A 56,391-nucleotide genomic window follows, 5' to 3' on the forward strand; every position below is an offset into this window, starting at 1 on the left:
TGCTCTTCAAGGACTCCTCCCTCGTGCTGTTCCTCGGCGTCACCCTGGAGGAGCGCCGGGGCGGCGGGGGCCGGCCTCGGCGACGGCGTCGGCGTGCGCACCGCCGTCGCGGTGGCCGTCGCCGTCGCCGTCGCCGAACTGCTGCTGCGCCGCTGTGTCCGCCGGTTCGGCGGGGTCACCGGTGACGTGTTCGGCGCGGTCGCGGAGACCGCGGCGACCACCACGCTGGTGCTGCTGTCGCTCGGCCGGTAGCGCCGTCCGGCCCGGGGCGGTGCGCTGTCCGGCACCGCGCCCCCGCGGGGGCCGCTGCTACGGCAGTTTCAGGGTGAGCGCCGACTGGAGCAGACCGGGGGACGCCCAGGCCGAGCGTTCGCCGGCGTACGCCGTGCCGAACGGGGCCGTGCCCAGTACCTGCTGCTGCCTGGTCCCCTCCGGTGCCGTCACCGGGATCTTCGTGCCGGACGGGGCGGTGACCGTCACGGTGTCGCCGATCCGGTAGGCCGTGACCTTGCCCGCGTCGAGCGCGGTCTGCCACTTCGCCCGGTTCTGCAGCTCGGCGCCGATGGCGCTCTGGCGCAGGTTGACGACCGGCGTGTTGTCGGCGAACAGGGCCTGGTAGTCGGCCAGGACACGGTCCAGCACCGGGTACAGGACGCGGCCCTCGGCCAGGTTGGACTGGTGGGCGAAGTGCGGACGCGGGTCGTTGCTCAGCACGTGCCCGAGGTCGGCGTGCGCCTCGGTGGGCACGATGTGGCCGGTGAACCCGGTGGCCGTGTCCAGCGGCCGGGGCAGACAGGTCGAGGTCGGGCTGTTCTCGCAGACGCCGCTGCCGCCGTCCGTCCTGGACGTGTAGATCCAGTTGTACTCGTCGGCCATCTCGGCCTCGGTGGCGACGTTGTAGTACACGTTCATCGGGTAGCGCGGCACGGTCAGCGTGCCGCTGCCCACGGTCCGCTGCACGGACTCACGGGAGTTGTCCGAGGCGGTCCACTTCACGCCGTTCAGGGCGAGGGCGGGTCCGAGCTCGGGGTTGTCCTGCGGCTGCTGCGGCAGCGTCCTCAGACCCGAGTGCTCGCCGGTGACCAGCTCGCCGGGATCGACGGAGAGGCCGTGCAGCAGCGCCCAGTCGTAGTTGTCGGCGATCTGGGCGGAGATGTCGGAGCGGCTCACCCACTTCGTCGAGCCGTCGGCGTTCTTCACGCAGCTCCACGGCACGGTCGTCACGTCCTGGACGCAGCCGAGGAACAGGTGGGTGTAGGTGTGGTTCACCCAGCGGTACTCGGCCCTGTCCTTCAGCAGCTGGTCCGTCAGCGGGTCCTTGCCGCCGTTCTCGCTCTTCCACTCCTCGCCGGCGCCCGCGTTGAAGACCATGTCCAGCGTGAAGCCGTGGGCGCGCTGCCAGGAGGCCAGGTACTGGGCGTCGGCCGGGGTCATCCGGATCGGTGTCCCGGTGTCGCCGCCGCCCGCGCAGTCGATGTCGCCGGGGGTGCAGTTGCGCTCGGTGTCCCAGCGGGCGTCCGGCGCGAAGACGTCGTCGACGTGGACCGCGAAGTAGTTGCGGGCCTGCCCGAGGTGCACGCCCTGGGTCAGCCACTCGACCATGCCGCGGGCCAGCACCCGGAACTGCTGCTGGTACTGGTTGTAGGCGAAGGTCACCACCAGCTCGCGGCGGCCGTCGTGGGCGTACTCGCCGAGCAGGCTGCCGGTGCCCGCGCCGCCGGGCACGGGGGTGTCGACGTAGCTGGTGAAGCCGGTGCGGGGCTGGGCGGCATAGCCGTAGCTCTCGTCCACCGAGGGCGAGTTGTCCTCGAAGGAGAAGGCGCCCCGCAGATAGCCGAAGGGGCCCGTCCGGCCGGCCGGGGTGACGTTCGCCGGGCGCCCGTCGAGCGGGCCGGCGTAGCCGCCCGCGTCGGTGTAGTCGAGCCCGACCTCGGGGTGGGCCCAGGTGTAGGCGTCGAGCTGCGGGATGCCGTACGTCCTCTCGTAGCTCTCCAGAGCCGTCTGCTCGGCCGAACCCGCGCCGAACGGGGCCTCGTTCGGCAGGACCACGCCCTGGAACCTCGCCCGCGGCCGGCCGCCGACGGTGTCGCTCAGGAAGGCGCTGGTGATCGTGGGCCGCCCGGAGTCGTCCAGGCCGACGGTGGTGTACGGGACGCCCTCGCTCTTCAGCTGGGCGGTGATCGCGGCGACGGGGCCCGCGCCGTCGTCGACGACCAGCACCCTGAGGTCGACGCGCGGCTCGGCCGCCGCCGAGGCGTGCGGCGCGGCGAGCCCGAGTGTGATCAGCCCCGCTGCGGTGACGGTGACACCGGCGGCTCTCCAGCGGCGTGTGCGGTGGGACATGACTGGTTCCTCCCCCCAGAGGATTCTCCGTGGTGAGCCCGCGGAGAATCAGTGGAAATCATGCGAAGCGGTGGATCGGCAGCACACCGGAACCCGGTTACTGTGACGCAGGTCACGTTGTGGGGAGGCGGGATACGGCCTTCGCGCCACGCCCGGGTGAACGCTCGAAGGAATGAGCGAGGAGACGCACGCGCGTAGTCTCGTTCCGGGTGTTCGCCGACAGGGTGAGGGCCCCGGTTGCCACCTGTCCCCAGGCCTGGACCTAGGGTCGGCTCTCGGGCCCGGTCGACCCACCCCACTTCGGCCACAGCAACTTCACATCGGAAGCGAGATTTCACCACCGTGACTGCTCTGACTCTCAGCACCTCCGCGGCGCCCGGCCTGCGAGCCGACGCGATCGTGATCGGTGTCGCCAAGGGTGCCCAGGGGCCCGTCGTCGCACCCGGCGCCGAGGCCGTGGACAAGGCGTACGGCGGCAAGCTGGCCGGCGTCCTGGAGACCCTCGGCGCCTCGGGTGCCGAGGGCGAGCTGACGAAGCTGCCCGCGCCGGCCGGCTTCAAGGCCCCGCTCGTGGTGGCGGTGGGCCTCGGCCCGAAGCCCGGCGACACCGACGCCAAGAACGGCAAGGACGCGAAGGACGCCGAGGACGAGGACGCCGGGTACGACGCCGAGGCGCTGCGCAAGGCCGCCGGCGTGGCCGCCCGCGCGCTCACCGGGTCCCGGAAGGCCGCGTTCGCGCTGCCCGTGGACGGCCCCGGCGCGATCGGCGCGATCGGCGAGGGCGTGCTGCTCGGCGCCTACTCCTTCGACACCTACAAGGGCGGCGCCCAGGACTCCGGGAAGGCCAAGGCCAAGAACGGCAAGGCACCGCTGGCCGAGGCCACGCTGCTCGGCGGCAAGCCGCGCGACGCCGCCCACAAGGGCGCGCTCGCCCGCGCGGTCGCGGTCGCCGAGGAGCTGAACCGCGCCCGCGACCTGATCAACATGCCGCCGAACGACCTGACGCCCGCGGTCTTCGCCCAGATCACGCAGACCGCGGCCAAGGAGCACGGCCTCAAGGTGCAGGTGCTCGACGACAAGGCCCTGGCCAAGGGCGGCTACGGCGGCATCCTCGGCGTCGGCGGCGGCTCGGAGGCCACCCCGCGCCTGGTGAAGCTGTCGTACAAGCACCCGAAGGCGGACCGGCACCTGGCCTTCGTCGGCAAGGGCATCACCTACGACTCGGGCGGCATCTCGCTGAAGCCGGCCGGCCACAACGAGACGATGAAGTGCGACATGAGCGGTGCCGCCGCCGTGTTCGCCGCGGTCGTCGCCGCCGCCCGTCTCGGCCTGGAGGTCAACGTCACCGGCTGGCTGGCGCTGGCCGAGAACATGCCGTCCGGCTCGGCCGTGCGACCGGGTGACGTGCTGCGGATGTACAGCGGCAAGACGGTCGAGGTGCTCAACACCGACGCCGAGGGCCGGCTGGTCCTCGCCGACGCCCTGTGGGCGGCCTCGCAGGAGAACCCGGACGCGATCGTGGACGTCGCCACGCTGACCGGCGCGATGATGCTGGCGCTGGGCAGCCGGACGTTCGGCGTCATGGCCAACGACGACGCGTTCCGCTCCACGGTCCACGAGGCGGCCGAGGAGGTCGGCGAGCCGGCCTGGCCGATGCCGCTGCCGGAGCACCTGCGCAAGGGCATGGAGTCGACCGTGGCCGACATCGCGAACATGGGCGAGCGGTGGGGCGGCGGGCTGGTCGCCGGCCTGTTCCTGCGTGAGTTCGTCGGCGAGGGCATCACCTGGGCGCACCTGGACATCGCCGGCCCGGCGTTCAACGAGGGCGGGCCGTTCGGCTACACGCCCAAGGGCGGTACGGGTTCCGCCGTGCGGACGCTGGTCCGGCTGGCCGAGCTGACCGCCGCGGGTGACCTGGGCTGACGGCCGCCCGTCGGCTCGGGTGGCCTCGTCCGCCGGGTGACGGCGGGGGCGCGGGGGCCGTTCGCGCGGCTCCCCGCGCCCCCGGCGGGGCGCTCCAGTGGGCAGTCTCACACCCCAGCCCGGCGTCTCGTCCGCCTCGAACAAGTGCAAAGATGGAGCCCGGCAGGACAGGGCCCCCACCGAAGGGCCGAAGCATCAAGCGGCCGGACACCAGCCGCCCGCCGGTCATCGTCGACCGGCCTACGGCGCACATGCATGGAGGACGTGACGTGGCGAACGACGCCAGCACCGTTTTCGACCTAGTGATCCTCGGCGGTGGTAGCGGTGGTTACGCCGCGGCCCTGCGCGGGGCTCAGCTGGGCCTGGACGTCGCCCTGATCGAGAAGGACAAGGTCGGCGGCACCTGCCTGCACCGGGGTTGCATCCCCACCAAGGCCCTGCTGCACGCGGGCGAGATCGCCGACCAGGCTCGCGAGAGCGAGCAGTTCGGTGTGAAGGCCACGTTCGAGGGCATCGACGTCCCGGCCGTCCACAAGTACAAGGACGGCGTCATCGCCGGCCTGTACAAGGGTCTGCAGGGCCTCATCGCCTCGCGCAAGGTCACCTACATCGAGGGCGAGGGCCGGCTGTCCTCCGCCACCTCGGTGGACGTCAACGGCCAGCGCGTCGAGGGCCGCCACGTCCTGCTGGCGACCGGCTCCGTGCCGAAGTCGCTGCCCGGCCTGGAGATCGACGGCAACCGGATCATCTCCTCCGACCACGCCCTCGTCCTGGACCGCGTGCCGAAGTCCGCGATCATCCTGGGCGGCGGTGTCATCGGCGTCGAGTTCGCCTCGGCGTGGAAGTCCTTCGGCTCGGACGTCACCGTCATCGAGGGCCTGAAGCACCTCGTCCCGGTGGAGGACGAGAACTCCTCGAAGCTTCTGGAGCGCGCGTTCCGCAAGCGCGGCATCAAGTTCAACCTGGGCACCTTCTTCCAGAAGGCCGAGTACACCCAGGACGGCGTCAAGGTCACCCTCGTCGACGGCAAGGAGTTCGAGGCCGAGGTCCTCCTCGTCGCCGTCGGCCGCGGCCCGGTCTCGCAGGGCCTGGGCTACGAGGAGCAGGGTGTCGCCATGGACCGTGGCTACGTCCTGGTCGACGAGTACATGCGCACCAACGTCCCCACCATCTCCGCCGTCGGTGACCTGGTCCCGACGCTCCAGCTCGCGCACGTCGGCTTCGCCGAGGGCATCCTGGTGGCGGAGCGTCTGGCCGGTCTCAAGACCGTTCCGATCGACTACGACGGTGTCCCGCGGGTGACGTACTGCCACCCCGAGGTCGCCTCCGTGGGCATCACCGAGGCCAAGGCCAAGGAGATCTACGGCGCGGACAAGGTCGTCGCTCTGAAGTACAACCTGGCGGGCAACGGAAAGAGCAAGATCCTCAACACCGCGGGCGAGATCAAGCTCGTCCAGGTGAAGGACGGCGCCGTGGTCGGCGTCCACATGGTCGGCGACCGCATGGGCGAGCAGGTCGGCGAGGCCCAGCTGATCTACAACTGGGAGGCGCTGCCGGCCGAGGTCGCCCAGCTCATCCACGCCCACCCGACGCAGAACGAGGCGATGGGCGAGGCGCACCTGGCGCTCGCCGGCAAGCCGCTGCACTCCCACGACTGAGCCTTCGGTCAACGGGCGCGACGACACAGACTTTCCGCAATTCGTTAGGAGCAACCGAAACCATGGCGGTTTCCGTAACCCTTCCGGCGCTCGGTGAGAGCGTCACCGAGGGCACTGTCACCCGCTGGCTGAAGGCCGAGGGCGAGCGCGTCGAGGCCGACGAGCCGCTGCTCGAGGTCTCGACCGACAAGGTCGACACCGAGATCCCCTCGCCCGCCGCCGGCGTGCTGGCCTCCATCAAGGTCGCCGAGGACGAGACCGTCGAGGTCGGCGCCGAACTGGCCGTGATCGACGACGGCACGGGCGCGCCCGCTGCCGCCCCGGCCCCCGCCGCCGAGTACGCCCCCGCCGCCGAGTCCGCTCCGGCGGCCGAGCCGGCTCCCGCCCCGGCCGCCGAGGCGCCGGCGGCCGAGGCCCCCGCCGCCGAGGCCCCCGCCGCCGAGTACGCTCCGGCCGGTGGCGCCGAGGGCACGGACGTGGTCCTGCCCGCGCTCGGTGAGTCCGTCACCGAGGGCACCGTGACCCGCTGGCTGAAGTCGGTGGGCGACTCCGTCGAGGCCGACGAGCCGCTGCTCGAGGTCTCCACGGACAAGGTCGACACCGAGATCCCGGCGCCCACCTCCGGTGTGCTGCTGGAGATCGTGGTCGGCGAGGACGAGACCGCTGAGGTCGGCGCCAAGCTCGCCGTCATCGGCGCTCCGGGTGCCGCCCCGGCCGCCGCTCCGGCTCCGGCCGCCCCCGCTCCGGCGCCCGCCGCTGCCCCGGCCGCCCCGGCGCCCGCTCCGGCCGCCCCGGCCCCCGCCGCTCCGGCCGAGCCCGCCGCTGCCGCCCCGGCTCAGCCCGCGGCCCCGGCCCAGCCCTCCGCCCCGGCCCAGCCCGCGGCTCCGGCCCAGCCCGCGGCTCCGGCGCCCGCCCCGGCCCCGGTGACCCCGGCCACCGCGCCGACCTCGCCGACCGCCACCCAGGCGACCGACGAGGGCGCCTACGTGACCCCGCTGGTGCGCAAGCTCGCCGCCGAGAACGGCGTCGACCTGGCCACCGTCAAGGGCACCGGCGTCGGCGGCCGTATCCGCAAGCAGGACGTCATCGCCGCCGCCGAGGCCGCGAAGGCCGCCGCCCCGGCCCCGGCCGCTGCCGCCGCCCCGGCCGCCGCCAAGAAGGCCCCGGCGCTGGAGGTCTCCCCGCTGCGCGGCCAGACCGTCAAGATGCCCCGCATCCGCAAGGTCATCGGCGACAACATGGTCAAGGCGCTGCACGAGCAGGCCCAGCTGTCGTCGGTCGTGGAGGTCGACGTCACCCGCCTGATGAAGCTGCGCGCCAAGGCGAAGGACTCCTTCGCGGCCCGTGAGGGCGTCAAGCTCTCCCCGATGCCGTTCTTCGTCAAGGCCGCCGCGCAGGCGCTGAAGGCCCACCCGGTCGTCAACGCCAAGATCAACGAGGCCGAGGGCACGATCACCTACTTCGACTCCGAGAACATCGGGATCGCGGTGGACTCCGAGAAGGGCCTGATGACCCCGGTCATCAAGCGCGCCGGCGACCTCAACATCGCGGGCATCGCCAAGGCCACGGCGGAGCTGGCCGGCAAGGTCCGCGCCAACAAGATCACCCCGGACGAGCTGTCCGGCGCGACCTTCACCATCTCCAACACCGGTTCGCGTGGCGCGCTGTTCGACACGATCATCGTGCCGCCGGGCCAGGTCGCGATCCTCGGCATCGGTGCCACGGTCAAGCGTCCGGCCGTCATCGAGACCGAGGAGGGCACGGTCATCGGCGTCCGCGACATGACCTACCTGACCCTCTCCTACGACCACCGCCTGGTCGACGGCGCCGACGCGGCCCGTTACCTGACGGCGGTCAAGGCGATCCTGGAGGCGGGCGAGTTCGAGGTCGAGCTCGGTCTGTAACGGGGGCGAGGCTCTCACCGAAGGAGAGCCGGTCCTCTGTTCTCCCTGATCAGGCAGTGCGGCACCCCGCCCGGAGCGTTCCGGGCGGGGTGTTCGTGTTTGTCGGCACACCGAGCGTGTAAGGCTCGTCTCACCTGCGCAAAAGCACGTCCATGCGCCCTGCCCGCCGAGCGAACCGGCCGTATTGTCTAAACGACGAAGCCCCCCGGAGGCCGCTAGCACGCCTCTTCCTAAGGAGCCCTCATGACCGCGCCCGTCGTCCACTCGCTGCGCGAGCAGATCCGCGAGCACATCGTGGAGGGGATCGTCAGCGGGCGCTGGCAGCCCGGCGAGCGGATCGTGGAGCGCCGGATCGCCACCGAGCTGGAGGTGAGCCAGACGCCGGTGCGTGAGGCCCTGCGCGAGCTGGAGTCGCTGCGGCTGATCGAGTCGGCGCCGAACAAGGGCGTGCGCGTACGCAATCTGACCGCGGCCGACCTGGAGGAGAGCTACCCGGTGCGGGCCGGTCTGGAGGCGATCGCGGCCGAGCTGGCGGCGGAGCGGCTGGCGGAGGACTGCTCGGCGCTGGAGCCGCACGTCCTGGCCCTGTACGAGGCCGACCGGAACACGGACGGCACGGCCCAGGTGCGCCACACGGTCGGTTTCCACCGGGAGCTGGTCCGCGCGGCCCGCAACTCGGTGCTGCTGCACACCTGGGAAGGTCTGGGCATCGAGGTCTTCACGGCGCTGTCCATCCGCTGGCTGGGGACGGTCCAGCAGTCGTACGCGGAGGAGCACGAGGAGCTGGTGCAGGCGTTCAAGCGGCGTGATCCGCGCATCGCCGAGCTGGTGAAGGCGCACGTCCTGGGCTGCGCTCCGCGGCCCTGACGGCACCCGAGCGCCCCCTCGCTCACCTGCGAAAACACGGCCGGAAGGCGTCACCCGGTGCCATCGCGGCAGGCACCGCGTGCCTAGTTTCTTCAAATCGAGAGGTTTTCGGCCCTCACCCTTTGATCGATCATCGATCAGGGAGTTACAGTCACCGACGGACTTCCACCGAAGTCCGCGCCCTGTCCTGCCAAAGACCTAGGGCACCCCCGAACCCTTACCGATGAGGGAACCCCCTTCGACTGAGGAAGGCGGCGACATGACCGACCCCAACGCCATCCAGCCGAGCGCGCTCGACCAGCTCCCGGACCGCGACCCGGAGGAGACCGCCGAATGGCAGGCCTCCCTCGACGCCGTCGCACGGGAGGCCGGGCCGCACCGCGCCGCGTACCTGATGCGGCGCACGCTGGAGCGCGCCGAGCGGGGCGGCGTCGCGCTGCCGAAGCTCCTCGAGACGGACTACGTCAACACCATCCCCACCTCCGCGGAGCCGGGCCTGCCCGGTGACCCGGAGATGGAGGCCCGGATCACCGCCTGGAACCGCTGGAACGCGGCCGCCATGGTGACCCGCGGCGCGAAGCACGGCGTCGGCGGCCACATCGCCACCTTCGCCTCCGCGGCCTGGCTGTACGAGACCGGCTTCAACCACTTCTTCAAGGGCAAGGAGGGCGACGGTTCCGGCGACCAGCTGTACATCCAGGGCCACGCCTCCCCCGGCATCTACGCCCGCGCCTTCCTCGACGGCCGGCTGAACGAGCACCACCTGGACAACTTCCGCCAGGAAGCGGGCGGCAACGGCCTGCCGTCGTACCCGCACCCGCGCCGGCTGCCCTGGCTGTGGGAGTTCCCGACCGTCTCCATGGGCCTCGGCCCGCTGTCGGCGATCTACCAGGCGCGGTTCAACCGCTACCTGACCAACCGCGGCATCAAGGACGTCTCCGCCTCGCACGTCTGGGCCTTCCTGGGCGACGGTGAGATGGACGAGCCGGAGTCGACGGCGGCCCTCGCGCTCGCCGCCCGTGAGGAGCTGGACAACCTCACCTTCGTCATCAACTGCAACCTGCAGCGCCTGGACGGCCCGGTCCGCGCCAACTTCAAGATCGTGCAGGAGCTGGAGGCCCAGTTCCGCGGCGCCGGCTGGAACGTCGTCAAGACGCTGTGGGGCACCGCCTGGGACGAGCTGTTCCAGCTCGACACCACCGGCGCGCTGGTACGCCGCCTGCGCCAGGTACCGGACGCGCAGGTCCAGACGTACCAGACCCGTGGTGCCGCCTACATCCGCGAGGACTTCTTCGGTGCCGACCCGGCGCTGGCGGAGATGGCGAAGCTGCTGAGCGACGACAAGATCCTCGAGTGCTTCCACCTCTCGCGCGGCGGCCACGAGGCCCGCAAGGTCTACGCCGCGTACAAGGCCGCCGTCGAGCACAAGGGCGCGCCGACCGTGATCCTGGCCCAGACGGTCAAGGGCCACACCCTCGGCGAGGGCTTCGCGTCGAAGAACGCCAACCACCAGATGAAGAAGCTCTCGGTGGACGAGTTCAAGACGATGCGCGACCTGCTGGAGCTGCCGATCAAGGACAGCGACTTCATCGACGGTGTGGTCCCCTACGGCCACCCCGGCGCCGACTCCCCCGAGGTCCGCTACCTCCAGGAGCGCCGCGCGGCCCTCGGCGGCCCGGCCCCGGCCCGCCGCACGCACGCGCTGGCCCCGCTGCCCGCCCCCGCAGAGAAGGCGTTCGCCTCCTTCGACAAGGGCTCCGGCTCGCAGAACGTGGCCACCACGATGGCCTTCGTCCGCCTCGTCAAGGACCTGGTCCGCGACAAGGAGACCGGCAAGCGCTGGGTGCCGATCGTCCCCGACGAGGCGCGCACCTTCGGCATGGAGTCGCTGTTCCCGTCGCTCGGCATCTACTCCCCCAAGGGCCAGACGTACGAGCCGGTCGACCGCGACCAGCTGATGTACTACAAGGAGGCCAAGAACGGCCAGATCCTCAACGAGGGGATCACCGAGGCCGGTTCGATGGCCGACTTCATCGCCGCGTCCACCGCGTACGCGACGCACGGCGAGGCGATGATCCCGTTCTACATCTTCTACTCGATGTTCGGCTGGCAGCGCACGGCCGACCAGATGTGGCAGCTCGGCGACCAGCTCGGCCGCGGCTTCCTCGTCGGCGCGACGGCCGGCCGTACGACCCTGACGGGCGAGGGCCTGCAGCACGCCGACGGCCACTCCCCGGTCATCGCGGCCACCAACCCGGCCGCCCTGACCTACGACCCCGCGTTCGCCTACGAGGTGGCGGTCATCGTCCGCGAGGGTCTGCGCCGGATGTACGGCGAGGCCAAGGAGGGCGAGGACCAGAACGTCTTCTACTACCTCACGGTCTACAACGAGCCGCTGCCGCAGCCGGCCAAGCCGCAGGGCCTCGGCATCGACGAAGGCATCGTCAAGGGCCTGTACCGCTTCAACACGGCGGAGTCGGCGGGCGTGTCCGCGCCGGCCAACGCCCCGCGCATCCAGCTGCTGGGCTCGGGTACGGCCATCCACTGGGCCCTCGAGGCCCAGAAGCTGCTCGCCGAGGAGTGGGGCGTGGCCGCCGACGTGTGGTCCGCGACCTCCTGGTCCGAGCTGCGCCGGGACGCGATGGAGGCCGACGCGGCGCTGCTGCGCGGCGAGGAGCGGGCGCCGTACGTCCGCCAGGCGCTCCAGGGCGCCGAGGGCCCGGTGCTGGCCGTCTCCGACTACATGCGCCAGGTCCCGGACCAGATCGCGCAGTGGGTCGAGCAGGACTGGTCCTCGCTGGGCGCCGACGGTTTCGGCCTGTCGGACACCCGTGAGGCCGCCCGCCGCCACTTCGGTGTCGACGCCGAGTCGATCGTCGTCGCGGCCCTGGCCCAGCTCGCCCGGCGCGGCGAGGTGAAGGCCACGTCGGTCAAGGAGGCCCGGGAGAAGTACGGGCTGTAGCAGAGCCAGCTGATGAGGCCCCCGCTCCGGCGGGGGCCTCATTGCATGATGGCCGTATGCGCGCTGCCCGACTGATCAAAATGGTGCTGCTCCTGCAGTCCCGGCCGGCCATGACCGCCGCCGAGCTGGCGCGGGAGCTGGAGGTGTCGGAGCGGACCGTGACGCGGGACGCGCAGGCCCTGTCGGAGGCGGGGGTGCCGGTGTACGCCGACCGGGGGCGGGCCGGCGGGTACCGGCTGGTCGGCGGTTACCGGACGCGGCTCACCGGGCTGGCCAGGAGCGAGGCCGAGGCGCTGTTCCTGAGCGGCGTACCGGGGGCGCTGCGGGAGATGGGGCTGGCGGACGCGGCCTCGGCGGCCCGGCTGAAGGTCTCCGCCGCGCTGCTGCCCTCGCTGCGGGACGCCCCGGACACGGCCGCCCAGCGGTTCCACCTGGACGCGCCCGCCTGGTTCCGGGAGCCGGAGACGCCCGCGCTGCTGCCGGTGCTCGCCGAGGCGGTGTGGGAGGACAGCCGTGTCCTCGCCCGTTACCGGCGCGGGGACCGCGAGGTGGAGCGGCGGCTGGAACCGTACGGGCTCGTGCTGAAGGCGGGGGTCTGGTACCTGTGCGCGCGGGTGGCCGGGAGCGGCTCCTTCCGGACCTACCGGATCGACCGGTTCGGTGCCGCCGAGGCCCTCCCGGAACGCTTCGGCCGTGACCCGGACTTCGATCTGCCCGGCTTCTGGGCGGAGCAGGCCGAGCGGTTCGCCCGGTCGATCCTGCGCGCCGAGGTCGTCGTACGGCTCTCCCCGGAGGGGGTGCGCCGGCTGCCGCACGCCGTCGACCCGCTCGGCGCGCGCCAGGCGCTGGACGGTGCGGGCGCGCCGGACGCCGGAGGCTGGGTGACGGTGACGCTGCCCGTGGAGTCGGAGGAGGTCGCGCACACCCAGCTGACGGCGCTCGGGCCGGAGGCCGAGGTGCTGGCGCCGGCCCGCCTGCGGGAGCGGTTCGCGGCGGACGCCGCCCGGGCCGCCGGGCTGTACCGCGGTACGGACGGCTGACGACGATCCGCGTACTCCGCGTGCGCCCGACCGGCCGAGGCCCGATGCTGGTGCCGTGATGGACGAGACGGAGTTCTGGGAGCTGATCGACACGACCCGCGAGGCTGCCGAGGGTGATCCCGAGGAACAGGCCGACCTGCTCGTGGACCGGCTGCTCCAGCTGGACCCCGAGCTGGTCCTGGACTTCGCCCGTCACTTCGAGGCCCGCTACAACCGCGCCTACCGCTGGGATCTGTGGGGTGCCGCATGGCTGCTGCTGGACGGGTGCAGCGACGACGCGTTCGACTTCTTCCGGTGCTGGCTGATCGGCCAGGGCCGGGAGGTCTACGAGGGTGCCCTGCACGACCCTGACGCGCTGGCGGATCTGCTGGGCGAGTTCGACGAGGAGATCGACGGCGACGGCGAGGAGCTGGGGTACGCGGCGGACGAGGCGTACGAGCAGCTGACCGGGGCCGTCGCGCCCGACCTGGGCATCGCCCCGGCGCCGGCCGAGCCGGAGGGCACGCCGCTGGACCTGGAGAGCGACCGGGCGCTGGCGCAGCGGTATCCCCGTCTGTGGGAGCGGTTCAGGGGGTAGGGCGGGTAGGGCGCGGGGCTGGGTGCGAGCCGCGCACGGCCTGCGGCTTCCCCGCCGGTTTTCCCGTGCCCGTCGGTTTTCCCGTGTCCGTCGGCTCGTCTGTGCCTGTCGGTTCGCCCGTGCCCGTCGGCTTCGCTGTCGCCGTGCGGCTCGGTGCGGGTGCCCGGCCCTGCAGCAGGGCGGCCCGCTCCCGGATCTTCGGGAGGCTGGCGGTGAGGGCCGATCCGGGGCAGTCGGTCCGGTAGCCGTCCTGGTGGCCGGCGAGGACGGGCAGCGTGGCGGGGGTGCCCGCCTTGTAGCGGCTGAGGCCGCTGCTGGAGACCAGCCGGACCCGGCCGCGGGGATCGACGTCGGCCAGGCCGAGTTTCCAGGCGGCCAGGGCGGCGATCGCGTCGGTCATGGCCCGGGGCACGGGGACGCCGGCGGTGAAGGTGCCGAGGGCGGCGATGCCGGCGGTGCGGTGGTTGAAGCCCTGGGCGTGGGCGCCGGTGACGGGCCGGTCGACGCCTCCGGCGCGGCCCTCGTAGATGGTGCCGCAGCGGTCGACGATGAAGTTGTAGCCGATGTCGTCCCAGCCCCGGGCGCCGGTCTGCCCGGAGTACAGGTGCCGGATGATGCGGGGCGCGTCGGCGCACCGGTAGCCGTTGGGCGAGTCCGTGTGGTGGACGAAGACGGCGACGACCTTGTCGTCGTAGCGCGGTGGCGGCTGGCTGCGCCCGGTGCTGCGGTCCAGCCACCCCGAGCGCGGCACGATGCGCGGCCGGGCGGCGCCGTGGAGGGCGGGCGGCCGGGCCGCGGCGGCGGTGCGGCCGGGCACGGTGGCCCGCTCGACGCCGCGGGCGCACAGCGCCAGCGCGACCACGGCCAGTACCCCGGGCAGGCACCCGAGCAGCACGCGTACCGTGCGGAGGGTCCGTACGGTGCGCGGTTTCCGGGCCTTCGGGGCTCTTCGGACGACACGCATGATCCCACTCTCGGGCCGCTGTACCGCGCCCGCGATGTGCGCTGTGCCACCTGGTGGAACCATCATCCCGGTCCGGGTCGTTTCAGGAGGGTACACACGTCCGTGGCCGGTGCCGCCGTCCGGTGGCCGCCGCACACGTGCGTGGCTGATCATCGGACCGGTCCCGTCCGTACTGAGGGGTCCGAGAGAAAGGCGGCTCAGTGGACCTGCTCGATCTGGTGCTTGCGCTGGTGGTCGTCGTCTACGCGGTGTCCGGGTACCGGCGCGGACTGGTGGCCGGCTGTGTCTCGCTGGCCGGGTTCGTGGGCGGCGCGGTCGTCGGTGTGTGGGTGCTGCCGTGGGTGACGGGCCAGGTGGAGCGGGGCTCGTCGGCGGCCACGGTGCTCGCGGTGCTGACCGTGCTGGTGCCGGCGGCGGTCGGTCACGAGTTGGCGGGCCGGCTGGCGCTGCGGCTGCGCGGGGAGCTGGACCGGGGTCCGTTGCGGGTGGTGGACGGGATCGGGGGCGCGGCGGCGAACTCGGTCGCGGTGCTGGTCGTGGCCTGGGTGGCGGCCAGTGTGCTGGCGGCGGCCCCGTCGGGGACCCTGACGACGGCGATCCGGAACTCGGCGCTGCTGGGCGCGGTGCAGGACGCGATGCCGCAGACCACGCCCGCGTGGTTCTCCAGGGCCACCTCGGCGCTCACCGAGGCGGGTTTCCCGCAGGTCTTCAACCCGTTCGAGAACGAGTCGACGGCCCGGGTGGCCCGGCCGACCGGTGACAGCGTCACCCCGGCGGCGACGGACGCGGCCAGGCTGAGCACGGTGAAGATCGAGGGCGCCGCCGGCGCCGAGGGCCGTGAGGGCAGCGGGTTCGTCTACGCGGCCCGGCATGTGATGACCAACGCGCACGTGGTGGCCGGCATCGACCACCCGAGCGTCCGCGTCGGCGGGGTCGGGCGGTCGTACGAGGCCCGGGTGGTGCTCTTCGACCCGGACCGGGACGTGGCGGTGCTGTACGTGCCCGGGCTGCGCGCCCCGGTGCTGCGGTTCGACACCGGCGCGGAGCGCGGGGACTCGGCGGTGGTGGCGGGCTATCCGCAGGACGGGGGCCTGAACCTCCAGGCGGCGACGGTCGGCAACCGGGTGCGGGCGACCGGCCAGAACATCTACAACGACGGCACGGTCACCCGGGAGGTCTACTCGGTCCGTTCCACGGTCCGGCCGGGCAACTCCGGCGGCCCGCTGCTGACCACGGACGGCCGGGTGTTCGGGGTGGTCTTCGCCCGCTCCACGGCGGACGCCGAGACGGGGTACGCGCTGACGGCGGACGAGGTGGCGGACGACGCCCGGCACGCGGCGACGGCGACGGCACCGGTGGACACGGGCCGGCTGGTCGACGCCTAGGGCCTGTCGTCCGGGTCTTCCGGGTCAGGCCGGGTGCCCGGCGTTCACACGCCGCGGCCCATGAGGACATCGTCGACATAGGCGCCGTCGAGGTGGAACTCCCCGGGCAGCACGCCCTCGACGGCGAACCCCTCGGACTCGTACAGCTTGCGGGCCGGGGTGTTGTGGCCGAGCACCCGCAGGGTGAGGCGCCGCGCGCCGCGCCGGCGCGCTTCCGTCACGGCGGCCCGGATCAGCGCCCGCCCGACGCCCCGCCCGCGCGCCTCCTCGGCGACGACGAAGCCCTGGATCGCCAGGACGTGCGCGTTCGAGGCGAGCGGGGTCGGGCGGGCGATGCGGACGTAGCCGAGGAGGCGCCCGCCGGCCACGGCGACCAGGTACTCCTCGGGGCCGTGCCGTTCGTCGAAGAAGGGCCCGTACGGCGGCTCGGGCTCGGGCGTCACCGCGTGCAGGGTGGACCAGGTGGCGCGGTCGAGGAGGGCCAGTTCCCCGTCGTCCTCGGGGCGGGCGTGGCGTATGAGCGGCTCGGGCATGACGGTCACCTTACGGCGGACGGCCCGGGCGTCCCAGCGGGTTTCCGACCGGCCGTACCGGCATGCTGGAGACCATGGAACGTTCACGTATCGCGGTGGCCGGCGCGTCCGGTCTCATCGGCAGCGCTCTGGTGCGGTCCCTGGCCGCCGACGGGCACGAGGTGGTGCGCCTCGTGCGCCATGCGCCCCGGGGCGCGGACGAGGTCCACTGGGACCCCGGGCGGCAGTACGTCGACGCCGCCGGGCTGGCCGGGTGTGACGTGGTGGTCAACCTGGCGGGGGCCGGGGTGGGCGACCGGCGCTGGACACCGGAGTACAAGCGGCTGCTGCGGGACAGCCGGGTGCTGGGCACGACCGCGCTCGCCGAGGCGGCGGCCTCGCTGCCCCGGCCGCCGCGGGCGTTCCTGAACGGCAGCGCGATCGGCTTCTACGGCGAGACCGGCGACCGGGTGACGGACGAGGACGCGCCGCCGGGCGACGGCTTCCTGTCCCGGCTGTGCGTGGAGTGGGAGGAGGCGGCGGCGCCCGTGGCGGAGGCGGGGGTGCGGACGGTGTTCCTGCGCACGGGGCTGGTGGTGGCCCGGGACGGCGGGGCCTGGGGGCGGCTGTTCCCGCTGTTCCGGGCGGGGCTCGGGGGCCGGCTGGGCGACGGGCGGCAGTACTGGTCGTACATCGCGCTGCACGACGAGGTGGCCGCGATCCGGCACCTCATCGACGGGGAGACGCTGTCCGGGCCGTTCAACCTGACGGCCCCGCAGCCGCTGCCGAACCGGGAGATCACGGCGGCGATGGGGCGGGTGCTGCACCGGCCGACGGTGTTCTCGGTGCCCGCCGCGGTACTGCGGACAACGCTCGGGGAGATGGCCGGCGATGTGCTGGGCAGTCAGCGGGTGGTCCCGAAACGGCTGCTGGAGTCGGGGTTCCGGTTCGCCTTTCCGGGCATCGACGAGGCGATCCGCGCGGCGGCGTGAGCCGGATGACAACACCGGCGAACGAAAGTGACCGTATGCGACCTCCATGCGACCGTGCCCTGGCGATGCGCGACTGTTGTTGACCGATGACGGCCCTACCCTCGACCCGAACTCGGGTATCCCCGGGGCCAGTTGGGGGCATCACGTCTCCACCGGCCGCGCAACCACAGGAGGGGCCTCGTGCTTGAGCCCGCGTACCAGGTGGACGTCGTCATCGTGGGAGCCGGAATCGCCGGCCTCTCGGCGGCCCATCGGCTGACCAGCGCAGGAGTCACCACCGCGATCCTGGAGGCCGCCCCGTACGTCGGCGGCCGCATGTCGACGGAGAAGGTCGACGGCTTCCGGCTCGACCGGATCGGACAGCTGCTGTCCACCTCCTACCCCGAACTCCGGCTCACGCCGGGACTGGACGCCCTGACCGTGCGCCGCTTCGCGCCGGGCGTCCTGCTGCACCGCGACGGGCGCACCCAGCGCGCGCTCCCGCCGGCGGTCGGCGGGAGCGCAAGGGGCGCACGGGGCGCACTCCATGTGGTGCGCGCTCTCGCGAGCGCCCCCAGGACTGCGCCGGCCACGCCCGGCCGGGCCGCCGCGCCGGTGGGCGGCGCGGTCGACCAGGCGCGGCTGGGCGCCGCGCTCGGCCGGATCGCGGCGACCCCCGTCGAGCGCGTCCTGGCCCGCCCCGAGATGCCGGCCGCCCAGGCGCTCGCCCAGCGCGGGGTGCCGGCGCGCACCATCGAGGGCTTCCTGCGCCCGCTGCTCGCCGCGCTGCTGTGCGACCCGGAGCTGACCACGTCCAGCCGGTGCGCCGACCTGGCGCTGCGCGCCTTCGCGGGCGGCCGGCTGTGCGTGCCGGAGGGCGGTGCGGAGATGCTGCCGGAGATGCTGGCGCGGGCGCTGCCGCCGGGCACCGTGCACACCGGGGTGCGGGTCACGTCCGTGTCCACGACCTCGGTGACCACCGCCGAGCACGGGGAGATCCGCTGCCGGGCGGTGCTGCTGGCGACCGACGCGCGGGCCGCGGCGGAGCTGCTGCCGGGCCTGCGGGTGCCGGACTTCCATCCGGTGACCGTGGTCCACCACACCACCGACGACCCCGCGGCGGCCTTCGCGACCGGTACCTCGCTGCTGCTGGACGCCGACCGGGGCGGGCCCGTGGCGCACACGGCGGTGGTCAGCAACGTGGACCCGAGCCGGTCGCCGGCCGGCCGGGTGCTGATCTCCTCGACGGTGCTGGGGGCACCGCCGGAGGGGGTCGACACCGCGGTGCGCATCCACCTCTCGCGGCTGTACGGCACCTCGACGCGCCGCTGGGAGACGCTGGCCGTGCACCACACCCCGGAGGCGGTCCCGGCGATGCGCCCGCCCCACGACCTGCGCCGGCCGGTACGGCTGCTGGCGGGCCTGTACGTCTGCGGCGACCACCGGGACACCAGCACCGTCCAGGGCGCGCTGCACTCGGCCCACCGGGCGGCCTCGGCGGTCCTCTCCGACCTGGGCGCGGCGGACTCGCTCCCCGCCGCCGACCCGGCACCGACACTGCCCCGGGCGGCGTGAACGCGCCCCCCGGCCCGTGCCTTTCCCCGGCCGCGGCGGTGGGGGGCGCAGGCACCGGACCGGTCGTGGCCGCCCGCCGTCGCGGCCGACGGCCGTCCGCCCGGTGGCGTGTTTTCATGGTCAGCCCAGTGCCGCGACCTTCTCCCGGTACCCGCGCACCGGTGCCGCGTCCCGGTACGGCTCCAGGCGGCGTTCGAAGTCCCGCACGTACTCCACCGCGCGAGCGCTCCGCATCTCCGCCGCCTGGCCCGCCGCCTCCGCGGCCAGCGCGCACGCCTGGTCGAGTTCGCCGAGGCCGAGCCGGGCGGTGGCGAGGACGATCCGGCAGAACAGGCGGCTGCGGGCGTAGCCGGCCGCCCGCAGCTGCAGGGCGCGCTCGGCGTGCTGCGCGGCGGCCCGGTACTGCTGCAGATCGCGGTGGCAGTGCCCGAACTCGTCGGCGAGCTGCGCCTCGTCGAAGAACGCGGCCCAGTACGGCACGTCGTCCCCGGGCCGGGCCGCGTCGAGCGCGCGCTCGGCCCGGACCAGCGCCGCGGTGCACGCCCGCACCTCGCCCAGGACACCGTGCGCCCGCGCCTCGGAGGCGTGCAGCAGCGCCTGGACGACGGGCGGGGCGCCGGTGCCGACGCCCTGCTGGGCGACCCGCGCCAGCTGCACGGCCTCCCTGCCGTGGCTGAGGTAGACGGCCTGGCGGCTCATCGTGACCAGGACGTAGGAGCCGTACGCCCGGTCGCCGGCCGCCTGGGCGAGCCGCAGGGCCTGGACGAAGTACCGCTGGGCGAGCCCGTGCGCGGCGATGTCGTACGACGTCCAGCCCGCGAGCCGAGTCAGATCGGCGGCGGCGCCGAACAGCCGGCGGCCGGTCTGCTCGTCGTAGCTGCCGCGGAGCATCGGCTCGCACTCGTGCTCCAGGTAGCGCACCAGCGCCTGGCGGGCGTGCCCGCCGCCGAACCGGTCGTCGAGCGTGCGGAACAGCTCGCCGACCGAGCGCAGCGCGGCGATGTCACCGCCGCTGACCCGGTGGCCGCCACGCTCGGCGTGCCCGCGCAGCCGGGGCAGGACCGCCGGCCCCGGATGCGGCTGGGGCCTGACCGCGCCGGGGCGGCCCTGCGGCGGCACCCGGGGCGCCGGCTCGCGGGCCACCCGGTCGTCGGGCTTGCCGATCAGCCAGTCCCGGCTGGGCACGACCAGTCCCGCCGGGGTGAAGGCGATCTTGCGCAGCTCGGCGTGGCTGCCGGAGTCCTTGCGCCACAGCCCGCTGACGATGTCCACGGCCTCCTCCGGGGTGGCCGCGAACTCCAGGCCGGCGTAGACCGGCGCACAGGCGTCCAGGCCGAGGTCCTGGGCGGTGAGCCGACGCCCGAGCCGGCGGGTGAACACCTCGGCGATGAGGGCGGGCGTCGTGCCCCGCGGCTGCTGTCCGCGCAGCCAGCGGGTGACGGACGTCTTGTCGTATCTGAGGTCCAGCCCGTGCTCCAGGCCGAGCTGGTCGACGCGACGGGCCAGACCCGCGTTGGAGAACCCCGCTTCTGCGATGAGCGCGGCGAGCTGGCGGTTGGGGGTGCGCTGCGCGGGTCGGTCCGTCATCTGCGGTGCGGTCTCCTGCCTTCCGGGCCTGGCGAAGTGCCCGGATTGCCTTTGAGCAGCCCTTATGGCCTCACGAACGGCGCGAATGTAGCGGAGAGTGAGCAGACGATCGCACACTTCGACGCGCATTCATCCGATCGTGTGAGGAACGCCCGCAGGGCTGACGTACTCCGGTCGGACGTACAGTGGCGTGGGCGCTTTACGTGCCTGACACACCGGTTCGCTGAGGGAGGCGCTTGCCGTGAGTGAGTTGCGGTTCGTCCGTATGGGGTTCGGTGCGGACGCCGTCGAGTACCAGGAGGCCTGGGACGAGCAGCGCCGGGTGCACGCGGCCCGGTTCGCCGACGAGGTCCCCGACACGGTCATCCTCCTGGAGCACCCGCCGGTGTACACGGCGGGCCGGCGGACCGAGGACAGCGAGCGCCCGCTGGACGGCACCCCGGTCATCGACGTGGACCGCGGCGGCAAGATCACCTGGCACGGCCCGGGCCAGCTGGTGGGCTACCCGATCCAGAAGCTGCCCCGCCCGGTGGACGTGGTCGCGCACGTCCGGCGGCTGGAGGAGGCGATCATCCGCGCCTGCGCCGAGTTCGGCCTGGAGACCACCCGGGTCGAGGGCCGCAGCGGGGTGTGGGTGCTCGGCGACCCGGTCGAGCAGCGGCCGGCACTCGCAGGCCTCTCCCTCGACTTCGATCCCCGGCTGACCGACGAGGAGTTCGACCCCCGCCTCAACGGCCCCGAGTACGCCCCCTCCAACGCCGGCCAGCGGCGCGAGGACCGCAAGATCGCCGCGATCGGCATCCGGGTCGCCAAGGGCGTCACGATGCACGGCTTCGCGCTCAACGTGAACCCGGACAACAAGTGGTTCGACCGGATCATCCCCTGCGGGATCCGGGACGCGGGAGTGGCCTCCCTCGCGGGCGAGCTGGGCCTGGACGTCACGATCGAAGAGGTCCTGCCGGTGCTGGAGAAGCACCTGAGGGACGTCCTGGAGAACGCGGACCCGAGGCCCCGGGTGATCGACAGGGCGTCCGCCTGATCCGCCGGCCGCGACGGGAATGCGCCCTGCGACCGCGAGGTTGGTCTCACCGGCAGGGCGCAATGAGCACGGGCGTACCCTGGTGTACGCCGAAGAATCGAAGTCACAGGGAGCCGGTCGTGTCCGCAGTCGCACCCGACGGACGCAAGATGCTGCGCCTGGAGGTCCGCAACAGCCAGACCCCCATCGAGCGCAAGCCCGAGTGGATCAAGACCCGGGCGAAAATGGGCCCCGAGTACACCAAGATGCAGAACCTCGTGAAGAGCGAGGGCCTGCACACGGTCTGCCAGGAAGCCGGCTGCCCCAACATCTACGAGTGCTGGGAGGACCGCGAGGCGACCTTCCTCATCGGCGGCGACCAGTGCACCCGGCGCTGTGACTTCTGCCAGATCGACACCGGCAAGCCCGAGGCGCTCGACCGCGACGAGCCGCGCCGGGTGGGTGAGTCCGTGGTCACCATGGACCTGAACTACGCCACCATCACCGGCGTCGCCCGCGACGACCTGGAGGACGGCGGCGCCTGGCTGTACGCCGAGACCGTGCGCCAGATCCACGCGCAGACGGCGCAGCGCGAGGGCGGCCGGACCAAGGTGGAGCTGCTGGCTCCCGACTTCAACGCGGTCCCCGAGCAGCTCGCCGAGGTCTTCTCCGCCCGCCCCGAGGTCTTCGCGCACAACGTCGAGACCGTGCCCCGGATCTTCAAGCGCATCCGCCCCGGCTTCCGCTACGAGCGCTCCCTGAAGGTCATCACCGAGGCCCGCGACTTCGGCCTGGTGACCAAGTCCAACCTGATCCTCGGCATGGGCGAGACGCGCGAGGAAGTCAGCGAGGCGCTGCGGCAGCTGCACGACGCGGGCTGCGAGCTGATCACCATCACGCAGTATCTGCGCCCCTCCGTCCGGCACCACCCGGTCGAGCGCTGGGTGAAGCCGCAGGAGTTCGTGGAGCTGAAGGAGGAGGCCGAGCGGATCGGCTTCTCCGGCGTCATGTCCGGCCCGCTGGTCCGGTCGTCGTACCGCGCCGGGCGCCTGTACGGGATGGCGGTCGAACAGCGTCAGTCCGCCGCCGCTCCGCGGCAGGGAGACACCTACGTGGCCGCACAGGCCGTGTGAATTCCCGCACCAGAAACTACCGGCCAGTAATGGCCGATCCGACGCGGTCCTGAGCGTCCTCGCTGATGAGGGCGGTTCTCAGGGCCGCGTCGGCGTTCCGGGGCCGCGCATCAAGGTTTCATCCGCGTTTGACCGGTCGGACACGCCCTGGTAACACCAATCAGTGACTCTAGTGTCACACCCCGTATCTCCATCGCTCCGAGGGGGACCTCGATCATGCAGGCCGCGCCCGTTCGCGCCACCGCCATCCCGTCCTTCACCGACGCGCTCCGCGCCGTCGAGTCCCTGCTGATGAGCGGCGGCCAGCGCACCGCCCGCCGCAACGCCTGGACCTCGGTCCTGGAGGACCGCCGCCGGGCCAAGGACCGGTCCGAGGCCCAGCGGGTCCTCGAACAGGCCGCCACCCGCTCCTGACGCTTCCCCGCCGGCACCGCCGTCGCACCCCTGGCGCCTCCCCCGCGGGGCACTGCCGTCGTCCGGCGCTTCCGGGGGCACGTAGACTTCGTGGCATGGCGAGGAAGGAAACCGCGGCGGACGCCGCGAGCGCAGGGCGACTGAAGCAGATCGCCCTCACGTACAAGATGACCCGCAAGGCCGACAAGACGATCGGCCTTGTACTCGCGGCCGTGGGCATCGGCACCCTCGGTGTCTTCCTCGCGATCGGCTTTCTCATCGGCCACCCGGTCTATCTGGGCCTCTTCGGCCTGCTGATCGCCCTGCTGGCGACGGCGATCGTGTTCGGCCGCCGGGCCGAGCGGGCCGCCTTCGGCCAGATGGAGGGTCAGCCGGGCGCCGCCGCCGCCGTGCTGGACAACATCGGCCGGGGCTGGACGACGACTCCGGCGGTGGCGATGAACCGCAGCCAGGACGTGGTGCACCGGGCGGTCGGCAAGGCGGGCATCGTGCTGGTCGCCGAGGGCAACCCGAACCGGGTCAAGAGCCTGCTGGCCGCCGAGAAGAAGAAGATGAACCGCATCGTCGCGGACGTGCCGGTGCACGATCTGATCGTCGGCGGCGGCGAGGGCCAGGTCGAGCTGAAGAAGCTCCGTACGACCATGCTGAAGCTGCCGCGCGTGCTCACCGGCCCCCAGGTGACGGCCACCACCGACCGGCTGCGGGCCATGGGGGACCTGATGAGCAACATGCCGCTGCCGAAGGGGCCCATGCCCAAGGGCATGAAGCTGCCGAAGGGCGGCCCGCGGGGCCGCTGAGCGGTCCGCACCCTCACCCGGCGAAGCGCCCCTTCGGGGGCGCTTCGGTGTTTTCCGGCCCGTTGACACGCCGCCGAACGGAGTATCCGGCCGGTTATCGGCTCATCGCTCTTAGCCTTCGGGGTGTGACAAAACGCCATATTACGTACTTCGCGTGCACCACGGCCCTCGTCGGTGCGTTCCTCGGCACCACCCCGGCGTCGGCCGCCCACCAGACCCTCGTGGTGCGTCCGGGTGAGTCGATCCAGAAAGCGGTGGACGCCGCCCGCTCCGGCGACACCGTGCTCGTGCTGGCCGGCACCTACCGGGAGAGCGTCACGGTGAAGACGCCCGGAGTGACCCTGCGCGGCGCGGGCCGGGAAACCGTCCTCCAGCCGCCCAGGAGGACCAAGGCCGCACCGCACGGGAAGAAGGGCTCCGTCACCTGCCGCGAGGCAGGCAACGGCATCTGTGTGATCGGCCGGAAGAACAAGGCCCTCGCGAACGTCACCGTCTCCGACCTGCTGGTCACCGGCTTCGCCAAGACGGGCGTGTGGTCCATGGGCACCGACCGGCTGACCGTGGAGCGGGTGACCGCCGACGACAACGGCCAGTGGGGCATCGCCCAGGAGCACTCCACCCGCGGGATGTTCCGGCACGACACGGCCCGGGGCAACGGGGACGCCGGACTGTTCCTCGCCAACAACGTGAAGGCCGAGGAAGGCGCCCGCGACACCAAGGGCACGCAGGTCACCGAGAACCGCCTGGAGGGCAACCGGATCGGCGTCACCGTCCGCCGGCTGCGCAACCTCTCCCTCACGCACAACCACGTGAGCGGCAACTGCGCGGGGGTGTTCGTCGTCGGCGACGAGAACAAGCCGAAGACGGGCGCGCTGACCGTCAGCCACAACCTCGTCGTGCGGAACAACAAGTACTGCCCGAAGACCGCCCGGCTGCCCTACCTCCAGGGCTCGGGCATCGTCCTGACCGGCACGGAGGACGCCCTGGTGACGCGGAACACGGTCACCGGCCACTCCGGCAGGTCCCCGCTGTCGGGCGGCATCGTCCTGTTCAAGAGCTTCGTGGGCGCCACCAGCGAGCGGAACCGGATCACCGGCAACACCCTCGGGAGCAACTCCCCCGCGGACCTCGTCAACCAGGAGGCCGCCAAGCGCGGCAACGCCTTCGACGGCAACTCCTGCCGGGCCTCCAAGCCCTCGGGCCTGTGCTGACCGGACGGCCGTTCCCGACCCACCCAAGGAAGGAAGGCGGCACATGACCGCACCATCCCCCGCCCTCCCGGCTCCGACCGAGCCGGGCGTGCCCCCCTCACCCCTGCCGTCGATGCGGCTGCGCGAGCTGGTGTTCGGGGCCGCCTGCGCCGCCGCCGTCCGTGCCGCCGCCCGGCTCGGCGTCGCCGACGCGCTCGGGGACGCCCCCATGACCGTGGAGAGCCTGGCGAGCGCGGTGCGCGCGGAGCCGAAGCCGCTGCGCCGGCTGCTGCGCACCCTGTCCTGCTACGGCGTCTTCGCCGAGCGGCCCGACGGGACGTTCGCCCACACGGAGATGTCCCGGCTGCTGCGCGAGGACGACCCGAACAGCCTGCGCGACATCTCGCTGTGGTGCACCGAGCCCTGGACCTGGGACGCCTGGCCGCGGCTGGACCAGGCGGTGCGCACCGGCCGCAACGTCGTCGAGGGCCTGTACGGCAAGGAGTTCTTCGCCTACCTGAACGAGGACGCCCCGGAGTCGGCCGACGTCTTCAACCGGGCGATGACGACGTCCAGCGAGCAGTCGGCGCGCGATGTCGCCGCGCTGCTGGACCTGTCCGCCAGCACGTCGGTCGCGGACCTCGGCGGCGGCCAGGGGCACGTGGTGGCCTGCCTGCTGGACAAGTACCCGGCGATGCGGGGCTATCTGCTGGACCTGCCCCGGGTGGTGGACAACGCCCTGCCGCGGCTGCGCGAGGGCGGGGACCTGGCCGACCGGGCGTACATCGTGCCCGGCGACATCCGCGAGGCCGTGCCGGTCGAGGCCGACGTCTACATCATCAAGAACATCCTGGAGTGGGACGACGAGTCCACCGCCCGGCTGCTGCGCAACGTGGTCGAGGCGGGCGGCCCCGGCGCCCGGGTCGTGGTGATCGAGAACCTCGTCGACGACACCCCGTCGATGCGGTTCAGCACCGCCATGGACCTGCTGCTGCTCATGAACGTCGGCGGGGCCAAGCACACCACCGACAGCATGGTCGGCCGGCTCGGCGCGGCGGGCCTGGAGGTCGGCGACGTCCGGCCGGTCAACCCCTACCTGCACGCGTTCGACTGCAAGGTCTCCGGGTGAGCGCAGCCCCCTCGCAGCACACCGGTGCCGGGTCCGCGTCCGACGCGGGCCCGGCACCGGTGGTCCGGACGGGGGATCAGCCGACGGCGTCGCGCTCCCACAGGTAGAAGCGCTGTGCCATGGCGTCCTTCGGGGACCGCCAGGTCTCCGGGTCGTACGCGCTGACGTACGCCGACAGCCGCTCGCTGACGTCCCTGAACTCAGGGTGCGAGGTGACCTTGGCGATGGCCGGCCCGGGCTCGCGCTCGGACTCGATGAGGTGCATGTACACATCGCCGAACTGGAAGAGGCTGCGCCGGACGACCCCGATGAGGTGCGGCAGCTCTCCCCGGTCGGACTCCGCGAACACCTTGGCGATGTCCGTGGCGGAGCCCGGGGCCATGCGGGCGACGATCAGGGCCTGGTGCACGGTCGTCTCCTGTCGTCCGGCTCAGTCGGCCAGGGCCGGGGCGGGCCGGTGGCCGGCTGCCGCCTTCTCGATCTTGTCCCGGATCAGGGCCATCTGGACCTTGGAGTTCTTGTTGATGTTGTCGGTCATCCAGTCGTCGTCGACCGGGGCGTCCGGCTTCATCGCGAAGTCCTGGGTCCAGACCATCCGGGTGCCGGCGGGGACCTCCTCGTAGCGCCAGTGGATGTCCATGTGGGCGAAGGGGCCGGTCTCCACCCGGCGCGCCTTGACGGTGAGGGACTCGCGGTGCGGCTCACGCTCGGAGACCCAGCTCCAGACGGTGCCGTTCTCGTCCGGGTGCATGGTCAGCCGGAACGTCGTCTTCTCGCCCTCCCGCTTGAGGACCTCCACCGAGGCGTACTCGCTGAACAGCTGCGGCCAGCGCTCCAGGTCGTTGGTCATGTCCCAGACCAGGTCCAGCGGGGCGGCGATGGTGATCTCGTTCTGGGTGTGTCCTGCCATCTCAGGCTCCTGCCATCAGGGTGGTGTTGACGAGGTTCAGGAACTGCTGCGGCGTCTTGCAGCGCTCCGCGTCGACCGGCATCGGGGTGCCGTGCGTGTTCTCCAGCTCGCCGACGATGCCGAGCAGGCCCAGCGAGTCGACGCCGAGGACGTCGAAGCCGGTCTCCGGCTTGTCCATGAGCTGCTGTGGGCTGACGGTGACCCCGGCAGCCTTCTTCATCAGTGCGGCGAGCTCTTCCACGGTGATCTGCGGCATGTGCTTTCCTCCTTTGCTGTGCTCACTGCGCGGTGCCGCGTCGCAGCACCAGCGCCGAGTTCGACCCCATGAGTCCGCGGCTGAGGACCAGTGCCGTCCGCAGTTCGGCGACGCGGGCGCGGCCCGTCACGAGGTCGAGTTCGTGGCAGACGTCGAAGACGTTCGGCGTCGGCGGGATCAGGCCGTGCTCCATCGCCAGCACGGCGGCCGCGGTGTCCAGCACGGGGGCCGCGCAGTAGCCGCGGCCGATGCCGGTCTTCGGGGCGGTGACCGGGACCCGGGTGCCGTGCTCGCCGAGGGCGTCGGCGAGCGCCAGGGCCTCGGCGCGGTCCGCCTCCGGCACTCCGAGGGCGTCGGCGAAGACGACGTCGATCTCCTCGGGGGCGCAGTCGGCCTCCCGCAGGGCCTGCCCGATGGCGTGGGCGAGGCCCGCCCGGGAGTCCGCCCAGCGGGAGGCGCCGGTGAAGGTGGCGCCGTGCCCGGCCACGACGGCCCGGATGTCGGCGCCGCGCTCCCGGGCGGCGCCGGCCGCCTCCACGACGAGCATCGCGCCGCCCTCGGACGGCACGAACCCGCAGGCACCTTCCGTGAACGGGCGGTAGGCCCGGGACGGGTCCTCCTCGCGGCTCAGCTCCTCGTAGCCGAGCTGGCAGACCATCGAGTACGGCGCGAGCGGCGCCTCGGTGGAGCCGGCCACGATCACGTCGGTGCCGCGCCGTACCGCCCGTGCCGCGTGGGCGAGGGCGTCCAGGCCGCCGGCCTCGTCGGAGGCCACGACCGAGCAGGGGCCCTTGAAGCCACGGCGGATGGACACCTGGCCGGTGCTCGCGGCGTAGAACCAGGCGATGGACTGGTACGGCCCGACGAACCGGCTGCCCTTGCCCCACAGCTGCTGCAGCTCGCGCTGGCCGAACTCGCCGCCGCCGGAGCCGGCGGCGGTGACCACGCCGATGGAGTACGGCGCGTCGGGGATGCTGCCCTGCCCGAGCCGGGCGTCCTCCAGCGCGAAGTCGGCCGCGGCCATGGCGTAGTGCGTGAACCGGTCGGTCTGGACGAGGAAGCGCTCCTCGATCGTCGCGGCCGGGTCGAAGGCGCGGACCTCACCGGCCACCTTGAGGGGAAGGTGTTCGCAGCCCTCGCGGGTGACCCGGTCGAGGACGCTGAGGCCCTCCTGGGTCGCCTTCCAGAAGGTGTCGGTGCTGGTGCCGTTGGGCGCGACCACCCCGATGCCGGTGACGGCCGCCTGCCGGTCCTTCGGTTCGCTCATCGTGTCCTCACTCCCTCGGCCGGGTCAGGATCACCGCGGACTGGAAGCCGCCGAACCCGCTGCCCACGGACAGCACGCTGGCCAGCTTGCGTTCGCGGGCCACGCGCGGGACGTAGTCCAGATCGCACTCGGGGTCGGGGATCTCGTAGTTCGCGGTCGGCGGTACGACCTGCTTGGCGAGGGCCAGCACACAGGCGACCAGTTCGATGGCGCCGATCGCCCCGAGGGAGTGCCCCACCATGGACTTGATGGAGCTCATCGGGGTGTCGTACGCGTGGTGGCCGAGCGCCCGCTTCACGGCCGCCGTCTCGTGGCGGTCGTTCTGCCGGGTGCCGGAGCCGTGCGCGTTGACGTAGTCGATCGCCGTCGGGTCGAGCCGCGCCTGGTCGAGGGCGGTCTCGACGGCCCGCGCCATCTCCAGGCCCTCCTTGGTCAGGCCGGTCATGTGGTAGGCGTTGCCGAAGGTGGCGTAGCCGCCGAACTCGCAGTACACGTGGGCACCGCGGGCCCGGGCGTGCTCCAGTTCCTCCAGGACGAGCACCGCGCCGCCCTCGCCCATGACGAAGCCGTCACGGTTGTTGTCGAAGGGCCGGGAGGCGTGCGCGGGGTCGTCGTTGTTCGGCGACGTGGCCTTGATCGCGTCGAAGCAGGCCATGGTGATCGGGGATATCGGGGAGTCCGAGGCACCCGCGATGCATATGTCCGCCCGGCCTTCCTGGACGGTGTGGAAGGCGTACCCGACGGCGTCCAGTCCGGAGGTGCAGCCGGTGGAGACGGTCTGTACCGGACCCTGTGCGCCGAAACGTTCCGCCACGGCGGAGGCCACGGTGCTCGGCGAGAACGCCCGGTGCAGCTGCGGCTCCGCCTCGGCGTGATCGACGTCCCACCGCTGCCCGCGGTGGGAGACCAGCACGTAGTCGTGCTCCAGACGGGTGGTGCCGCCGACGGCGGTGCCCAGGGAGACACCGACCCGCCAGGGGTCCTCGCCGGCGAGGTCGAGACCGGAGTCCCGGACCGCCTCCTCACCGGCGACCAGCGCGAACTGTATGTACCGGTCCGCCCGCTGGACCTGCTCGGCGTCCAGGCCGTGCGCGGCGGGGTCGAAGTCGCACTCGGCGGCGATCCGGGACCTCAGGCCGGCCGGGTCGAAGAACGTGATGCCCCGCGTCGCGGTACGGCCTTCGGCGAGCAGGTCCCAGAACGCCGGTACGCCGATCCCGCCCGGGGCGACGACACCTATACCGGTGACCGCCACGCGCCGGCTCATGAGCCGACCTGTTCCCGCTCGGTCGGCTCCGCGGCGACGGCCGCGCAGCCCGTCTCCTCCGTGTCGACGTGGCCGAGGGCCGGCCGCGGGGCCAGCGGACCCAGGTGGAAAACGATCCGCGCCTCCACGTTGCCGGTGTTGCGGAAGCGGTGCCGCATGTTCATGGGGATCATCAGCCCCTGCTCGGGCCGCAGCGGGTGCGGCTCACCGTCCAGGTCCACCTCCAGCTGGCCGCAGACGACGTAGACGAACTCCTCGGAGTACGGGTGGTAGTGCTCAGCGATGCGGTCGCCTGGCCGCACGATGGCCACGCCCATGAAGCCACTGGTGGAGCCCACCGTCGCCGGGGTGAGCATGGCGCGCAGATCGCCGCCGCGCCGGGTGTTGGGCTCGACCTCGCTGAGGTCCACGATCTTCGGAAGGGGTTGGATCACGGCGTTCCTCCGTTGGTGTCTGGGCCGGCCGGGGTCAGGCGTCGGGCGAGCGGCGGTCGGTGACGAGGTCCATGCCGACGGGCTCCCCGTCCAGCAGGGCGCTGAGCTCGGCCTGGCGTACGGGCTCCGGCAGGACGGCGTGGCCGCCCGCGCCGGGGCGTACGTCGACCAGCCGCACGACGACGTCGTCACGGTGGAAGATCGTGCTGCGCAGGACCGGGCTGTCCGGGTCGTCCGCCGCGGCCTCGTCCTGCTGGGCGAGCAGCTCCGCCAGCCGCATGCCGCAGTCGGGCCGGGCCGGGTAGTACAGGGCCTGCCGCTCGCCCCCGGTGAGTTCGTCGGCGGTGACGTGGTGCACGGCGGGCAGCGCCGCCCGGGTGAAGAACACCCGTGCGGACTCCTGGTCGTTGAGGTCCCGCTCCTGCTCCAGGTAGGGGTTGATGGCCTCCTCGACGGCCCGCACCTCGGGCTGCCGGGCGACGTGCCGCAGCGCCGCGAGCAGGTCGCCGCGCACCTCGATGGCCCGCACGACCCGGTTGCCGTGCATGAACAGCGAGGTACGGCACAGCCGGGTGGTCTCGTCGACCTTCGCCTGGGGGGAGGAGTAGTCCGCGAGAATCCGCGCCACCTCCCGCTCGCTGCCCGGCTTGACCGTGAAGGTCAGCGCGTGCCGGATCACGCCGTCGCCGATCCGCGGGGACGTCTGGAGCCGGCGGCGCGACGAGGCGGCGGCCTCCTCGCCGCCGGTCTCGCGGACGATGTGGAAGCGCAGCGACCGGGTGTCCCGGACGCAGGAGTGCAGCGGTTCCACCATCCGCACGTGCTCCTCGCTGTTCACCCAGGTGAGGAACGGCGGGGCGCTCTCCCACTCGCTCGTGATGAGCCACTGGGAGGGGTTCTCGATCGACTGGCACAGCTGGTCGCTGACGTGGCCGGGCACCTGAGCCACCTGGTTGCACAGCTGCTCGTACGCCTCCAGGAACTGCTGCTGGGCGCCGTCGTAGACGTCCACGAGGAGGACGACCCGGAGGCGGGAGCCGTCGAACACGGACTGGGAGACCCGTTTCGACTGGCGCGTCAACTGGTCCGAAAGCTTTTCCGACATGGTGGTCATGCTGCGCACATCTCCTTCACGGTGGCAGAGGCGAACGCCGGCGGCCGAATGACGCGACGTCAGCGCTTCTTGATCCTGTGCCCCTTCCCCCGGTGCGCGCGACTCGCGTGAACCACGCGGGTGATTGCGCACGCGAAAGCTCTCCCAGAGGGCACAGAAACACCAATGCGCCCCACATCCCGACCCCTGCCCCTGGAGCCTTGATGCAGCAGAAAGCCGATCACCAGGTGCCCGTCCTCGTCGTGGGCGGTTCTCTGGTGGGCCTGTCCCTCTCCCTGTTCCTGGGCCGTCTCGGCGTACCGCACATGCTCGTCGAGCGGCATTCCGGGACCTCGATCCACCCGCGTGGCCGCGGCAACAACCTGCGGACGATGGAGTTGTTCCGGGTGGCCGGCATCGAGCCGGACATCAAGGCGGCGGCCTCGCTCCTCGCCGACAACCACGGCATCCTGCAGACCCCCACGCTGGCCGGTGACGCCGGAGAATGGCTGTTCAGGCACATCGACCCGGGCGGCGGACTGGCGAAGTTCAGCCCCACGGCGTGGTGTCTGTGCAGCCAGAACGACCTTGAGCCGGTACTGCTGAACGGGGCCCGCGCGCTCGGCGGCGACCTGCGTTACTTCCACGAGATGGAGTCCTTCTCGCAGGACCCCGAAGGAGTGACGGCGTTCGTCCGCGACCGTGACAGCGACGAGCTGTACACCGTCCGGGCGGACTACCTGGTCGCCTGCGACGGCCCGCGCAGCCCCGTCCGCAACCGGCTCGGCATCGGGCAGAGCGGCCCCGGCGACCTCTTCGCGAACGTGAGCATCACCTTCCGCTCCAAGCTGCTCGCCGAGACCGTGGGCGACCGGCGCTTCATCTGCTGCTACCTCACCAGCCCCGAGGCCGACGGTGCGCTGCTGCCCGTCGACAACAAGGAGCACTGGGTCTTCCACGCCCCCTGGCACCCGGAACACGGCGAGACGCTGGAGGAGTTCACCGAGGAACGGCTCCAGCGGCACATCCGGCTGGCGGTCGGTGTCCCCGACCTGGACATCGAGGTCACCGGCAAGGCGTCGTGGCGTGCCGCGGAGCGCGTCGCCGAGCGGTACACGGCCGGCCGGGTCCTGCTCGCCGGCGACTCCGCGCACGAGATGTCCCCGACCGGCGCCTTCGGCTCGAACACCGGCATCCAGGACGCCCACAACCTGGCCTGGAAGCTGGCCGCCGTCCTCGACGGCTGGGCCGGCCCCGGCCTGCTGGAGACCTACGACACCGAGCGCCGGCCGGTCGCGCTGGCCACCAGCGCCCGCGCCTCGGCCCGCTCCGTGGAGCACAGCCACCCCGGCTTCGCCCCCACTCCGGGCGTCGGCGCCGGGCCGCGCAGCGGCATCCTCCCCGTCGTGCTGTGCTACCGCTATCTGGAGGGCGCCGTCCTGGGTGCCGACCCGGCCCAGCCGGTCGTACCGGACGGAGTACGGCTCACCGGGGATCCGGGCAGCCGGGCCCCGCACCTGTGGCTGCGCCGGGCGGACGAACGGCTGTCCACGATCGACCTCTACGAGCAGTCACTGGTGCTGCTCAGTGACGCGGGGTCGGTCGCGGGCCGGGCCTGGCACGCCGCCGCCCGGCACATCGCCGGCACGGACGGAGTACGGCTGGAGGCGTACCGGATCGGTGCGGGGGCGGACGCCGACCTCGCCTACGACGGGGACGGGCCCACGGGCGGCGGCGACTGGGCGGCGCTCCACGGCACGACGGCCGACGGAGCGGTGCTGGTGCGCCCGGACGGATTCGTCGCCTGGCGCTCCACGGCCGCGGCGGCGGATCCGGAGGCCGAGCTGCGGGAGGTCCTGGCGACGGTCCTGTGCCGGCGCTGAGGGCGAGATGAGCGGGCCGACACCGGGGACGGCGCGCCCGCACCCGCGCTGAGGACGTCACGCACCCACGCACGCGCCGCCGCCGAGGCGGCGCGGCCGGACATGTCACAGGCCACCCGTACCGGGCGGTGCGGGTGGCCTTGTGTGCCGTACGGCGGGTGGCCTTGTGTGCCGTACGGCGGGTGGCCTTGTGTGCCGTACGGGGGACCGTCAGATGCGGACTTCGACCGTCTTCGCGACCCGGTCGTGCAGGCCGCGGCCGTCACGGTCCCAGATCAGGGGCGGAAGGGCGAGGAAGAACAGGACCGTGCGCAGCACGGCGCGCGGCGGGCTGACGCGGCCGGTCTCCAGCGCGACCACCCGCAGCCCGAAGAGGCGCTTGCCCGGGGTGGAGCCCACCGTGCCCAGGGTGAGGACCAGCAGGACGAACAGGACGAGCGGTGCCCAGATCTGCGCCGCGTCGTGGTAGCTGTCCGCGATGAGACCGTATGCGATCAAGAGGCAGAGCCCCCAGTCGACGGCGAGTGCGCCGATCCGCCGTCCGGGGCGTGCGATCGAGTTCGGCCCCTCCTCGGGGAGGCCGAGCCGCTCGCCCCGGTATCCGAAGTCGGCGCCCGCCTCTTCCATGGCCGCGCGCGGCCCGGAGAGCCACGATCCGATTGCCTGCCTGTTGTCCACCCGTCCACGGTACTGCGCCCGGTTTCGGGCACTACGCGCAGGGGTGTGTCGGGGCTACGGTGGACAGGTGGCCGGTTAACTTCTGCGAAACAAACGGGTCACGCCCGAGAAATCACCCGTCCCTAGGGTCGAGACCAGCGTGTGCCACCGCACTGGCCGCACGAACGATCTACCACCCCGGCGTCGACGGTCGGGAGTAGGAGGAGCTGGATGTTCCAGAACGCCGACGAGGCCAAGAAGTTCATCGCGGACGAGGACGTCAAGTTCGTCGACGTCCGTTTCTGCGACCTGCCGGGCGTCATGCAGCACTTCACGGTGCCCGTTGAGGCGTTCGACCCGGACGAGGAGCTGGCCTTCGACGGATCGTCGATCCGTGGTTTCCAGGCCATCCACGAGTCCGACATGGCTCTGCGTGCCGACCTGTCCACCGCGCGTGTGGACCCGTTCCGCCGGGACAAGACCCTCAACATCAACTTCTTCATCCACGACCCGATCACGGGCGAGCAGTACTCCCGTGACCCGCGCAACGTGGCGAAGAAGGCGGAGGCGTACCTGGCGTCGACGGGTATCGCCGACACGGCCTACTTCGGCCCCGAGGCCGAGTTCTACGTCTTCGACAGCGTCCGTTTCGCCACCTCGGCGAACGAGTCCTTCTACCACATCGACTCCGAGGCCGGCGCCTGGAACACCGGCGCCGTGGAGAACAACCGTGGGTACAAGGTCCGCTACAAGGGCGGCTACTTCCCGGTCCCGCCGGTCGACCACTTCGCCGACCTGCGCGCCGAGATCTCCCTGGAGCTGGACAAGCAGGGCCTGAAGGTCGAGCGCCAGCACCACGAGGTGGGCACCGCCGGCCAGGCGGAGATCAACTACAAGTTCAACACCCTGCTCGCCGCCGCCGACGACCTGCAGCTCTTCAAGTACATCGTGAAGAACGTCGCCTGGCGCAACGGCAAGACCGCGACCTTCATGCCGAAGCCGATCTTCGGCGACAACGGCTCGGGCATGCACGTGCACCAGTCGCTGTGGACCAACGGCGACCCGCTGTTCTACGACGAGGCCGGTTACGCGGGCCTGTCGGACACCGCCCGCTACTACATCGGCGGCATCCTCAAGCACGCCCCGTCGCTGCTGGCCTTCACCAACCCGACGGTGAACTCCTACCACCGTCTGGTGCCGGGCTTCGAGGCGCCGATCAACCTGGTGTACTCGCAGCGCAACCGCTCGGCCGCGATGCGTATCCCGATCACCGGCTCGAACCCGAAGGCCAAGCGCGTCGAGTTCCGTGCCCCGGACTCCTCCGGCAACCCGTACCTGGCCTTCTCCGCCCTGCTCCTCGCGGGCCTGGACGGCATCAAGAACAAGATCGAGCCGGCCGAGCCCATCGACAAGGACCTGTACGAGCTGGCTCCCGAGGAGCACGCGAACGTCGCCCAGGTCCCGACCTCGCTGAACGCCGTCCTCGACGCCCTCGAGGCCGACCACGAGTTCCTCCTCCAGGGTGACGTCTTCACGTCCGACCTGATCGAGACGTGGATCGACCTCAAGCGCACCCAGGAAATCGCCCCCCTCCAGCTCCGCCCGCACCCGCACGAGTTCGAGCTGTACTTCGACGTGTGATATCACCCCAGGTCACAGCGGGTAACCGCTCCCCTGGGCCGTCTGTGGGCCGTCGGCCGTGTTCTTCCTTCTCGGGAAGGGCACGGCCGACGGCCTGTTTCCGACCCGGCCGCCGCTTAGACGGTGTCCTACGCAGTGAGGGCTCGCTGAGCCGTGTAGGGGGCGGGGTACGTGGAGTTGGATTGTTCCGGACGGGCTGCGGGAGATCGCGAAGCCGCTGATCCCACCGCCGAAGGTGCGGCCGCAGTGCGGCGGAACGCAGGACACGCCCGATGAGACGCTGCTCGCGGCGATCATCTACGTGCTGGTCAGCGGCTGCGCCTGGCGGGCTCTGCCGCCTAAAAAAGGGGCGAACGCCGCCGCTGGGTCATCGAGCGGACGATGTCCTGGCTGTCCGGCTACCGACGTCCGAGCCCTCGCTACGAGCACGATCCCCGCAACTACCTGGCCTTTCTCGGCCTCGCCGCCGCCCTCTGCTGCTACAGACGACTCGTCCGCCTCACCACGTAGGACACCGCCTTAACGGGCAGGTCCAGCCCAAAGCCGCTACGCCGACCGACTAAACCGCACCGATATATCCCCTAATTAGCTCAATATCCTGTTGATCCTTATGTCGATTGGACCTCATCTTCCAAGCCAGGACCTCAGAGAGGGGGCAGAAAGGGATGCCCTGAATCAACTCCGCCGAATCGATCAGGCCATCAGAATCCTGCGTGCCAGGAAGCCATCGATCGAAGATCTCAATGTGCCCCTCGAACAGCACCACCATCAAGCCGTGACCCGAAGGGGCAGACACAGCCTCAGCTAGGCTCGATGCGATCTTCCAAGCACCGCCTCTGGCTACGACGTCGAGGTCACTTACGCCTTGCCTGAGGCCATGCGCGAGCAGCGGTCCGCTGCCGGCCACAACGTAGTCGGTCGAAGGCAGGTTCAGGGAGAGCAACTCACGGATGAATGGGTGCTGCCTGAGTTCCAAAGGACCTCCTAGAAGACAGGCAGCCCAACCGCAGTACGAGCAGCCATGCTCATGGCCATTGAGGCGCTGACGCTTGCCAGCGTACCGATGAGGAAGTACTTGGATGCGTGGTTGACGTGATCGACTGGAGCCCGAGCCAGTGCCTTGGCTGCCAACACGAGCGCAGCAGCTTCCGGCTTACCGGCAGCGAGGAAGGCGAACAACAGCCCGCGTTCGATGAGACCGATGCTCCGCCCACCACTGCGAATCAGGGCTAGGGCAGAGTCCCGGTTCGTGCCGTTGGGGAGGTTATAGATCTCATCCACCACAGGATCAGTAGTCAATTTAACGAAGGCCCCGCCGCCGAAAACCGCGATGAGCAAGGCAGAAGACATCACGGTCAGCTTGTCACTTAGCAGCAGCTCCCTAACAAGCTTGGAAACCGCTGCCCATCCGATCCACACTCCTGCGAGTGCAGCAAGTCCCACCACAGAGGCTCCTACTCGCTTAGTGGCGTTAACAGCCCCTGCGGTAAGTGGGCTCGTGATCGAGAAGCCCAATGATGGCGTGAGGTGAGACCGAAGCATCAAGGTCGCGCCGAAAGATAACAGGAGAGCGACACCGAGGGCCGCCTCCGCCTTGCGATCATCGAAGTACGGCCCTATGGCGTAACTGCCATACGCGCCAGTGAAGAGGATCGCCCATCCAGGACGGGTTGTGAACCACTTTCGCTCCCAGGACACCACCACTGGTGCCGCGAGACCGAAGAAGACCCGAGCCGTCTCCACAGTTCCCCCAACTCTCCCCGAGAATGGCCGCGTTGACTGGGTTGAGATCTTAGCCAACGTGAGGGAGCACGCCTGTTGCCCAGCGCAGACGGGAACGGGCCACCCGGTGGCGGTGACGTCGTGTAACTTGCAGATCCGGACATGGGCGGGGGGCCTGCTCCAGGTCGGCGGCCGAGGGGAGAGGGTGTGAGCGGGGTGCGGCGGTTCATCGTCGTCATGCTGTTCGACGGGGTCGACCTGCTGGACGTCACCGGGCCGCCGGAGGTGTTCGCCCTGCTGCGGCGGGAGACCGACGACGACACCGGGTACGAGGTGGTCCTGGCCGCCGGGACCATGGACCCCGTCACCACCGCCGCCGGCGTCCGCGTGCTGCCGGACGTCACCTTCGCCCAGGCGTCCCGGAGGGCGATCGACACCCTGCTCGTGCCCGGCTCGGTCGAGGTCGACGAGCAGCGCCGGGTGCACGCCCTGACCGATCCGGCCGTCGTCGGCTGGGTGCGGACCCTCGCCGCCCGGGCCCGGCGCGTCGCCTCCGTCTGCGTGGGCGCCCACCTGCTCGCCGCCGCCGGTCTGCTGGACGGCAGGCGTGCCACCACCCACTGGTCGACCGCGCAGCAGCTCGCCGCCGACCATCCCTCGGTCGAGGTGGACGCCGATCCGATCTTCATCCGCGACGGCGGGGTGTGGACCGGCGCGGGCATCACCGCCTGCCTGGATCTGTCCCTCGCGCTCGTCGCCGAGGACTTCGGGGAGGCCGTCGCGCTGCGGGTCGCCCGTCAGCTCGTCATGTACCTGAAGCGGCCAAGCGGACAGAGCCAGTTCAGCGTGCCCGTCGAGCCCGTCTCCACCACCCGGCGCATGGCCGGGCTGCGCCACTTCGTCACCGAACGCATCGCCGGTCCGCTGACCGTCGCCGACCTGGCCGAGCACGCCCACGTCAGCGAGCGCCAGCTCACCCGGATCTTCAAGACGGAACTCGGGATGACCCCGGCCGCCTACATCGAGGCGGCCCGCGTCGAGGTGGCCCGGAACCGGCTGGAGACCTCGGACGACACCCTGGAACGGGTCGCGTCCGCGTGCGGCTTCGGCACCTCCGACACCCTCATCCGGGCGTTCCGCCGCAAGCTCGGCACCACGCCCACGGAGTACCGCAGCCGATTCCGCCGTTCCGCCTGACCGGCTCCGCCCCCTGTGCAACCTTTCCCGCTTCCCAGACTTCCTATTGTCGGGGGATCATCCCTCCCGGAGCGTGTCGGACGAGAGAGGTTGAACGGGGATGTCGCAACAGGACGACTGGGAGCGCGAGTTCGATCACACCTGGGCGAATTCGGCCGAGCACAAGGAGCCCTCCGCCCGGGCCCGGATGCTCGCCGCCCGCTGGAAGGAGAACCCGCCGGACCCGGCGCCCTTCCGCGCCGACCCGGACCGCACCGCGCCGCGCCGGTCGTCGTGGGTGTCGACGGCCGTGGTCCTCGGCTGCGTGGCCGCCGTGATCGTCCTGCTGGGGTACGCCCAGATGCGTTCCCCTTACTAGTTGCCGGAGCGGTCGCCTCACCAGTCACCAGAGCGGTCGCCCGACGTTCACCGCGGTCCTTCGCAGGGCCGTACATCGCACAAGCGGGAGACACATGCGTCAGGGGAGCGCGGCGGCGCGGCGTCTGGCCGAGGGCGCGGCACTGCGGGAGGTGCTCGACACCGGCGACCCGGCGGCCTGGCTGGAGCTGGACGAGGGCGCGCGGGCGCAGCAGTGCAACTGGGCGCGTACGGACGGCGGTCACGCGCTGCTCGCCGCCCTGGCTGCCGACGGCCCGCTCACCGACGGCCGGCTCGCCCTCGCCCTGTGCCACCGCGACGGCAGGATCCGGCACCGGGCGCTGGGCCGGGTGGCCGGCCGGCCGGAGCTGCTCGCCCTGGTGGCCGTGCGGTGCGCCGACTGGGCGGAGCCGGTGCGGACGCGGGCCCGGGAGCGGCTCACCGAGGCGCTGGACGCGGAGACGGCCACGCGGCTCGCCGCGCTGATCCGGCGCCTCGGCGACCGCCGACGCGGCGACTTCGCCCTCGGCCTGCTCGGCGACGTACTGCGCCGGGCGCCCCGGGAGCGGCTGACCCCGCTGCTCGCCTCCGGTGACCGTGCGGTGCGCCGGCTCGGGTACGGCGTGGCCCTCGAGCGGGGCCTGCTCTCCGCCGTCGAACTGGCCCGCGCCGCCGCCCGGGACGACGACACCGTCGTACGGGCGCAGTGCGCGGACGCCGCGCTCGCCGCCGTGCGCGAGGACGACGCGCCGGGGGTGCTGGACGCCCTGCTCGGCGCCCGTGGCCCGCATGCCCGGTCGGCGGGCGTGACCGCGCTGCGGCGGCTGGGCCGGCCGGACCGGGCCGTGGCTTTCCTCGCCGACCGTTCGGCGCTGGTGCGGGCCTGCGCCCGGTACGTCCTGCGGCAGCACGGGACCGATCCGCTGCCCTGGTACCGGGCGCGCTGCGCCGACCCTGCGGACCCGGCGCTGCCGCCCGGTGCCGCGATCGGGCTCGCGGAGTGCGGTCGGCGTGCGGACGCCGCCCTGCTGTGGCCGTTGCTGGACCATCCGGCGCCCGGGGTGCGGGCGCGGGCGGTGGCCGGGCTGCGGACCCTGGACGTCGGGGACGTCCCCCGGATGCGGCGGCTGCTGGACGACCCGGCGCCCGGTGTGGTCCGCGAGGCCACGCTCGCCCTGCTGCCGTCGGCCGGCGCGCTGCCGGCGCAGTGGCTCCTGCGGCGGCTGGACCCGGCACGGCCCCGGTGGGAGCGGCTGTCGGCGTGGCGGCTGCTGGACGCGCACGGGGAGGCCGTACGGCTGCGGGCGGCCGTGGCACTGCTCGGCGATCCCGACGAACGGCTGCGCAAGCGGGCGGTACCGGTGGTGCGCGGCGCGCTGCCGCGGGGGGTGCTCAGCGGGCCGGACCCGGCGGTCGCGGAACTGCTCGGCCCGGGCCGCGCCCCGCTGGGCTGATCGACAGCGGCCGGCCGGCGGTGCGGCGGCGGAGCGGCGGCGTCGCGTCAGTGGTGCCCGTCGGGCCGTCGGCGGCATCCGGGATCCTTTTGCCGCTCCTAGGACCGTTCGCAACCACTTCATGGCGATCGGCAGGTGCACACTGGACAGCGGGACGAGTGCCTGACTGCGGGGTGATGCAAGATGCAGAGCCGGTTCCGGAGCGATCGGCGGCTGACCGTGCGCATGGGTCTGACGCTGTTCCTGCTCGGGCTGCTGTACGTGGGCTTCGTCGCCGCGCTGATCGTGCTGCTGAAGTCCTGGTTGCTGGTCGTCGTCCTGATCGGGGCGATGTTCGTGGCGCAGTTCTGGTTCTCCGACAAGATCGCCATGTTCGCCATGCACGGCCAGGTGGTGGAGCGCGAGGAGTACCCCGAGCTGCACGCGGTCGTCGACCGGCTGTGCGCGATCGCCGACATGCCCAAGCCGGTGGTCGCCGTGTCCCGGATGGACATGCCGAACGCGTTCGCGACCGGCCGCAGTCCCGACCACGCCGTGGTCTGTGTGACCACGGGGCTGCTGCGCCGGCTGGAGCCGGCCGAACTGGAGGGCGTGCTCGCGCACGAGCTGTCGCACGTGGCGCACAAGGACGTCGCCGTGATCACGATCGCCTCCTTCCTCGGGGTGATCGCCGGACTGGTCGTGCGGTTCGCCTTCTACTCGCAGATCCTCGGCGGGGGCCGCAGGGACCAGAACACCGCCGCCGTCTTCGCTGTCGTGCTGGGCGTCTCGGCGGCCGTGTACGCGATCAGCTTCCTGCTGATCCGGGCGCTGTCCCGGTACCGGGAGCTGGCGGCCGACCGGGCGGCGGCGCACCTGACCGGCCGGCCCTCGGCGCTGGCGGCGGCGCTCACCAAGGTCTCCGGTGAGATCGCCCGGATCCCGACCAAGGACCTGCGTACGGCGCAGGCGTTCAACGCGTTCTACTTCACCCCGGCGACCGGCCGGGAGCCCGGCATCGAGCGGTTCTTCTCCACCCACCCGAGCCTGGAGCAGCGGCTGGAGCAGCTGGGCCGGATCTCGGCGGAGCTGGGCGAGGCCGCCACCCCCGGGAAGGCGGGCTGAAACGGTGGGGCTGCTGGACATCCTGCTGGGCCGTACCAAGCCGGTCGCGCCCGATCTGGACCGGCTGTTCGCGCTGCCGTCGGCGGCGGTGACACTGGAGGCGGCGGCCGGCTTCACCCCGACCGGCGGCGGCGCGGTGTGCTTCGCCACGGTGGAGGGGGCGGCCTTCGAGCAGATCCACCGTGAGATGCAGGCGCTGCTGGACGCGGACACCGACCGCACCGGCCCGCCGGTGGAGCTGCGCCGGGACGGCTACGGCTACTCCTGGCTGGTGTCCCGGCGCTCCCCCGGCCAACTGCCCGAGCTGGTCAACGACCTGCACGCGGTCAACAGCTCACTGGAACTGGCCGGGTTCGGACCGCAACTGCTGTGCTCGCTGACCTCCTTCACGGACGACACCGGCCGGAGCCTTGCGCTCGTGTACCTCTACAAGCGCGGCACGTTCTATCCGTTCGCCCCGCTGCCCGGTGCCGCCGAGCGGCGGGACACCGCGCTGGAGCTGCAGCTGAAGTCGGCGCTCGAGGGCGACCTGCGGATCGAGCCGGACCTGGGCCGCTGGTTCCCGGTGTGGGGCGCCCCCGGCCTGTGACGGCCGGGGGCGCCCGGCTCGGCGTGCCCTCAGCGCGCCTTCTCCCGGTGCTGCCGACGGGTCTCGAAGGGCCGCTCACGGCGGTAGCGGCGCTCCCACCGGGCCTGCCGGTCCCGGCGCTCCCGGTAGGCCCGGTAGCTGTCGGGCTGGGCGCCGGGGCCGGCGGACGGGGTGCCGGAGCCGGCGGGCGGGGTCGTACCGGGCGAGCCACGCCCCTGCGTCGCGTACAGATACAGCAGCGCGACGGCGGCGAGCCACCAGAGATGGTTCCCGGTTCCGAGGATCACCAGGACGAGGGTCCCGGTCGCGAGAATGCCACGCATGACGGACCTCCGTGGGTGAGTGGGTGAGGGAGGAGGCGGGCGCCGTGTCTGTTTCGCCGCCGTTTGTTCAGCGTAGGGAGGGCGTGACCGCCGGTGCATCCCGTTTTCCGGCGCGCGGGGCGGCCGTGAGTCAATGTCCCGCATGGACGAACTCACCGGTTTCGCGCACGTGTACGACGGCGAACGGCTCAGCGGAGCGAGCGCCGGCCCCGCCGGACGGGCCACGGCGGTGCTGCTGCACGGCGCGGGCAACGGCAGCAAGGAACGGCTCCTTCCGTTCCTCACGGATTTCGCCGCCCGGGGCTGCCGGGCCCTGGCGTTCGACTTCTCCGGACACGGCGACAGCACCGGCGCCCTCGCGGAGTCGAGCCTGCGCCGGCGCTACGAGCAGGCGGTGGCGGTGCTCGACGCCCACGCCCCAGCGGACGACCCGCTGGTGCTGGTCGGCTTCAGCATGAGCGGCCAGACGGTCGCGGACCTGGTACGGCACTACGGGCCGCGGGTGGCGGCGGTGGGCCTGTGCGCGCCCGCCGTCTACGCGCCCGAGGCGTGGGAGGTCCCGTTCGGCACCGGCGACAGCCGCTTCTCCGAGCTGATCCGCACCCCGGACAGCTGGCGGCACTCCCCCGCCCTGGAGGCGCTGCGGTCGTACGAGGGCCGGGCGGTGCTGGCGGTCCCGGGCAACGACACGGTCATCCCGCCGGCGGTGACGGAGGCCGTCCAGGAGGCGCTGTCGGTCCGCGGCCGGCCGACCCGCCTGGAACTCCCGGCGGCGGACCACTTCCTGGGCCTGTGGTTCCGCGACCACGCCGAGGACCGGCGGGCGTTCGTGACGGCACTGCTGGACGGGCGGCTCCCGGGGCGGGCGCCGGCTGTCAGTGGCATCGGCGACCATACCGGCGAGGCATCATGACCCGAGGGAGGCCGGGATGACGGACGGACGGCGGCACATCGACGCGGCGGAGCGGCGGGCCCGGCTGGGCCTGCGGCACCGCCTGGCGGCTGCGGCGCGGGCGGCGACCCCCGAGGAGGTGGCGGCCTCCCTGGTGGCCCTGCACGGCACCGACCCGGCGACGGTGCACCTGGCGGTGGCCGCCCGGCTGTCCGACCCGGCGAAGGCGGTGCCGGAGACGGAGCGCGCGCTGTACGAGGACGGCACGCTGGTGCGGATGCACGGCATGCGGCACACGGTGTTCGTCTTCCCCACGGAGCTGACGGCCGTCGTCCACGCCTCCACGGGTCTGACGGTGGCCGCCCGTGAGCGGGCGAGCCTGGTCAAGGACATGGCGGCGGCGGGAGCCCCGGACGCGGCCTGGCTGGCCGAGGTGGAGCGGGCGACGCTCGCCGCGCTGGCCCGGCGCGGCCAGGCGACGGCGGCGGAGCTGGCGGCCGACGAGCCGCGGCTGCGCGAGCGGTTCGTATACGCGGCCGGGAAGAGCTACGAGGGCGTGCACACGGTCTCGACCCGCCTGCTGAGGGTGCTGGGCGTGGAGGGCAAGGTGGTCCGGGGCCGGCCGCTCGGCTCCTGGACGTCCAGCCAGTTCCGCTGGGCACCGGCGCCGGCCCACCCCGAGCTGGACGTGGCCGGGGCCCAGGCCGGTCTGCTCGGCCGCTGGCTGCGGGCGTGCGGCCCCGCGACCGAGGCGGACCTGAAGTGGTGGACCGGCTGGCGGGTGACGGAGGTGCGCCGGGCGCTGTCCGCGATCGGCGCCGAGGAGGTCGCCCTGGACGAGGGCACGGGGTACGTCGCCGAGGGGGACACGGACCCGGTGGCGGCCCCCGGGGCACCCTGGGCGGCGCTGCTGCCCGCCCTGGACCCGACGGCGATGGCCTGGCAGGGGCGCGACTGGTACCTGGACCCGGCGCTGCGTCCGCTGCTCTTCGACCGCAGCGGCAACATCGGTCCGACGGTGTGGTGGAACGGCCGGGTGGTGGGCGGCTGGGCCCAGCGCGCGGACGGCGAGATCGTCTGGCGGATCCCGGCGGAGAGCGTCCGCCGGGAGGCCGCGGCCGAGGTCGAGACGGAGGTCGCGGCGGAGGCCGGGCGGCTGGGCGGTCTGCTGGGGGCGACCCGGATCACCCCGCGCTTCCGGACACCGCTGGAGCGGGAGCTGACGGCATGACGGTGCCGACGGCATGACAGTGCCGACGGCATGACAGTGCCGACGGCATGACGGTGCCGGGTGCCCCGCACCGGGCGGCCGGGCACCCGGCACCCCGGCTCCCTCAGCGCGAGTAGCGCATCAGCGCCCGCACCATGTGGCAGGTCGTGTCGGACGGGGGCCGCATCCCGATCCGCTCGGCCGTGCCGCGGATCGTCTCGTTCCGGGCCTGGTCGGGCAGGTGGATCCCGGAGTCGAGCAGGGCTATGGCGAGGCGCATGGCCTTCAGACGCCGGTTGTGCGAGACGTACCACTCCCGCGGCCGTCCGGCCGGCAGCGGTCGCTTCACCACGGGTTCGTAGGGCGAGTCGAACAGCACGGAACGCTGGGCGGTGGACTGGGTGGGCAACGGCTTCGGCTTCAGAGCGGCAGCGGGCACGGGCATCCTCCTGTCGCGGTCAGGGCGGACGCCGCAGGCCCGGCGCCCACCCTCGAACACTGCTTCCAGTCTACCGGCGGCCACTGACAATCGCAGGCCCGTCGACACCGGCGAATCCCCAGGTGGGCTCCGGGATTGATGCTCTGTCACGGCCGGGGAGGACGGGGCTGCCGAGGTGTCGTTAATTCGAACAGAGGGGGTGTGGCGTACCGTGCCCCGCATGGAGATCTGGATCAATCCCGCCTGTTCCAAGTGCCGTAGCGCGATCAGTCTGCTCGACGCCGAGGGGGCCGAGTACACCGTCCGGCGGTACCTGGAGGACGTGCCGAGCGCGGACGAGATCAGGGCCGTGCTCGGCCGGCTGAACCTCGGACCGTGGGACATCACCCGCACCCAGGAGGCCGTCGCCGAGGAGCTGGGCCTCAGGGAGTGGCCGCGGGACGAGGGCGCCCGGGACCGGTGGATCGCCGCGCTCGCCGAGCACCCCGCGCTGATCCAGCGGCCGATCATCACGGCCGACGACGGCACGGCGCTGGTGGCCCGCAGCGAGGACGCCGTACGCGAGGCCCTCTCCCGCGACAGGAACTGACGTTCAGTCATATCAGTTGTGGTGCAGGTTACTTCCGGGAGTGCCGCGGCCACTGAGTAATCCCGTTCGGTATCTCGTACATAGCGGCGTACGCCCCCCTACCCCTTCAGGAGGCGCGCATGTCGCGCAGGAGAACTCTCGGCACGAAGAAGAAGATCGCGCTGTTCGTCAGCGCCGCGGCGGTGGCGGGCGGCGGGGCCTTCGCCCTGGCGGCCACCTCGAACGCGGCGCAGAGCCCGCAGAACGCCAGGACGCTGTCCGCGGACTCGACCGTCTGCCAGGGTCTGGCCACCGCCCTCGGCAACAACCAGAAGTTCATCGAGGGGCAGAAGGCGAACCCGGACGCGCAGTCGGCGGCCCGGATCGCCAACCGTGAGGCGGTCATCGCGCAGATCCAGGTCCAGCAGAAGGCGGCCGGCTGCACCGTTGGGGAGTCGGCTCAGGACTCCCGGACGGGGCAGGGCGGCGACGCCGGGCAGGGGACCGGACAGCAGGGCGCCGGACAGCAAAGCTCCGGACAGCAGGGCGCCGGACAGCAAGGCACCGGTCAGCCGGCGGGCGGTGCCCAGCAGAGCGCGCAGCCTTCCCAGACCGGTGCCGCGGGAGCCGGCGGCGGCGGCGCGGCGGCCTCCGGCGCGCAGGTCTGCAAGGGGTCGACCGTGACGCTCTCCGGCGAGGGCGGCGCCCCGGCCGCGTCCAGCGGCCAGTTCCCGGCGGGGACGAGCCTGAAGGTCACCAACCTGGACAACGGCAAGTCCACCACGGTGAAGGTGACGTCCGTCTCCGGCAGCTGTGTCCTGCTCAACAACGCCGCCTTCGAGCAGGTGCGGGAACCGGGCAAGTTCCTCATCCGGCACGCGGTGATCGAGAAGGTGGGGTGAGGCCCGGCAGCCCGACAGGACCTCCGTGAGGAGGCGGACCGCCACCCCGGTGGGGTCGCGGAGGGTGCCGCTGTCCGCGGCCACGGACAGCGGCACCGGTCACGGTGCCGGGACCCCCTGGGCCGCGCGGCGGCACCTGTCATGTGACCCACGGCACAGAACGGCCAGGTAACACGGGGTTCACATACGGGCAATGACCGGGAAACGGCCCGTTGACAGGCTGCCCGGCAGATCGAGCGGCGCACCGGTGCCGCAGCGCCGCGCCCCCCGCGAAGACGGGTGCGCCGACCCACCCCGAAGGATGTGTCCCCCGTGACCTTCAAGGCCGAGTACATCTGGATCGACGGCACCGCGCCGACGGCCAAGCTCCGCTCCAAGACGAAGATCATCACGGGTGCCTCCGCCGGTCTCGACGCGCTGCCCGTCTGGGGCTTCGACGGCTCCTCCACCAACCAGGCCGAGGGCCACTCCTCGGACTGCGTGCTCAAGCCGGTCTTCACCTGCCCGGACCCGATCCGCGGCGGCGACGACATCCTGGTGCTGTGCGAGGTCCTGGACACGGACATGACCCCGCACCCGTCCAACACGCGGGCCGCGCTGGCCGAGGTCGCCGGGCGGTTCGCCGCGCAGGAGCCGATCTTCGGCATCGAGCAGGAGTACACCTTCTTCGACGGCTCCCGCCCGCTCGGCTTCCCCGAGAACGGCTTCCCGGCCCCGCAGGGCGGCTACTACTGCGGTGTCGGCGCCGACGAGATCTTCGGCCGCGACGTCGTCGAGGCCCACCTGGACAACTGCCTGAAGGCGGGTCTCGGCATCTCCGGCATCAACGCCGAGGTCATGCCGGGCCAGTGGGAGTTCCAGGTCGGTCCGCTCGCCCCGCTGGAGGTGTCCGACCAGATGTGGGTGGCCCGCTGGCTGCTGTACCGCACCGCCGAGGACTTCGGCATCTCCGCGACCCTGGACCCCAAGCCGGTCAAGGGCGACTGGAACGGCGCGGGCGCGCACACCAACTTCTCCACCAGGGCCATGCGCGAGGGCTACGAGGCGATCATCACCGCGTGCGAGTCGCTCGGTGAGGGCTCCAAGCCGCTGGACCACGTCAAGAACTACGGTGCCGGCATCGACGAGCGCCTGACGGGCCTGCACGAGACCGCCCCGTGGGACGAGTACTCCTACGGCGTCTCCGACCGCGGTGCCTCCGTCCGCATCCCGTGGCAGGTCGAGAAGGACGGCAAGGGCTACATCGAGGACCGCCGACCGAACGCCAACGTCGACCCGTACGTGGTGACCCGCCTGCTGGTGGACACCTGCTGCGCCGCGCTGGAGAAGGCCGGCCAGGTCTGATCCGCGGGGTTTCACCGAGGGGCGTCCGCCGTCACGGCGGGCGCCCCCGCTGCGCGTTGGGGCGCCGCCGAGGGGCTGGGACGGGACTCACTCCGTACGCGCGCCGCCGGCGTCCGGCGGGTTCCGCACGGGACGCCCTGTCCGGATGACGAGACAGCCCTCCGGTCGAGCCGGACCCCCGGCAGGCCGGTGACCAGGGCGGAAAGCCGGGCTGCCGGGGGCGGACACCGACCGTTTTCCGTCAGGGAAGCGTCCAAGCAGTGAGAGGAGACTCCTGCCCGCCGCGCACCTCTGCTTCAATAAGCCCATGGCCGGCTTCCATCAGATCACCGCGACAGGTCGCTACGACCTCCAGCCGTTCTGGCCTTCACGTCAGCACCACGACTTCGACCGTGTGTGTTGCCGCGCGAGGAACGCGCGGGCCCTCTAAAGCCGTACCCCGGCCTTCGGCCAGCGCGAAACGACGTACGTCCTCCGGCGCGCCCGACCACGAATCGCGGCCGTCGCCCTGCCCGACGAACTCCTCGCGCGAAAGAGCTGACCTCACATGGCGACCACTCGCACCCTCTCCACCGCCACCGCGACCCTGCCCACCCCCGCCCCGAACGGCACGCGACACCGGCTGCGCTCCGTCGACCGGGACGAGGTGGTGGACGTCACCGACCTGCTTCCGCCGGGCGCCACGTGGCTGCCCGCGCCCCAGCACGCCCTGCCCACCCTGCCGGGACAGCCCCCGATGGTCGGCTATCTGGTGCTGGTCCCGGCCGACCAGCGGCCCCCGTTCCTGCCGGTCGCGGTCCCCGACCGGCCGGAGACCGAGGCCGGGCCCGGCACCGGGCCGCTGGTGCGGATCGACCCCGTACGGCGCGCCGCCAGCGTCGACGGCCACGAACTCGACCTCACCTACCTGGAGTTCGAGCTGCTCGCCCACCTGGTGGCCCACCCGCACCGGGTGCACACCCGCGACCAGCTGGTCACCACCGTGTGGGGCTACGGCCATGTCGGCGACGGCCGCACCGTCGACGTCCACATCGCCCGGCTGCGCCGCAAGCTGGGCGCCCAGCACCGCCAGACGATCCAGACGGTGCGCCGGGTCGGCTACAAGTACACGCCGCCGGCCGGCCGCTGACCACCGGATCTGCCCTCGGCAGAGTCCCGTGCCGGTCCGTGCCCGCGGCGGGCAGGATCACCGGTATGAGACTTCTGGTGCTGGGCGGTACGGAGTTCGTGGGCCGGGCCGTCGCGGAGGCCGCGCTCGGGCGCGGCTGGGAGGTGACCGTCTTCCACCGGGGGCGGCACCAGGCCCCTGCCGGGGTGCGGTCGTTGCACGGCGACCGCACCGCGCCCGACGGTCTGGCCGCGCTCGCGGCGGACGGCGGTGACTGGGACGCCGTGGCCGACACCTGGTCGGCGGCCCCGCGCGCCGTGCACGAGGCGGCCCGGCTGCTCCGCGGCCGGGCCGGGCGGTACGTGTACGTCTCCAGCCGGTCGGTGTACGCCTGGCCGTGGCCCCGCCGGGGCACGCGGGACAGCGCGCTGGTCGAGGGCGCCGCCGACGCCGGGGCCACGGACTACGCGCGGGACAAGCGCGGCGGTGAACTGGCCGCTGTCGGGGCCTTCGGCGCGGCGCGCTCGCTGCTGGTCCGGGCCGGGCTGATCCTCGGCCCGCACGAGAACGTCGGCCGGCTGCCCTGGTGGCTGACCCGGATCGCCCGCGGCGGCCCGGTCCTGGCGCCCGGACCGAGCGGGCTGCCGCTCCAGTACGTCGACGTACGCGACCTCGCCGACTGGCTGCTCGGCGCGGTGGAGCGCGGCCTGAGCGGACCGTACGACCTGGCGGCCCCGCCCGGCCACACCACCATGGGCGAGCTGCTCCGGGCGTGTCTGCGGGTCACCGGCGCGGACGCGGAACTGCGCTGGACCGGCCCGGAGGTGATCCTGGACGCCGGGATCGAGCCGTGGACCCAGCTTCCGGTGTGGGTACCGCCGGGCGGCGAGATGTACGACGCCCTGCACCGCGCGGACGTGTCGCGGGCGCTGGCGACGGGGCTGGTGTGCCGGCCGGCGGCCGAGACCGTCGCGGACACCTGGCGGTGGCTGACGGACATCGGCGGCGTGGCACCCCGGCGACCGGACCGGACCGGCTACGGGCTGGATCCCGAGGTGGAGGCGGAGGTCCTGGCCAGGGCCGGGGTGTAGCTGGCACCACCCTCCAGGAGGGGGCCTCGGACGACTGACCGGCGCGGGAGCGTCGGCAAGACTTGCGGCATGAACACCGACGCGACGAGAAGCGACTTCCGCACCAGGGCCAGAGAGACCCTGCTGGCCGCCGTACGGGGCCTGGTGCTGGCCATCGTGGTCCTGCCCTGCGGCCTGGCGTTTCTCGTACTGACCCTCCTGTCCGTCGCACTCGTCCCGCTCGGCATCGGGCTCGTCACGACTCCGGCGGTCCTGACCGGCGTACGGGCCCTGGCGGACGCCCGCCGCAAACTCGCGGCGCAGTGGTGCGGGATACACATCCCGGCCGTGTACCAGCCGCCGCCCCCGGGCCGGGGCCCCTGGACGCGCACGTTCGCCCTGCTCCGGGACCCGCAGGTCCGGCGGGACGTGCTCTGGCTGCCGGTGGACGTGACCGCGGGCTTCGTCACCGCGCTGCTCCCGGCACTGCTGGTGTTCTACCCGGTCCAGGGGCTCATGCTGGCCGCGGGGCTGTGGCGGGCGTACGTGCCCGCTTCGGGCGGCGCGTACTGGTACCTCTTCGTGCCGGTCACCAGTCAGGCGACCGCCTTCGGCGCGGCCGCGCTCGCCGCCGTGCTCCTCGCCATCGGCCGGCGCCGCGCCCCGCGCCTGCTGACCGCGCACTTCCGGCTGACCCGGGCCGTACTCGGCGGCGACGCGGAACTCGCCGAGCGGATCCGGGTGCTGACCGAGACCCGGCAGGACGCCGTGGACACCTCGGCCGCCGAGCTGCGCCGCATCGAGCGGGACCTGCACGACGGCGCGCAGGCCCGGCTGGTCGCGATGGGCATGGACCTCGGCACCGTCGAGATGCTGGTCGAACGGGATCCGGCGCAGGCGAAGAAGCTGATCGCCCAGGCCCGCCGGAACTCCGCGGAGGCCCTGGAGGAACTGCGCGACCTGGTGCGCGGCATCCATCCGCCGGTCCTCGCCGAACGCGGACTGGGCGACGCGGTGAAGGCGTTGGCGCTGCGGCTGCCGCTGCCGGCGGAGGTGAGCGTGGAACTGCCGGGCCGTGCGGAGGCGCCCGTGGAGTCGGCGGCCTACTTCGCGGTCAGCGAGCTGCTGACCAACGCCGTCAAGCACTCCGGCGCCGACCGGCTGTGGGTCGACGTGCACCACACCGACGGCCGGCTGCGGATCACCGTCACCGACGACGGCAGGGGCGGCGCGGTGCCCGGCGCCGGGTCGGGCCTCGCGGGGGTCGAGCGCCGGCTCGGTACATTCGACGGCGTCCTGGCCGTCAGCAGTCCCGCCGGCGGCCCCACCATGGTGACCATGGAGATCCCGTGCGTGTTGTCCTAGCCGAAGACCTCTTCCTGCTGCGGGACGGGCTGGTGAGGATGCTGGAGGCCTTCGGCTTCGAGATCGCCGCCGCCGTCGAGTCCGGTCCCGAACTCACCCGGGCACTGGCCGAGTCGGACCCCGACGTGGCCGTGGTCGACGTACGTCTGCCGCCCACGCACACCGACGAGGGGCTGCAGTGCGCGCTCGCGGCCCGCCGGGCGCGGCCCGGGCTGCCGGTGCTGGTCCTCTCCCAGCACGTGGAGCAGCTGTACGCGCGCGAACTGCTCGCCGACGGCGCCGGCGGGATCGGCTACCTGCTGAAGGACCGGGTGTTCGACGCCGAGCAGTTCATCGACGCCGTACGGCGGGTGGCGGCGGGCGGTACGGCGATGGACCCGCAGGTGATCCAGCAGCTGCTGTCCCGGCGGTCGGCGGACGACCGGCCGCTCGGGCGTCTCACCCCGCGTGAGCGTGAGGTGCTGGAGCTGATGGCGCAGGGCCGGTCCAACGCGGGCATCGCGGCGCAGCTGGTGGTGACGGAGCGGGCGATCGCCAAGCACACGTCCAACATCTTCACCAAGCTGGGCCTGGAGGTGTCGGACGACGACAACCGGCGTGTCCTGGCGGTGATCGCCTACCTCGACCGCGAGCGCTGACCTGCCAACTCCGCGATTGGTCGGGGAACTTGTGGGACCGGTGAACATCTCTGGGGCGGTGTCCGTATGAATGGGCGCCGCTTCACTCCTGTCGGGCGCCTCGATGCTGCCCCGCAAGGAAGTCAGAGGAGTTCCATGGGACGCAACACACGAAAACGCCGTACGCCGCTGGCCACCAAGGCCATAGCCGCATCGGCGGCCCTAGCGCTCGGTGGGGGCGGGCTGATCTGGGCGAACTTCTACGCCTCGGCGCACGAGTCGAACCACCAGACGTGGGGAGGCAACCAGACGAAGGCCGCGACGGCGCAGGTCGCGACCATCTCCTGCCCGGACGTCGGCCAGAAGCTGACGAACGTGCCGTACCGGGCCCGCCAGGGCGTGGCGACGGAGCTGGCCAACCTCGACAAGCAGATCACCGAGGCCTACACCCGGCTCGGCTCGACCCGGAACGCGCAGGCCGGCGATCCGAGTTTCGTGCAGAACGCGATCGTCGGTCCGCTCAAGGAGAAGCGGGCGGCGACGATCGACCGGATCCGGATCGACATCCAGCGGGTCGGCGGCTCCTTCGACAACGCGCTGCAGCAGCTGGCCGCGTGTACGACACAGGCCGCCAACCAGACCACCGCCGGCGGCCAGCAGAACAACGGGGGTCAGCAGAACAACGGCGGCCAACAGCAGGGCAACGGCGGCCAGCAGCAGAACGGCGGCCAGCAGAACAACGGCGGCCAGCAGCAGGGCAACGGCGGCCAGCAGGGCACCACCGGCGGGCAGGCCGGCAACGGCCCGGTCGCGGCCGACTTCGTGGACATCACCAAGGTCGCGCCGAACGTCCAGGGCAAGCCGCGCCGGCTCGGCAACGCGTCGACGGGTACGTTCACCACGCGCTGCGGTGTGAACGCCAACAAGAACCACAACACGGACAACGTGATCGTGGCGCCCGGCGTGGCCAACGGCGCTCACCACCTGCACGACTACACCGGCAACCAGAAGGTCAACGCCTTCTCCAGCAACCAGACGTTCCTGCAGGGCGGCACCAGCTGCCAGAACCGCAGCGACCTGTCGTCGTACTACTGGCCGGTCGTCCGCGTCCAGGACGGCACCCAGGACTTCGACCAGAACGCCGACGGCGGTGGCAAGGAGGGCAACGTCGGCAAGATCCTGACCCCGGTCCAGGCGGAGATCAAGTACGTCGGCAGCCCGGCGAGCAAGGTCGTCGCGATGCCCCAGTTCCTGCGCATCATCACCGGTGACGCCAAGACCACCACCAACGGTCTGGCCAACGCCAACGCGCACTGGAGCTGCACCGGCTTCGAGAACAAGGTGCAGCTGACCCAGCAGTACCCGATCTGCCCGCAGGGCAGCAAGGTGGTGCGCTCGTTCGCCTTCCAGAGCTGCTGGGACGGGCAGAACATCGACAGCGCCAACCACCGCACCCACGTCGCCTTCGCCGACCCGGCGAGCGGTGTCTGCCCGAACGGCTTCAAGGCCATCCCGCAGCTGACGATGCGGCTGGTCTACGACATCACCCCGCCGGCCGTCCAGAACGGCCAGGTGAAGAACGCCTACGCGGTGGACGGGTTCCCCGAACAGCTGCACAAGCCGGCCACGGACCACGACGACTTCATCAGCGTCACGAAGAACGGCCTGGCCAACAAGATCGCCAACTGCATCAACCGCGGGCAGAACTGCGCCTGATCCCGCAACGGGGGCAGACAGAAGGCCGGTGACGAATCCCCCCCGTCACCGGCCTTCGCCGCGCCCGCGGACCGTGCGTACGCGCACACGGTCCGCGGGCCGTGCGCGTACGACGGCGTCAGCCGCTGTGCGCGTGATGGTCGGCGCCCGCCTCCAGATCGCCGCCGAGCGTGCCGCGCAGCGCCTTGACCACCCCGTCCTCGCCGACGGCGACCCACTTGCGGCCGACCAGGTAGTGACCGCCGTAGTCCTTCGCGTCGTTGATCCACTCACGCTGGCCGCGGTCGGTGGCGAAGGTGGCGAGGATGAACCTGCCGTCGCCGTTGCGGCAGATGGCCTGGCGGATCTCGTCGGCGTCCGTCTGCATGTTCGGCGTGCACTTCACCTCGGCGGCCAGGTGCTCCAGGCTGCCGGTCGCGGTGGGCGGCACCGACTCGGCGTCCCCGCCCGCGCCGCAGCCCGCGAGCGCCACGACGGCCGCGGCGCCGATCAGCAGTCCTGTCAACCTCATCTGTTCCTCCGGTCCTGGTGTGCCCAGCATGCCCCAGCTCCTTCGGATACGGCTCCCGCGCGCGGTGCGCTCAAATCCGCTGCGCAGACCCGCACGGATGTGCGAGGGTGACCCGGTGAATCAGAGCTGGGAAGATCGCGTGGCCGCCGCCTGGGCCACTTTCGACGACTATCCGGAAGAGCGCGCGCACGAGTTCCGGGCGCTGATCGACGCCCTCGCCTCCGAGGTGCCGGACGACAGCCCGCTGGGCCCCTTCGAGCGGGCCTGCGCCTGGGACTCGACCGGGCACTCGGACAAGGCGGTGCCGCTGTACCGGGAGGCGCTGGAGCGGGGCCTGAGCGACCTGAGCCAGTACAAGGGGCGCCGGGCCAAGATCCAGCTGTCGAGTTCGCTGCGCAACGTCGGGCAGGCGGAGGAGGGCGTCAGGCTCCTCACGGCCGAACTGGTGGCCCCCTCGGACGAGTTGGACGACGCGGTCCGGGCATGCCTGGCGCTGTGCCTGTCCAGCCTCGGCCGCGACCGCGAGGGCCTGTCGCTCGTGCTCGGGGCGCTGGCACCCCATCTGCCGCGCTACCAGCGGTCGATGGCCAACTACGCGCGCGCCCTGGTCGAGCCGGAGGCCTGAACCGCCCGTCCGGCGGTGACCAACTCACGGCCGGCTCGTTTTCCCGGACGTGCAGTCACAGGATGTAGCCCAGCGTCACGCACCCGTCTCCGGCCCGGTCGCCGTCGAGCAGGCCGAGGCCGCCCTCGTCGAGCACTATCCCCGGCTGGTCCGTCTCGCCTACCTCGTGCTGCCGCCGGGGCTCGGCCGCAGCCGCCGGGTGCTGACCGCGCACGCTCTCGTCCAGCGCGCCCTGCCCAGGGGCCGGCAGCAGGCGCCCGGCATCCCGGCCCAGTCCACGGGCCGGGACGCCGACCCCGGGTACGCCTACCTGCGCGAGCGGGTCCTGCGCACGGCCCTGGAGGCGGCCCGCCCGCGCAAGGGGCGCCCCCGGCTCTCCCCACTGCCGCCGCCGCTCCCCCAGGTGTGGGGCCTGCGGCTGTTCCCGCGCTCGGGCGGGGCCGACGAACTCGCCCTGGAGCAGAGGCTGTCCGCCCTGTCCGGGCCGGCCCGCGCCGCCTACGTCCTGCGCGACCTGGAGAAGCTGCCCGACGCGAGCGTCCGCGAACTCCTGGAGAACGCCGGGGTGGCCGACCCCGGCGGCGCGCTGGCCTCGGCGAACAGCGTGCCCGCGCAGCCGGGGCTGCTCACCTCGGCCGAGTTCGACCCGTGCTCGCTGCAGGCCCGGCCCACCGATCTGGTGCGCCGCCGCCAGCACACCAAGGCCGCCCTCGCCGCCGCCGTCGCGCTCGCGGTGTGCGGCGCGCTGGTCGCCCTGCCGGGCGGCGGCTGGGGCCCCGACGGCGCCGCCGCGCCCGTCTACGCCGGGAACCCGGCGGCCGAGGCCGCCCTCGACCCCGGCAGGCTCACCCGGGTCTCCCCCGCCGTCTGGCGGACCTCGGCGCGCACCGACTTCTCCGTGTGGCCCGCGCGCGGCCCGCTCACCGGCGACAAGGCCCTGCTGCGCCGCGCCCTCGCCGTCTGGGCCCGCCCCGGGGACCGGGTCCGCGTCTCGGCGACCCCCGGCACCCAGACCGGCGGCCCGGCCGGCCCGCCCCAGTTGCTGTACGCGGGCGAGGTGGACGCCGCACATGTGGTGATCCTCTACGACGGCCTGCGCATCGCCCGGTACGCCGAGCCGAAGGACGGCACCCAGGGGGCGGCCCTGGACTTCGCCCGGATCGACGGCGCGAGGGACGCCGGGGCGAGCGCGCTGGTGCTGGGCCGCTCGGACGGCAACGTCCGCTACCTGCTCGCCCCCTGGGTGACGAAGGCGGCTCAGCGGGACCTGGCGAAGCCGGACTCGCCGGCCGCACCGCTCACCCTCGCCGACGGTGTCACCACGCCGCTCGCCAGCTCCGCCATGCGGCCGGGCACCTGCACCTCGTGGAACGCGCTGCAGCTGACCGACGCCTCCGGCACCCGGCTCGCCACCGACCTCGGTGAGCTGGTCCCGGCCCACCTCACCACCGGCCGTCCCGGCTCGCCCCACGAGGCGTCCGACGCGCGGGGACTGCGCACCTGGGCGCCCTTCGCCTGCTCCCTGGCGGCCGAGCGCTCGGCGGGCGTCAGCAGCGTCAACGCCTGGACCTACGCCGAGCAGCCGCTGCCCGACGGCAGCGGAAGCGGCGCGTGGGTGTGCACCCGGGCGGAGACCTGGCGCGGCGACGGCACCGTCACGCTGGCCCAGTTCGGCACGCCGGGCGGGGCGTCCGGGACGGCCGTCGCCAAGGCCACGGACGTGCCGGCCTGCGGGCCGCGTGATCCCCAGGTACTGGCCGGGGTGCTGTGGAAGTCGGCGGCCGGGCACTGGTTCCTGCTGGCGGCGGGCGGTCCGGACACGGCCTCGGTCCGGGCGACGGGCGGGGTCACCGCGTCCGCGGCCGGGCCGCTGCTGGCGGTCAGGGCCGAGCAGGGAGCACGGGCCGGCCTCAAGGGCACC

52 protein-coding genes and 2 pseudogenes (1 of these 54 only partly in view) are annotated in these 56,391 nt (G+C 72.4%); 37 read left to right on the forward strand and 17 right to left on the reverse strand.

All coding sequences use genetic code 11. The features are described 5' to 3' along the window. A partial coding sequence (locus AB0B40_RS27635) for an adenosylcobinamide-GDP ribazoletransferase (RefSeq protein ID WP_362266135.1) occupies positions 1-252 on the forward strand: 252 nt, incomplete at its 5' end. 57 nt (positions 253-309) lie between these two features. Here the strand turns inward: AB0B40_RS27635 and AB0B40_RS27640 are convergent. After that, the gene (locus AB0B40_RS27640; RefSeq protein WP_362266138.1) at positions 310-2,343 is read right to left on the reverse strand and encodes a hypothetical protein; all 2,034 of its coding nucleotides are present in this window, start codon (positions 2,341-2,343) and stop codon (positions 310-312) included. Between the two features lie 342 nt (positions 2,344-2,685). On the opposite strand from AB0B40_RS27640, the gene AB0B40_RS27645 reads away from it, so the two are divergent. The 7 genes from AB0B40_RS27645 (at position 2,686) to AB0B40_RS27675 (ending at position 13,274) form a co-directional block, all read left to right on the forward strand. After that, a complete protein-coding gene (locus AB0B40_RS27645) occupies positions 2,686-4,266 on the forward strand; it encodes a leucyl aminopeptidase (protein WP_362266140.1) in 1,581 nt (526 codons plus the stop codon). 269 nt (positions 4,267-4,535) lie between these two features. Further along, positions 4,536-5,924: a dihydrolipoyl dehydrogenase gene (gene lpdA, locus AB0B40_RS27650; protein ID WP_345060622.1), complete on the forward strand. Its 1,389-nt coding sequence runs from the start codon at positions 4,536-4,538 to the stop codon at positions 5,922-5,924. A 62-nt stretch (positions 5,925-5,986) separates the two neighbouring features. Further along, on the forward strand, positions 5,987-7,828 hold the full coding sequence (gene sucB / locus AB0B40_RS27655; RefSeq protein WP_362266142.1) for a 2-oxoglutarate dehydrogenase, E2 component, dihydrolipoamide succinyltransferase: 1,842 nt from the start codon (positions 5,987-5,989) through the stop codon (positions 7,826-7,828). A gap of 243 nt (positions 7,829-8,071) precedes the next feature. Then, positions 8,072-8,695: a GntR family transcriptional regulator gene (locus tag AB0B40_RS27660; protein WP_345059600.1), complete on the forward strand. Its 624-nt coding sequence runs from the start codon at positions 8,072-8,074 to the stop codon at positions 8,693-8,695. Positions 8,696-8,954: 259 nt separating this feature from the next. Beyond that, positions 8,955-11,657 (forward strand): pyruvate dehydrogenase (acetyl-transferring), homodimeric type, encoded by a 2,703-nt coding sequence (gene aceE, locus AB0B40_RS27665; RefSeq protein WP_345059602.1) that lies wholly within the window; start codon positions 8,955-8,957, stop codon positions 11,655-11,657. Positions 11,658-11,713: 56 nt separating this feature from the next. Continuing rightward, on the forward strand, positions 11,714-12,697 hold the full coding sequence (locus tag AB0B40_RS27670) for a WYL domain-containing protein (protein ID WP_345059604.1): 984 nt from the start codon (positions 11,714-11,716) through the stop codon (positions 12,695-12,697). A gap of 58 nt (positions 12,698-12,755) precedes the next feature. Then, complete coding sequence (locus tag AB0B40_RS27675) at positions 12,756-13,274, forward strand: DUF4240 domain-containing protein (RefSeq protein ID WP_345059614.1); 519 nt, start codon at positions 12,756-12,758, stop codon at positions 13,272-13,274. Between the two features lie 163 nt (positions 13,275-13,437). Here the strand turns inward: AB0B40_RS27675 and AB0B40_RS27680 are convergent. Beyond that, positions 13,438-14,169: pseudogene (locus AB0B40_RS27680) on the reverse strand (peptidoglycan recognition protein); the annotation flags it as partial. Between the two features lie 269 nt (positions 14,170-14,438). On the opposite strand from AB0B40_RS27680, the gene AB0B40_RS27685 reads away from it, so the two are divergent. Then, positions 14,439-15,623 carry a MarP family serine protease gene (locus AB0B40_RS27685; RefSeq protein WP_345059606.1) on the forward strand — a complete coding sequence of 395 codons (1,185 nt, stop codon included), beginning with the start codon at positions 14,439-14,441 and terminating at the stop codon, positions 15,621-15,623. A 44-nt stretch (positions 15,624-15,667) separates the two neighbouring features. Here AB0B40_RS27685 and AB0B40_RS27690 read toward each other — a convergent pair whose 3' ends face one another. Beyond that, positions 15,668-16,156, reverse strand: a complete 489-nt coding sequence (locus AB0B40_RS27690; protein WP_345059608.1) for a GNAT family N-acetyltransferase — start codon at positions 16,154-16,156, stop codon at positions 15,668-15,670. A 74-nt stretch (positions 16,157-16,230) separates the two neighbouring features. Between AB0B40_RS27690 and AB0B40_RS27695 the strand changes: the two genes are divergently transcribed. Continuing rightward, a complete protein-coding gene (locus AB0B40_RS27695; RefSeq protein WP_345059610.1) occupies positions 16,231-17,127 on the forward strand; it encodes a TIGR01777 family oxidoreductase in 897 nt (298 codons plus the stop codon). A gap of 180 nt (positions 17,128-17,307) precedes the next feature. Beyond that, positions 17,308-18,681, forward strand: coding sequence for an NAD(P)/FAD-dependent oxidoreductase (locus AB0B40_RS27700; protein ID WP_362266146.1), 1,374 nt, complete (start codon positions 17,308-17,310; stop codon positions 18,679-18,681). 120 nt (positions 18,682-18,801) lie between these two features. Here the strand turns inward: AB0B40_RS27700 and AB0B40_RS27705 are convergent, their stop codons facing one another. Further along, the gene (locus AB0B40_RS27705; protein ID WP_345046814.1) at positions 18,802-20,268 is read right to left on the reverse strand and encodes a regulator; all 1,467 of its coding nucleotides are present in this window, start codon (positions 20,266-20,268) and stop codon (positions 18,802-18,804) included. Between the two features lie 241 nt (positions 20,269-20,509). Here AB0B40_RS27705 and lipB point away from each other — a divergent pair, with 241 nt between their 5' ends. The 6 genes from lipB to AB0B40_RS27735 all read left to right on the forward strand — a co-directional run bounded on the left by lipB (position 20,510) and on the right by AB0B40_RS27735 (position 25,949). Continuing rightward, complete coding sequence (gene lipB / locus AB0B40_RS27710; RefSeq protein ID WP_362266148.1) at positions 20,510-21,307, forward strand: lipoyl(octanoyl) transferase LipB; 798 nt, start codon at positions 20,510-20,512, stop codon at positions 21,305-21,307. 119 nt (positions 21,308-21,426) lie between these two features. Continuing rightward, on the forward strand, positions 21,427-22,419 hold the full coding sequence (gene lipA / locus AB0B40_RS27715; RefSeq protein WP_345046816.1) for a lipoyl synthase: 993 nt from the start codon (positions 21,427-21,429) through the stop codon (positions 22,417-22,419). 216 nt (positions 22,420-22,635) lie between these two features. Further along, positions 22,636-22,833 (forward strand): hypothetical protein, encoded by a 198-nt coding sequence (locus tag AB0B40_RS27720; RefSeq protein WP_345046818.1) that lies wholly within the window; start codon positions 22,636-22,638, stop codon positions 22,831-22,833. A 95-nt stretch (positions 22,834-22,928) separates the two neighbouring features. Next, complete coding sequence (locus AB0B40_RS27725; RefSeq protein ID WP_345046819.1) at positions 22,929-23,630, forward strand: DUF4191 domain-containing protein; 702 nt, start codon at positions 22,929-22,931, stop codon at positions 23,628-23,630. 125 nt (positions 23,631-23,755) lie between these two features. Beyond that, entirely contained in the window at positions 23,756-24,841 is a 1,086-nt protein-coding gene (locus AB0B40_RS27730) for a right-handed parallel beta-helix repeat-containing protein (RefSeq protein WP_345046820.1), read from the forward strand. Between the two features lie 112 nt (positions 24,842-24,953). Beyond that, positions 24,954-25,949 (forward strand): methyltransferase, encoded by a 996-nt coding sequence (locus AB0B40_RS27735; RefSeq protein ID WP_345047011.1) that lies wholly within the window; start codon positions 24,954-24,956, stop codon positions 25,947-25,949. A 76-nt stretch (positions 25,950-26,025) separates the two neighbouring features. Here AB0B40_RS27735 and AB0B40_RS27740 read toward each other — a convergent pair whose 3' ends face one another. The 7 genes from AB0B40_RS27740 to AB0B40_RS27770 are packed head-to-tail and all read right to left on the reverse strand — an operon-like array spanning position 26,026 to position 31,197. Continuing rightward, positions 26,026-26,358: a TcmI family type II polyketide cyclase gene (locus AB0B40_RS27740; protein WP_345046822.1), complete on the reverse strand. Its 333-nt coding sequence runs from the start codon at positions 26,356-26,358 to the stop codon at positions 26,026-26,028. Between the two features lie 21 nt (positions 26,359-26,379). Beyond that, the gene (locus tag AB0B40_RS27745; RefSeq protein WP_345046823.1) at positions 26,380-26,859 is read right to left on the reverse strand and encodes an SRPBCC family protein; all 480 of its coding nucleotides are present in this window, start codon (positions 26,857-26,859) and stop codon (positions 26,380-26,382) included. Position 26,860: 1 nt separating this feature from the next. Further along, on the reverse strand, positions 26,861-27,115 hold the full coding sequence (locus AB0B40_RS27750; RefSeq protein ID WP_184961141.1) for an acyl carrier protein: 255 nt from the start codon (positions 27,113-27,115) through the stop codon (positions 26,861-26,863). A 22-nt stretch (positions 27,116-27,137) separates the two neighbouring features. Next, positions 27,138-28,382, reverse strand: coding sequence for a ketosynthase chain-length factor (locus AB0B40_RS27755; protein WP_345046826.1), 1,245 nt, complete (start codon positions 28,380-28,382; stop codon positions 27,138-27,140). Positions 28,383-28,389: 7 nt separating this feature from the next. Then, a complete protein-coding gene (locus AB0B40_RS27760) occupies positions 28,390-29,649 on the reverse strand; it encodes a beta-ketoacyl-[acyl-carrier-protein] synthase family protein (RefSeq protein ID WP_345046827.1) in 1,260 nt (419 codons plus the stop codon). Then, the gene (locus AB0B40_RS27765; protein WP_345046828.1) at positions 29,646-30,083 is read right to left on the reverse strand and encodes a cupin domain-containing protein; all 438 of its coding nucleotides are present in this window, start codon (positions 30,081-30,083) and stop codon (positions 29,646-29,648) included. The genes AB0B40_RS27760 and AB0B40_RS27765 overlap by 4 nt, the downstream gene beginning before the upstream one ends. 34 nt (positions 30,084-30,117) lie before the next feature. After that, a complete protein-coding gene (locus AB0B40_RS27770; RefSeq protein WP_362266153.1) occupies positions 30,118-31,197 on the reverse strand; it encodes a SchA/CurD-like domain-containing protein in 1,080 nt (359 codons plus the stop codon). Between the two features lie 203 nt (positions 31,198-31,400). Between AB0B40_RS27770 and AB0B40_RS27775 the strand changes: the two genes are divergently transcribed. Beyond that, positions 31,401-33,059 carry an FAD-dependent monooxygenase gene (locus tag AB0B40_RS27775; protein ID WP_362266154.1) on the forward strand — a complete coding sequence of 553 codons (1,659 nt, stop codon included), beginning with the start codon at positions 31,401-31,403 and terminating at the stop codon, positions 33,057-33,059. 210 nt (positions 33,060-33,269) lie between these two features. Here AB0B40_RS27775 and AB0B40_RS27780 read toward each other — a convergent pair whose 3' ends face one another. Beyond that, positions 33,270-33,737: an RDD family protein gene (locus AB0B40_RS27780; protein ID WP_345046833.1), complete on the reverse strand. Its 468-nt coding sequence runs from the start codon at positions 33,735-33,737 to the stop codon at positions 33,270-33,272. Positions 33,738-33,947: 210 nt separating this feature from the next. Between AB0B40_RS27780 and glnA the strand changes: the two genes are divergently transcribed. Both glnA and AB0B40_RS27790 read left to right on the forward strand, forming a co-directional pair. Continuing rightward, positions 33,948-35,357 (forward strand): type I glutamate--ammonia ligase, encoded by a 1,410-nt coding sequence (glnA, locus tag AB0B40_RS27785; protein WP_345046834.1) that lies wholly within the window; start codon positions 33,948-33,950, stop codon positions 35,355-35,357. A 181-nt stretch (positions 35,358-35,538) separates the two neighbouring features. Then, positions 35,539-35,867, forward strand: a pseudogene (locus AB0B40_RS27790) (transposase). Positions 35,868-35,916: 49 nt separating this feature from the next. Here AB0B40_RS27790 and AB0B40_RS27795 read toward each other — a convergent pair. Both AB0B40_RS27795 and AB0B40_RS27800 read right to left on the reverse strand, forming a co-directional pair. Further along, a complete protein-coding gene (locus tag AB0B40_RS27795; RefSeq protein WP_345046836.1) occupies positions 35,917-36,333 on the reverse strand; it encodes a hypothetical protein in 417 nt (138 codons plus the stop codon). A gap of 8 nt (positions 36,334-36,341) precedes the next feature. Next, on the reverse strand, positions 36,342-36,800 hold the full coding sequence (locus AB0B40_RS27800) for a hypothetical protein (RefSeq protein ID WP_345046838.1): 459 nt from the start codon (positions 36,798-36,800) through the stop codon (positions 36,342-36,344). Positions 36,801-37,286: 486 nt separating this feature from the next. Between AB0B40_RS27800 and AB0B40_RS27805 the strand changes: the two genes are divergently transcribed. From AB0B40_RS27805 to AB0B40_RS27825, 5 genes are all read left to right on the forward strand, one after another. Next, entirely contained in the window at positions 37,287-38,276 is a 990-nt protein-coding gene (locus tag AB0B40_RS27805; RefSeq protein WP_345046839.1) for a helix-turn-helix domain-containing protein, read from the forward strand. Between the two features lie 100 nt (positions 38,277-38,376). Next, complete coding sequence (locus AB0B40_RS27810) at positions 38,377-38,634, forward strand: hypothetical protein (protein ID WP_345046841.1); 258 nt, start codon at positions 38,377-38,379, stop codon at positions 38,632-38,634. Positions 38,635-38,728: 94 nt separating this feature from the next. Next, positions 38,729-40,087, forward strand: coding sequence for a hypothetical protein (locus tag AB0B40_RS27815; RefSeq protein WP_362266158.1), 1,359 nt, complete (start codon positions 38,729-38,731; stop codon positions 40,085-40,087). A gap of 183 nt (positions 40,088-40,270) precedes the next feature. Further along, positions 40,271-41,191: a zinc metalloprotease HtpX gene (gene htpX, locus AB0B40_RS27820; protein WP_345046843.1), complete on the forward strand. Its 921-nt coding sequence runs from the start codon at positions 40,271-40,273 to the stop codon at positions 41,189-41,191. Positions 41,192-41,195: 4 nt separating this feature from the next. Next, positions 41,196-41,780, forward strand: a complete 585-nt coding sequence (locus AB0B40_RS27825) for a hypothetical protein (RefSeq protein WP_345046845.1) — start codon at positions 41,196-41,198, stop codon at positions 41,778-41,780. Positions 41,781-41,809: 29 nt separating this feature from the next. Here the strand turns inward: AB0B40_RS27825 and AB0B40_RS27830 are convergent, their stop codons facing one another. Next, on the reverse strand, positions 41,810-42,103 hold the full coding sequence (locus tag AB0B40_RS27830; protein ID WP_362266161.1) for a hypothetical protein: 294 nt from the start codon (positions 42,101-42,103) through the stop codon (positions 41,810-41,812). Positions 42,104-42,245: 142 nt separating this feature from the next. Between AB0B40_RS27830 and AB0B40_RS27835 the strand changes: the two genes are divergently transcribed. Both AB0B40_RS27835 and AB0B40_RS27840 read left to right on the forward strand, forming a co-directional pair. Next, a complete protein-coding gene (locus AB0B40_RS27835) occupies positions 42,246-43,016 on the forward strand; it encodes an alpha/beta fold hydrolase (RefSeq protein ID WP_362266163.1) in 771 nt (256 codons plus the stop codon). A 16-nt stretch (positions 43,017-43,032) separates the two neighbouring features. After that, entirely contained in the window at positions 43,033-44,226 is a 1,194-nt protein-coding gene (locus tag AB0B40_RS27840; RefSeq protein WP_362266165.1) for a winged helix DNA-binding domain-containing protein, read from the forward strand. 103 nt (positions 44,227-44,329) lie between these two features. On the opposite strand, the gene AB0B40_RS27845 is transcribed toward AB0B40_RS27840, so the two are convergent. Continuing rightward, positions 44,330-44,644, reverse strand: a complete 315-nt coding sequence (locus AB0B40_RS27845; protein ID WP_345046850.1) for a hypothetical protein — start codon at positions 44,642-44,644, stop codon at positions 44,330-44,332. A gap of 220 nt (positions 44,645-44,864) precedes the next feature. On the opposite strand from AB0B40_RS27845, the gene AB0B40_RS27850 reads away from it, so the two are divergent. From AB0B40_RS27850 to AB0B40_RS27885, 8 genes are all read left to right on the forward strand, one after another. After that, positions 44,865-45,233, forward strand: a complete 369-nt coding sequence (locus AB0B40_RS27850; protein WP_345046851.1) for an ArsC/Spx/MgsR family protein — start codon at positions 44,865-44,867, stop codon at positions 45,231-45,233. 119 nt (positions 45,234-45,352) lie between these two features. After that, positions 45,353-46,114 (forward strand): hypothetical protein, encoded by a 762-nt coding sequence (locus AB0B40_RS27855; protein WP_362266167.1) that lies wholly within the window; start codon positions 45,353-45,355, stop codon positions 46,112-46,114. A gap of 312 nt (positions 46,115-46,426) precedes the next feature. Next, entirely contained in the window at positions 46,427-47,458 is a 1,032-nt protein-coding gene (gene glnII, locus AB0B40_RS27860; RefSeq protein WP_345046855.1) for a glutamine synthetase, read from the forward strand. A gap of 547 nt (positions 47,459-48,005) precedes the next feature. Continuing rightward, positions 48,006-48,587 carry a winged helix-turn-helix domain-containing protein gene (locus AB0B40_RS27865; RefSeq protein WP_362266169.1) on the forward strand — a complete coding sequence of 194 codons (582 nt, stop codon included), beginning with the start codon at positions 48,006-48,008 and terminating at the stop codon, positions 48,585-48,587. Between the two features lie 65 nt (positions 48,588-48,652). Further along, entirely contained in the window at positions 48,653-49,657 is a 1,005-nt protein-coding gene (locus tag AB0B40_RS27870; RefSeq protein WP_345046858.1) for an NAD-dependent epimerase/dehydratase family protein, read from the forward strand. 69 nt (positions 49,658-49,726) lie between these two features. Beyond that, a complete protein-coding gene (locus tag AB0B40_RS27875) occupies positions 49,727-51,001 on the forward strand; it encodes a sensor domain-containing protein (RefSeq protein WP_345046859.1) in 1,275 nt (424 codons plus the stop codon). Further along, a complete protein-coding gene (locus AB0B40_RS27880) occupies positions 50,986-51,639 on the forward strand; it encodes a response regulator transcription factor (protein WP_345046860.1) in 654 nt (217 codons plus the stop codon). Before AB0B40_RS27875 ends, AB0B40_RS27880 begins: the two co-directional genes overlap by 16 nt. Positions 51,640-51,774: 135 nt before the next feature. Beyond that, positions 51,775-53,334: a DUF1996 domain-containing protein gene (locus AB0B40_RS27885; RefSeq protein ID WP_362266172.1), complete on the forward strand. Its 1,560-nt coding sequence runs from the start codon at positions 51,775-51,777 to the stop codon at positions 53,332-53,334. A 118-nt stretch (positions 53,335-53,452) separates the two neighbouring features. On the opposite strand, the gene AB0B40_RS27890 is transcribed toward AB0B40_RS27885, so the two are convergent. Next, positions 53,453-53,845 carry a hypothetical protein gene (locus AB0B40_RS27890; protein WP_345047013.1) on the reverse strand — a complete coding sequence of 131 codons (393 nt, stop codon included), beginning with the start codon at positions 53,843-53,845 and terminating at the stop codon, positions 53,453-53,455. A 97-nt stretch (positions 53,846-53,942) separates the two neighbouring features. Between AB0B40_RS27890 and AB0B40_RS27895 the strand changes: the two genes are divergently transcribed. Continuing rightward, complete coding sequence (locus tag AB0B40_RS27895) at positions 53,943-54,470, forward strand: tetratricopeptide repeat protein (protein WP_345047014.1); 528 nt, start codon at positions 53,943-53,945, stop codon at positions 54,468-54,470. Between the two features lie 49 nt (positions 54,471-54,519). Next, a protein-coding gene (locus AB0B40_RS27900) for a hypothetical protein (RefSeq protein WP_345046863.1) crosses the window boundary here: on the forward strand, positions 54,520-56,391 show its 5' portion. It continues 36 nt past the right edge of the window; 1,872 of the gene's 1,908 nt are visible here — the first part of the coding sequence; its start codon is at positions 54,520-54,522; its stop codon lies beyond the right edge, outside the window.

Source organism: Streptomyces sp. NPDC042638 (assembly GCF_040647235.1).
Taxonomy (GTDB): Bacteria; Actinomycetota; Actinomycetes; order Streptomycetales; family Streptomycetaceae; genus Streptomyces; species Streptomyces rameus.

Excerpts from the sequence above, each read along its gene's own strand:
- AB0B40_RS27640 (WP_362266138.1), bottom strand. The coding sequence starts at position 2,343 with ATGTCCCACCGCACACGCCGCTGGAGAGCCGCCGGTGTCACCGTCACC.
- sucB (WP_362266142.1), top strand. The coding sequence starts at position 5,987 with ATGGCGGTTTCCGTAACCCTTCCGGCGCTCGGTGAGAGCGTCACCGAG.
- AB0B40_RS27660 (WP_345059600.1), top strand. The coding sequence starts at position 8,072 with ATGACCGCGCCCGTCGTCCACTCGCTGCGCGAGCAGATCCGCGAGCAC.
- aceE (WP_345059602.1), top strand. The coding sequence starts at position 8,955 with ATGACCGACCCCAACGCCATCCAGCCGAGCGCGCTCGACCAGCTCCCG.
- AB0B40_RS27670 (WP_345059604.1), top strand. The coding sequence starts at position 11,714 with ATGCGCGCTGCCCGACTGATCAAAATGGTGCTGCTCCTGCAGTCCCGG.
- AB0B40_RS27675 (WP_345059614.1), top strand. The coding sequence starts at position 12,756 with ATGGACGAGACGGAGTTCTGGGAGCTGATCGACACGACCCGCGAGGCT.
- AB0B40_RS27690 (WP_345059608.1), bottom strand. The coding sequence starts at position 16,156 with ATGCCCGAGCCGCTCATACGCCACGCCCGCCCCGAGGACGACGGGGAA.
- AB0B40_RS27695 (WP_345059610.1), top strand. The coding sequence starts at position 16,231 with ATGGAACGTTCACGTATCGCGGTGGCCGGCGCGTCCGGTCTCATCGGC.
- AB0B40_RS27705 (WP_345046814.1), bottom strand. The coding sequence starts at position 20,268 with ATGACGGACCGACCCGCGCAGCGCACCCCCAACCGCCAGCTCGCCGCG.
- AB0B40_RS27720 (WP_345046818.1), top strand. The coding sequence starts at position 22,636 with ATGCAGGCCGCGCCCGTTCGCGCCACCGCCATCCCGTCCTTCACCGAC.
- AB0B40_RS27725 (WP_345046819.1), top strand. The coding sequence starts at position 22,929 with ATGGCGAGGAAGGAAACCGCGGCGGACGCCGCGAGCGCAGGGCGACTG.
- AB0B40_RS27735 (WP_345047011.1), top strand. The coding sequence starts at position 24,954 with ATGCGGCTGCGCGAGCTGGTGTTCGGGGCCGCCTGCGCCGCCGCCGTC.
- AB0B40_RS27745 (WP_345046823.1), bottom strand. The coding sequence starts at position 26,859 with ATGGCAGGACACACCCAGAACGAGATCACCATCGCCGCCCCGCTGGAC.
- AB0B40_RS27750 (WP_184961141.1), bottom strand. The coding sequence starts at position 27,115 with ATGCCGCAGATCACCGTGGAAGAGCTCGCCGCACTGATGAAGAAGGCT.
- AB0B40_RS27755 (WP_345046826.1), bottom strand. The coding sequence starts at position 28,382 with ATGAGCGAACCGAAGGACCGGCAGGCGGCCGTCACCGGCATCGGGGTG.
- AB0B40_RS27760 (WP_345046827.1), bottom strand. The coding sequence starts at position 29,649 with ATGAGCCGGCGCGTGGCGGTCACCGGTATAGGTGTCGTCGCCCCGGGC.
- AB0B40_RS27770 (WP_362266153.1), bottom strand. The coding sequence starts at position 31,197 with ATGACCACCATGTCGGAAAAGCTTTCGGACCAGTTGACGCGCCAGTCG.
- AB0B40_RS27775 (WP_362266154.1), top strand. The coding sequence starts at position 31,401 with ATGCAGCAGAAAGCCGATCACCAGGTGCCCGTCCTCGTCGTGGGCGGT.
- glnA (WP_345046834.1), top strand. The coding sequence starts at position 33,948 with ATGTTCCAGAACGCCGACGAGGCCAAGAAGTTCATCGCGGACGAGGAC.
- AB0B40_RS27810 (WP_345046841.1), top strand. The coding sequence starts at position 38,377 with ATGTCGCAACAGGACGACTGGGAGCGCGAGTTCGATCACACCTGGGCG.
- AB0B40_RS27815 (WP_362266158.1), top strand. The coding sequence starts at position 38,729 with ATGCGTCAGGGGAGCGCGGCGGCGCGGCGTCTGGCCGAGGGCGCGGCA.
- htpX (WP_345046843.1), top strand. The coding sequence starts at position 40,271 with ATGCAGAGCCGGTTCCGGAGCGATCGGCGGCTGACCGTGCGCATGGGT.
- AB0B40_RS27830 (WP_362266161.1), bottom strand. The coding sequence starts at position 42,103 with ATGCGTGGCATTCTCGCGACCGGGACCCTCGTCCTGGTGATCCTCGGA.
- AB0B40_RS27835 (WP_362266163.1), top strand. The coding sequence starts at position 42,246 with ATGGACGAACTCACCGGTTTCGCGCACGTGTACGACGGCGAACGGCTC.
- AB0B40_RS27840 (WP_362266165.1), top strand. The coding sequence starts at position 43,033 with ATGACGGACGGACGGCGGCACATCGACGCGGCGGAGCGGCGGGCCCGG.
- AB0B40_RS27850 (WP_345046851.1), top strand. The coding sequence starts at position 44,865 with ATGGAGATCTGGATCAATCCCGCCTGTTCCAAGTGCCGTAGCGCGATC.
- AB0B40_RS27855 (WP_362266167.1), top strand. The coding sequence starts at position 45,353 with ATGTCGCGCAGGAGAACTCTCGGCACGAAGAAGAAGATCGCGCTGTTC.
- AB0B40_RS27865 (WP_362266169.1), top strand. The coding sequence starts at position 48,006 with ATGGCGACCACTCGCACCCTCTCCACCGCCACCGCGACCCTGCCCACC.
- AB0B40_RS27870 (WP_345046858.1), top strand. The coding sequence starts at position 48,653 with ATGAGACTTCTGGTGCTGGGCGGTACGGAGTTCGTGGGCCGGGCCGTC.
- AB0B40_RS27875 (WP_345046859.1), top strand. The coding sequence starts at position 49,727 with ATGAACACCGACGCGACGAGAAGCGACTTCCGCACCAGGGCCAGAGAG.
- AB0B40_RS27885 (WP_362266172.1), top strand. The coding sequence starts at position 51,775 with ATGGGACGCAACACACGAAAACGCCGTACGCCGCTGGCCACCAAGGCC.
- AB0B40_RS27890 (WP_345047013.1), bottom strand. The coding sequence starts at position 53,845 with ATGAGGTTGACAGGACTGCTGATCGGCGCCGCGGCCGTCGTGGCGCTC.
- AB0B40_RS27895 (WP_345047014.1), top strand. The coding sequence starts at position 53,943 with ATGTGCGAGGGTGACCCGGTGAATCAGAGCTGGGAAGATCGCGTGGCC.